Here is a 57,671-nt window from a genome sequence, read left to right as displayed (position 1 = left end):
TAAAATCAGCATATTTTTCCGCAAACCTATCGATAACATTCCACCTCCCAATTACGGGGTCATAGAACCTTGCGTCGTAATCATACTGATTCTTATCTATCAGTCTTTAGAAGATTTCTTCCTTAGGCAGAAAAAAAACTATGGATACAGACATTAAAAAGGAAAATACAAGATTGTTGTTTTACCTTCCTCAGAATATGTATTTTCAAATTGCTGCCAATACCAGAACAGAGTATAATCAATAAACAACTAAAGTCCGGAAAACCGACTTCTCAAATTCTATATTCTTAATATGGCTTTATAGTGTACACCAAGGCTTAACCAACACTTTTGCGATTAGGATTTAGATAATTGAAATCATCAGCATCGAATTTAGTTTCAAGCAGCTCTAAACCAAACCCTTTTTTATACTCCACTTCTATCTTTGTTATCTGTAAAAGCCAATAAAAATGTATGTCCTTATCATTATCCCAATGCATAATCTCCAAATTTGGCCCATCTTCAAGCGATACGCTTGGCCCGAAATCACCGATATATACAATCAATACCCCCTTATCTTTTGCCTTAGCAATAAGACTAAAATAAAAAGCAATATCGAACCAATAAAATAAAGAATAATACCCCAACCTCTGTTGATTTTTTGCTTCTTTGTCTCTTTTGAATACTCTGCAAAAATCAAATCATGAAGACCTAATCGCTTTAGGCGATGCTTGAATAATGTAAATAATGGCACAATAAGTACTAAAGGCCAAAACCATCTTACCCCACTTCCTACTGGATAGTTTAATCTAACATTTAGTCCCACAGAAAAAATTAATGTTGCCAAAGCTAAAACATTAAAATATGCAAAAACAAACATAATAGTGAATGTCCTGAAGAGCGGAATTGAACTCCCCTCAAAAAAATAACTAAATACTCTAAAGTAATAATATTTAAAAAAATGTATCATGATCTCATTTTGTTGTAATGCTATAGTTTACTTCTTCCCCCTAACATAGACAAGATCTATGGGGTTATAGCCCGTGGCATCTGCTACTCCATAGGCTAAACCTAATCCTATAGTCCAAGGATTACTTTTTTTATGCAAGTTGTCCTACCGAAACTCTACTTTTGGCAGTCTGATTAACAGGGAGCAGGTCATATAAGTCTAAAGTATTTAAGTCAGTTTATTTCACGTACCCGTTTATACCCTCGATATCTGAAAAAACGAGCATAACCTTTTTATTCATTTTCATCCTCATTATTTCTAACTTTTTCAGGATCATAATGAATACCTTTCCTTTTATGGTCCAGAACTTCCCTCTCTTCTCGCAATGCAAGACGTATTTGTAATGAAATTTTATTTGGTTCAACTTTTCTTAGTCGAATTAGGTATTGAATAAAATCACTTTTTTTTACAGAATCTTTAAAAGATGCAATGACTATTGATTTCCAGGGGAACTGACTTTTTTGTTCTAGTACATTTTCTTTAAAAAATTTACGTTCCGTCCCTGCTGGTATTTTAAAAATGTGATTTGGCATTAATCCAATCGTATCTGGCTCTTTATCATCAGACACACCTTTACCCAGTAAAGGTTCCTGAAAAGAATAAAAATAAACCGATTGACCTGAGTCTATCAAAAAAGTATGTCTTCCATATTTTGAAATTGGCGGTGCAACGAGTATACCATTCTTTGGTTTTAAGGATGCCTTATAAAGGCTATCCTCTTTACTAATAATATAAACATCATTTCTATTGATACAGCCTAATTCTGCAAATACAACAACTAATAGTAATTTATAAAGTAAATATTTATTTTGAAATTTCATGTTATTTATGATTGGAAACATCTTCATTATACGATTTAATAAATTTGGTTATACCCTTTACGGCGTCTAATTGCAACATAAAATTTCTAAAAGCGTTGGAATTTCCAGTTGAAAGCTTTTTATGGTCTCCTCTCTCAACATCACGCATTAGATCCAGCTTTGTCTAGTATTCCTTCGTACCAGGCCTTATCATACCATCATTAAGAGCTTGTCTAAAATCTCTTAACCTATTTTGATCAGAAAAGGAATGAACAAACGCTTCATTTGTTAGCATTTTAATTGATTCATCAGTATTTTGACCGATTTTTAGCCAAATCTATTCTACAATTAAAGCTCTTGCATCATACTTGCTTGTTATCTTTTCCTCCATACCCATCTAACCCCAGTTCGACATTATCTGGTTTAGCCGTAAGTGTTCGACCTACTACTTCCATATTCCCGATAAGACCAAGATCTTGTTTGTACTACTAATCGAAAGATGATCATTAGCGAACGCGCCATACTTTTTACTTAAAAAGACATGATTTTTATCTCCCATTGTTATCATTATTGACTGTCACTATTTATTAAATTTAATAATGATTAAATGCGATAAATACATACTAATTAAAGCATTAAACGAAATTAATAAGGCGAACAATTTTGAGTTCATTAAACTATAAAAAGATATTGCAAAAAAAACAAAAATCAATATAATAGAATACAAAGTTCGATTCACTTTTTGAAAATATAAAACGAACAATAATAATAAGCTCAAAATTATATACAAATAGAATAGATACCTAGAAGCAATCCCCAATCCAATATCCATCTTAATAAATCCAGTTGACATTAATATTCTTATGATCAAATCATAAAATCCAGTATAAAGGATAACTTGCAAAAGTGGTTGTCTAAGTGATCTTAAAAGGAGTTCAATTTCTTTTCTATAATCCATTTTTCTTCGCTTCTTCTTTAGTGATTAGTTTAGTAAAATGTCTCTGACTCGCACCAAATAAAGCTCCTCCGGATACAAAATAATTATCATAATTCTTTACTTTGGGTAACAGAATCCTAAAACGGGCCATTGACCTGTAAGGTTTTTTAAGGACTAGACAAATTACTAGTAATCCTTTTTTATTTTTTCTGCTGTCAATATACTATCCATAGTATTTTTGGAAACCGCAATAACAGTGTGACCTATTTGATAGCTGTAGCTCACCGAATCACCGTGAATTTTATTACCATACTTGTAATTAATTTCAATTAAACGTTGTTTTCCTTCTCCTGGAGGAAGTTCATATACATCAAGTTCGCCATAAATATCACAGCCAGAAAACGTAACTGACTTCCGTTTATGCCCTATGACTTTTTCATCACCAGTCCACCAAACTGATTCATCATCTCTCTCTTTTATATTCCAATAATTAGGGATTATTGGAATCTGGAGTTGCTACCTTTAATTAGACAGCAAGTTAAGTGAATTTGATAACTTAACAGAAATTATGTCACGAGAAAGAAAAACATATCCGAAAGAGTTCAAGGTGATGAGCGTTGAACTGAGTAATAACCGCACAGATTTGACTGCACTGGCCAAAGAACTAGATATCAGTTTGGCGTTTTTGTACCATTAGCTAAAGGAATTCTCCAGCAAACAAGGCAGTAGTTTTCCTGGAAATGGGAAAGTTATCCTCAGCGTGGCTGAGCGAGAGGTGGCTTTATTGAAGAAAGAACTGCGTGAAACGCAGATGGAGTGCGATATTCTAAAAAGGCTATCAGCATTTTCTCCAAGGGCGACAACAAATATTCGGGTTCATAAAGGGTAATAGCAGGATGTTTTTAAAGAGCAAGCAGCCCGCAAAGTTTTCTAATATATTGAAACTGGGACAACCGTAAAAGATTACATTCTGCCCTGGCATACTTGTCCCCAAAGGGATGTAAAAAAAACTTAAACAAAATATTGCAGCTTAGCTGAATGTTTACTTTATTCTTGCAATTCCAGGAGCTACATTTGAACTTTAAATTAATAAGCCCATTGAAAATTACAAATATTATATTACTTTAAATGAAAAAATGCTTGAGGAAAATTCCCCTTTACTAATGCTCACAGATTATTTTGCGAAAGGTGTGAGTGTGATTAAACACAAACAACACATTATTCGGACAAAGAATTAGCAATGGCAATGATTTATGGCATAAAAACAGTTGACACAGGTACGCAACAAAACTTCATTAACAGCGCATTCAACGCAATACTAGATAAATATGGAATTACCAATAATGAATTAACAAACTTTCATAAGAATAATTTAATTTCAACAACCCCCACTGCCAAAAACCGGCTGTCATTAAATCCTGAGATTATGAAAATTATAACTTATTTATTCGGTTTTTTATTTTTTTTCACTCAAAACTGTAAAGGCCAAAGCAATATAAAAGAAAAGGACTCTGTTTATTACTACCTTGATACTGCAGCAGTGCCAATTAAAGATAGGATGGTTTTTAAAGATTCATTAGAATTTGCTATTGCATACACCCTTCCATGTCAATGTAATTTATGGGGAGGTAATATAAATTTTGAGAAGCCCAAATCGATAAAAAGTAAACCAATTAGCTTGGCTGAATTTAAAAAACTAAATACAGTATCAATTACTGATCTCATAACTATCGCGGTCAAGAAGATCAAAGAGAAAGACAAGAAGACTTCCTATTTTTTTATTGAACCGAATGGTAAGGAAATGAAAATAAGCAAGGTATTTCTAATGGACCCTAAGAGAACTCATGAAGTGCTTGATAAAGGAGGGGTCTATTTCGAACCAGATAAAAATTAACTTCTTGATAAGCATTGCCTAATGCTAACACTACAGTACAAGTTTATTAAATAAATGGATTTGGATCTGTAAAACAAACTGTGTCAGGGCGGTGATTCATTAGAGTCACTGCCTTTTTCATTTTAGTTCAAATCTAGTACCATCCGATCAGGAAACCAAATTGCAAGTTTTTGCGCAGGGATCCCCCAATTGCTTAATGGCATCGTCCACTTCTGGCTAATGTTATTATGGGCCAAGTAAATCGAAAGTAGCTGGTCAATTTTGGCCAATTATTCCTCCAGGAATCGATTACCTTTTCATATTTCTTACCCCATTTAGCCTCCAAATCATCCATTCTAAGTTCTGCCCGTTCAAGGGTGTCAGCTTTATAAACAGGCTTCAGGTTAACCATAAATGCTTTCTGATCTTTAGAGGCGACGTATTTCAAGCTGTTGCGAATTTGATGTACTACACAGGTCTGAATCTCTATTTGAGGGAATACCATATTGATTGCAGCAGGAAACCCGTTCAGATTGTCAATGCAGGCAATCAAAATATCTTTTACACCTCTGTTCTGTAAATCCGTAAGCACCGATAACCAAAAATTAGCGCCTTCATTTTGAGAAACGTATCCCTAAAAGCGTTTTATAGCCATGGCGATCTATACCAATAATATTATAAACTACATGTGAATTCATCCGAGGATCTTCCTTGACTTTGTAATGCATCGCACCCAGCCATATGATGATGTAGAGATCCTCCAATGGTAGGGATTGCCGTTCCTTTACTTCCGGAATAATCTTGTCTGTAATGGCAGACAAAGCCGTATGACTGATATCTGTATCGTACATGTCATGTGTTTGGAAATATCCCTCAGGCTCATTCCAAGACCATAAATGCCAATGATATTTTGCTCAAGACTCTCTGCAAGTATAGTTTCCCGCTTACGAATCAACTCTGGTTCAAAGGTAGAGATTCGATCTCTTGGTGTTTCTATGGTAATTGTACCAGAGGGAATACAACTTCTTTACTGGTTTTACCATTTTTACGGTTGCCAGAAAGACGTTCATCGGTATCTAGATGGCTTCAAGCTCTGCTTCTAATTCAGAGTCTAAAAAGCTTTTTAGTAAAGGAGCTAAAGCTTCATCTTTACCATACAGTGATTTGGCCGAACGTAATTGCTCAAGGGCTTCTTGCTTCATTTGCTCGTAATCGAGCTGCTCATCTTTTCTCATTTTATAAACTGTGTCTCTAAGTTAACAACTAACTAGTTGACACAGTCTATTTTACAGCCTCATCAATATTGCGTTTTTTTAACAACATTTCCACCTTCATCTTAGATGACCCATTCGCCATTTTTTTTACCATCCTTAAAGGAGGAAATAGATTTTATTTTACCACTCTTAAAAAAAGTTTTCCAAGTACCATCAGCTTTCCCTTCTTTAAAATATCCTTTCTGGCTAACAGTCCCCTCTTCATGCCAAACAGTAATTCCACATCATTTTAACCTCCTTCCTGTAGACTGAGCATTCTAAAATTGAGTTTCGGGCGTATTCCTATTACCAAACTAAGGGTCTCCATTATTGGCAATCAAAAATCCAGAGTGTGCATTTCTTGATAAAATTGATCCGATATAATTGAAAGTGTTTTCATTAAAGATTGGATTTATATTTTATAACTACTGGTTTTACATCATAACCTTTTGCTTTCAATTGGCTTATCAACCCTTCTTTATACATGAGGTGTTTAAGTCCCACAGCAACAAAGCAGCTCTGTTCCACCAGAATTGATGGTAGCACCGCCAGCCAAGAAGTATTCCTCTTAATTAATAGCTCTTGAACAAAAGGAATATTCTTTCCTGGAGTTACCTCATTAAAATGATATTGGATATTAAGATCTCTATAGTCATTTATTTTGTCAAGTTCTTCTGCGGGTAAAGAAATATGTACAGATGGTACCCCTTTCTGAATATAATTAATCATAGAAATAATTCCTTGTGCAATCTCTTTAGGATTTCCAAATAATTTTGATGAAGGTGCTGGTTTTCTTTTACTAAAGTTATCTAGACCTACAATTTTTTTTCCATTGTTAGAAGCTAGATTCTGCATATGAAAATCCATTGAACTTTCATTTTTTGGGGTTATTTTAAACTTTTTTGAAAAGTAATCCATCTGTATTGTGAAATAAAGCTTCCATGCAGGGAATTTTACATTATCTAATGACCCCAAAGAATCGACCCCTATAGAGGCAAGATATTTATCAACTTGTGTAAACATTTCCTTTGGGAAAAGTGCTGAATAAGGAACATATCCGTCGGTGGGAGTTTCATTCTTGCTATTGTTAATACTATAACTACTATCCATCTGCCTTTCAACCAATAATACATTCGACTTATTAAAGGCTTCCAAAACAGGGGCAATCGAATCAAGAAAGGAACCGCCATAAAGGTGATTTGTACCAAATAGATAAGAGGTTTTTTTTAAGCCATTTCCCGAAACTGACCACAACAAAGTTTCACTTACAGTTTCATCTGGAATTTGAGCAGAAACCATTATTGATTTAAAAAGGAAAGTAAATAAAATAAGTAATTTATAGGATGTATTCATGCCTTATTAGGTTTTTAGGGTTGTTTTTTTATTAGCTGGTGAAACCATATAACGACACTGACAGGGAAATTAAAAATCCTTCATCGATATATATTCACACATAATACTCCTACCATAATTTACATGAAAATTAGGGCAGATTATTATTAATGTTTATGTTTTTTTCTGTTGTCACAATCGTTACCAAATTGGAGATATGATTAAAAGACGTCAATCCTGAAACTATAAAAATTAACACATCATTTATTCACAATTTTATAACAACAGTTAAGCTGTAATAAAATAGATTATAAATACAAGATGGAACTGGAGCAACTTAAAAATTGACATTATAATCATTTATTAGCTTAAAGGTATGCTGCAACAGTTGTGGTATAGGTTATTGTTATTTCTATGCATCAAGTAGAGTGTGTTTACGGAGGTAATGAATTTGCTCGTGCAATACCTGTACACATAGAATATGTCCATGCGGTCACAGCTGAAGAAGCTACATAACATTCAGGGCTAAACACGACTATTGTTGGTGGTGTCAGCCCATATTCTCCTCCCTTGGCAGTTCTGGCTGTTTCAGGATTTAGTTCAGTAATAAAACTTTTAATTTTTTCTCATGCGATAATTTTTAAAAAATAAACGGTTTATTAATTTGTTAGTAAATTCTTAAATTAAATTTAAATGCATAGTCTATGCATTTACAAAAGAAAATGACCTATATATTTTTCATGATAAATTTCACACCACATAGATATATAATAATTTAACCATAAAGTAAAACTAGGCATTAAATCAGATCCAATGAATGAAAAATCAACGCAAACGTTTGCGTTATAAACAAGCACCTCTACACATTTTCTTTCATAAATCAGTTTTATAAATCAGAAATTAAATAGAAATCGGACTCATTATTTTAATTAAAAAACAAAAAAACAGATTAAAAACTACATTAGTTAATAAAATCAAACGTTTGCTCAATAATATTCATTCTTAGCATCAAAGTGACACATGAATGCACCAAATAACATATGATACGGACTTATAAAAATCAGTCTGGTCGCATGATGTGTTGCCATCTACTTTCCCGTTATTTTTTAATCTTTTTCATCTTATCGTCAACCCCATTATTTTCAATTATCATCATAAGTGTTAAATTGCGCATGTACAACGAAAAACGCTTTTAATCCTCGAAAATTCTATTTCTAGTTTGAACTGGCGTAATATGAAGCATGAAAAAACACCTTAAATACATTGATGGCAGTTCAGATAAATTCTGGCAAATTGAAGTAAGCAATTCCGAATACACAGTTACCTATGGAAGGAACGGAACAGCAGGAAGCTCACAAACCAAGACTTTTACTGACAATCACGAATGCCTGAAAGTAGCTGAGAAGTTGTTAAATGAAAAAATAAAAAAAGGGTATTCAGAAGATGGCGAGGTGGTTCCTCAACAAAAAGCACCATCTGGCAAAAATGCCAGATCAACTCCAATCACTGAAATCCTCACGAATTACGATGCGCTGGTTAAATCCGGAAAAGTAGCTGAACTACTCCCCTTTTTGAAGGACCATTCAAAAGGGAATCTTGAAGCATTAAAAAAGCAGATCAAAAAAAACAAACGCTACTGGATAGATTATACCGACCTCAGTGTAGAACTTGGAGAAAAAAACACAACAAATTATTCGAATTGGGGTGTTCGTAAAGACCTGAATCAAAAAGACGTCGTCATCCTCAGCGCCATTGCCCTATTCAATAAAACGGAGATTAGCTCCTGGGATGAGGTAATTGAAGCATTGACCAGAGCTGGGGAGCCAGAATTCACGGAAATTCTGGACTGGTCTAAACCAAACTGGATTGGAGATTTCCTGCTGGAAAAACTTCGTCGAAATGAATGGATGTCCTTCGACTATCTTGCACTTAGATTTCTCGAAAGCAAGGGGTTTGTAAACTGGTTGCCAGAACTGTATGCTTTAACCCTAGCAAACCTTCGCCGTTGGAGTTCAGAGAATAACATCAGAGATTATATCAACTTCATCATCAACGACAAACTGGCATACGAACGCGATGTCCCCGAGTTATTTAACTATCAAAGCAATCTGCACAATCTACATTTCAAGGACAATGATGAACAGGCTTATGATGAGTTTAGCGCATGGAAAATTATTTATCAGCGCTTAATTGAGGATGGTAAATTGGACCGCAAACAATTCATCATAGAATCGATCCTGATGCAAACAAAGGACTGGAACAACAATCTTAAATCTTTTTTCAGAAAAAGAATGGGCGAACTGAACCTGGTGACAGATGAGCTGATCTTACACCAGGAGTATATTTTTGTATGTTTACACCATCCATATGCTCCAGTATTGAACTTTGCGATGGAACAGGTAAAGAAAATCTACGACCACAATAAATTCAGTGCATTATCTTTTCTGGATTGGTTGGAACCTGTAATGATGCAGAACGACAATAAATCGGCGATTAAAGCCGTACTTCCTGTACTGGAAAAAATGAACAAACTGTATCCAAAACTGAATAAAAGAATCTGTCTGCTGATTGCCGATGTTTATGTTATTCCTGATTTAAACCTACAGGAAAGAGCGACTAAAATATTACTAAAAATCGCCTCTCCCAAAGATAAAGACCTACAGGAAAAACTAGAAGGCTATATTTCATTAATGCAGGGAAATATCCCTATTCATCTAGGCCAATTACTGCCCAACACTGAACAAGCCGAATTGACCAGCGAAATTGAAGTCTATCAGTTTAAACCACAAACAAAAAATGTGCTATTGGAGAAAGTAGTGCTCCCTGAAGACTGGAATGACATTCTTTATCTCTTTGGAAGCTTTATCAACTCAGAAGAAGTCCTGGATTCTGAATTATTAGTAAACACCTACATCAGTCAAAGGCACCTGTTTCCGACCGATTACTCCAAACAACTGGAACCCTATAAAAAGCAGTTGGAAAAGAGGTACTTTGAAACTATCCATAAAGCTTATACCAGTATGTTCTTGCAGCAAAAAATACAGGATATCAATTATGTATTCAAAATAGAAGACAGCCACTATCATAAAACCAGAACCTTATTGTTAATCAAACCAATGCTCCATGCAGCACAAGAGCAAATTAACAATGACCTAAAACTACCCTTGCTTTCTTTTCCAACACATAAACCCCATTGGATCGCACCAAAAGTTCTTATGGAAAGGCTGATTGCAAGGCAAACACTTGGTTTAAAGATCAATCAGCAGGACCTGAATATTGCCATTGGCAGAATGCCACGCGAACAGACAGCCGAAGCAATCCCCTTATTGGAACAGCTTAAGGGCGAATTAAGACCACTCATGGCATTTTGTCTGGGAGTCAGCAAGGAAATCACCATTAAGTCGAACTCTTTATTAGATAAATTGGTGAACAAAGTAACTGGAAATGCAGAGACTGATTATCAAGGTCCAAAAAGTGTCGCTGCGAGGACTTATTATCCTGAAGAAACTTTCCCTCAGTTTAAAGACAGCCATCTTAAAGATTATCCATTTGTAGTTGCCCCCTTTAAACCAAATATTGAAGTTAAGGAAGAGTGGCATGAATACATGAACTACCAGACCCAGCAAAATGAACGAAGTCCTTCTTTTTATAGACTAAGAACTTCCGTTGTAGGCCATCAAAATGTACCCACTGCCTGCTTATATGGTCTGGATATATATGGCAACAAAACCACCTGGGAATATAACTTGAATAATGAAGGAAATGTTTACTACTGGCACAGTCTAATGCCACAAAATGCAGATGCCTTGGCTTGCTTCCTGATCCATTCGTCCTGCAATTTCGCAGATGGAGGTGGAAAAGAAATGAAAGGCTTTTTAAAGATAATGAATAATGGTGGTTTCCCTTTCTCTGAGATGGTTATGCTGGTCTATGCCTGCACATTTTTCCATAGTAACAAAGAGGTTCGTTTGATGGCTGCAGAGGTTCTCATGAACTTAATTGAACAAAAGGCTATTGATCTGGAGTTACTCGCTGAGAAGTTAGCTTACCTTGCTTCAAACAAATATGGCGCTTTCTTACGTTTGGCAGATAGCATTGGAACCATAAAAGATGCATCTTTACTGCACAACTTCGCATACTTACAATTGTTGGAAGGAGTTTTTAAATACCTGACTATTTCCGAAAAACTACCCGTTAATTTTAAAAAGATAGTAGAGCACTACATTGATGTACTGTATAAAACAAATCAACAACCTTCAGCTACTTCCATCGCCTTTTATGAAAAATGGAAAGACAATCCCACATTAAAGACTTTGATCAAACAAATCATCAAATAACCAGGCATGACCGACTTACAAATTCAATATAAAGGCATTTCCAATTATACCAAGACAAAGGGTACCAATAACCTTGTCCTGGCCCACCAGACTGAAATAGAAAGTGTAAATAATATCCCTTGTTTCTTTTGGGGCACTTTGACCGATCCTTACCTAACGGCGAAGTGCTGGAGCACCATTGCTAAAGTTGTTCGGTCAAGTTTCGGTCCTGTTCCACCCAGCCTGCGAGATCCTATTGTTTCTGCAGGAACAGAAAGAATCCGTTTTGAAGGCTTCTCTTCCTGCAATGGGGTTTATGTTAGGCTCGATATGAAACCTGAAGCCATTGATGGGGAATTCATCGCCAATGGCACGACCAATGTTGATTTCAACGACCCAATGCTCAATGCCTTAAACAGCATCCAGAAGAACGAAAAAGTAACCCTTGCTGTAGGTCACCAGGACATGCAGGTAATTACTGACAAGACTAAAGTGACAGAGAAGAAGGTCAACTTGCCTATGCGCTGGATTAAGGGTTTAACCAGTGTACAGCTGTATCTGGCAGATATGGATCTCAAGTATGAAATGAATAAACTTCAGACCATACAACTCTTCCAGACCTTACCTAAAGGCAGTGTAAAAGGAGATTTCTTTGTCACAAAGCGGGCTGGAAAATTCACGTTTTCAACCTTATCTACTACCGACAGCGTACGTATTGGGGGCATTCATAGACTCCGATTACTAGAAGGAATTCTGGCAATGGTTGATCAGATTTTTGTCTATGAATCTGAAGACCGGGAAACCTGTGCAATTGTATGTGAATTTGGCAAAATGCAGTTGCTCATGGCATTTTCACCTGACTCGTATCGCGGATTTTCCGGAGAAGGAAAAGCCCTGGAAAACATGACCGAAAATCTGCCAGTGGAATGGATCTATGGCTTGAACAGTTTGCTCAAATCCAATGAGACATTTGATCCCACATTGCTATCCATTGAACATGATATTGACTTTGGAACCATGGCTCAGCTGACCTCAAGTTTGTCTTCCATTGGCTTACTGGGCTATGACGTCATGTCCAGAAGTCATTTCTACAGACAACTGCCATTTAAAACGGAAAGAATCCTGAGTTTAAACCCTAGACTTAAGAACGCTAAAAAATTGATTGAAAATTCGGATGTTACCATTCTGGAAAAAAGGGACGGTTTTATAGAAGCAAATGTGAAAGGCTCGGGTGTTTTTCATAAAGTAGTATTAGACCATAACGGATATAGGTGTACCTGTAAATGGTTTACCGCATACCAGGGCAAAAGAGGAATTTGCAAGCATGTGCTCGCGTTAAAAATGATGGTGTAAAATTACATGAGTTTCTCCTCTACAAAAATTCTTAAAGGCTCAATAATCCTGGTAGTTATTGATATTCTAATCATTTGGCTTTGGGCTGCAACTTCAGATCTTGGTCCAGGCTCTGCAATGGTGATTTTTATTGTTATTCCTTTTGCCTTTATTTGCAATTTGCTTATTGGACTTGTGATATTCTTTACTAAAAGAATCTATAGTTATTTCTTCTTCATCAATTGTATCGTCGCATCTGTAATTACCTATTGGATTTTTAGTCTGGAAATGAAAAATCAATATAAAGGACATTTTGAGAACTGGAGTTTTAATTTACAGGATACCACCTTTAGAATTACTAAATGGAATAAAAGCAATGAATTCAGCCTATCCTATAAACAAGATATTGGATCTTCTACAAGCTTTCTAGATGGTAAATGTGAGCAAAAAAACGATACGCTCCTATTAACCTCTGATTCAATTCGCATGTACATCCATGACAATAAACTATATAATTTTAGAAAATCAAAGAAACCGATCACAATAAAGATCGACAAATAAGTCCCCATTCTGCTCAACTGGAAATAGTGGCAAGGCCTATGATCAAAGGAATAATAAACAGGTTTAAGAATAAACCAGATCTCTTTTTAGTGTTAGCTCCATTGGTGTTTATTTGGGGGATTTTTACGCTGCATTATATCACTGGACCTGGTGGGGAAAGCTTAACTGCAATATTCTCAATGGGAGTTATGTTTTTTGTTACAATTGCATTATTCATTGATTTTGGTTAGTAAACCAACTACCAGACGACTTCTAAGATTTACTACTTTATTAAAAACCTATTAAAATCCATTCTAACATATATAAAAAGACCTATAATAACAGAGATCAATACTTTATTTATAATAAAACAATGAAAGCATCAACCAATATCAGAGAAATGCTCGCAGGTAATAGAATATACGTACCTACATATCAACGTGCCTACTCTTGGGAAACCCCAAGAGAAGGTAGTGAAAGAAAAACCCAGACTGATGTATTTCTTAGTGACTTGGAAGAAAATATAAGAAGCAATAACTCCAACCCTTATTATTTTGGTCATTTTCTTTTTGAAGAAAAGGAAAACAACAAGTATGCGGTAATAGACGGTCAGCAAAGACTTACTACTATTTCTATTTTTCTTTCTGTCCTTTTTAGATGCCTTAAAAAAAAGAAAGTTCAATTATCTATTGAGGACAACCAAATATTCCAAGATACAATACAATGTAACCACATTGACAGATTCCAAACCGTTGAATATGATAAGGACTTTTTTAAAGATTATGTAATTAACCAGTCAATAGAGGACGATAAAACCCTGGAGTATCAATCTGCAAAAAGAATTAAGTATGCCTACGACTATTTTTTGAACAAACTCATGCTTAAAGAACCGGATGAACTCGAAAAACTACTTAACAGTACTATCACAGCTTCTTGTAGTACCTACAATGTGAAAAATGAGTCTGAAGCTATACAAATGTTCATATTTCAAAACAACAGAGGCAAAAGTCCTTCAGCTCTTGAAATTCTAAAAGCGAACTTTATGTTTGCGATACACCTAAATGGCGGGCACTTGACTAATGACCTAATTGAAGAGGTCAAGAGGAGATTTGAAAAAATTTACAAATCTATATCTGCTATTGGGTATAAAATTAGTGAAGATGAAATCTTAAACCATACCTTGCGTGTGAAATTCAATAATCTTTCAGAAGGTAATGCAATAGAAAAAATCAAAACTATACTTGCCGGAAAAGAACCCATAGAATTCATTAAAACCTTTTCCATGATGTTAGAAAAGAGTTTTGATACTCTACGGTTATTTTTTGGCGATGATGAAAAAAAACACCACGAAATACACTCAATAATCACATTAGGAGGAATCGGACAAATTATTCCTTTCATTATAAAAGCATATAGTTTTCGAATACCTTATTCAGAAATCTTCCGACTATGTGTATCACTTGAATCTATAATTTTGCGAGACCGACTAATAGGCACCCGTGCTGACATGACAAGCAGACTTAACTACGATTTCCAGAAATTTACAAAAGAAAACCCAATAATACAGCCCATAATTGATAGGATTAACCGCATTAAATCTGAATCACACTGGTGGTGGGCACATTGGAACAACAAAGCATTAAAACAATCAATAAGCGGCGGACTTCATCACCCAACAGCAAGGTTCCTTCTTTGGAAGTATGAAAACCACCTTGAAACTAAAGCATCTAGAAATGGATACATATTAAGAAGGTATGACCAAATAGACCGCCCTGAATTGGAGCATATTGCACCAAAAACAAAACCAGGAGAACACCTTGCAAGTGGATATTGTGAATATGATGATGAATTTAACAACCAATATTTGAATTGTCTTGGTAATTACTTACTTATCTCAAAGAAACACAATTGCTCAATTGGCAATATACCATACCCACAGAAATACACCACATATACTTATTTAAAACAACAAACCGAGGTTCAAGAGACCTCTGCTAAAAACATGGAGTGGACAAAAGATAATATTCTTTCCCGGAAAAATAAGATTACAACGTATATCATGGAAAACTTCTAAAAAGGATCAGAAATAATGATCATCTTAAATATCAAAAATTATAAGTAATGTCAAAATACATACTCTATGAATAGAGTAGGGTATGTAAAACAAACTGGAGTTGCTATCTTTGAGTAGACAGTAAGTTAAGAGAATTTGGTAACTTAACAGAAATTATGTCACGAGAGAGAAAAGCATACACGAAAGAGTTTAAGCTGATGAGCGTTCAACTGAGTAATAGCCACACCGACCTAGGTGCTTTAGCTAAGGAATTGGATATCAGTGTTACTTTATTGCACCGTTGGAGGAAGGAATTTTCGAGCAAACAAGAGAGCAGTTTCCCTGGCAATGGGAAGGTTATACTCACAGCAGCAGAGCAAGAGTTAGCTTTATTGAAGAAAGAGCTACGTGAAACACAGATGGAACGTGATATATTAATGAAGGCTATCAGCATTTTCTCCAAGAGCGACAACAAATATTCAGGTTCATAAAGGACCATAGCAGGATATTTTTAGTTGAGAAAATGTGTTCGGTATTTAAAGTAAGCAGATAGGGGTAATCTTCCCTAAAAACAGCTACATAAATAAATGTAGTATTTAATAATTTAGGGTAATTAAAAAAAGTAATTTTAGCGAACCACAGATCATCAAGATTTTATCTTCGCAGGAATCAGGTAAATCCGTTTCGGATATCTGCCGTGAACATGGCATCAGTCAGGGAACATTTTACAAATGGAAGAGTAAGTATTCCGGGATGGAAGTTTCCCAGGTTAAACAGTTGAAGGAAATGGAAAAGGAACTGGCCCAATACAAAAAGATTGTAGCAGAGCAGACTCTTCAAATTACTATTCTTAAAGACGTTATCGAAAAAAAGCTGTAGGGCCTGCCGAAAAGCGTAAGCTTGTCGGTTATGCAAAAGATGCATTCGGAATGAGTCTTGGGCAGGCCTGTATATTGTTTTCCATCAGCACCTCTGTATTTTACTACAGAGCGAAACGTAAGGATGATAATGAGATCATAGAACAGCTGTCAGCGCTTGCAGAAGCCCATAGAACCTAGGGATTTGGATGATGTGTCATCGTATCAGGAAACTACAGTATAGGTGGAATCATAAACGCGTTTACCGGGTTTATACCCTGATGCGTCTTAATATGCGTAACAAGAGAAAAAAACGTCTTCCAGCACGCGTTAAGGAACCTCTACTTTGTCCTATCTATCCAAATGTAACCTGGAGTCTAAATTTTATGCATGACACACTGGCTAGTGGAAAAACACTTAGGACATTAAACATCATAGACGATTTTAATCCTGAGGTTCTTTCTATTGCTGTTGATACAAGTTTACCCTCACAAAGAGTGATCCGTGAGCTGGAGATACTGGTTGACTGGAGAGGTAAGCCAGATGCCATTCGCTCCGATAATGGGCCAGAGTCTATATCAATAGCTATTTCTGAATGGTGCAGCCAGAAAAACATAAAATGGAATTATATACAGCCAGGCAAACCTACTCAGAACAGCTTGATTGAACGGTTCAACAGAACCTTCAGGCAAGATGTGCTGGACAACTATATGTTTGAGAATCTATCAGAATTACGGAAATATGCTCAAGCCTGGGCTTGAATGTACAATAATAAAAGAGCACACGCTGCACTTGGTTATTTAACACCGGTGGAATTTCTGTTAAAATATGGTAAAATCCCTACAAATAATGGTGGTCACGATTTTCCTACATTACAGCAAGATTACAATAGCAATGTGAACTGGAATTTTTTAGTTTTGAACGTAGCTAGTTAGGGGAAGATTACACCTGCTGAATAGCAAAGGTCTTTTACATATGTTCCTTAAACTGCGTGTAACCATATCCATCCGGATATTTCTTGCGGTATTCCTCCCAGATGTTTAAATAGGTAAATCCGGATCTCTTAAGAGCTTTCTGGTAAATGGGGACCAGGGCCTGTAAATCCAGATAAGCCTGTGGCTTATTGAATGCTTTTGGTTCAGGTAAAATAGAAGCCAGTGATTGTTCATCTAGAGGGCTTAATTCCGAAAAATCTTTACCAGAACCAGCAAGATTGAGAATATACTCATTAACCGTTTTGCGGTTAATCCCTATCGAGCAATTGAACGATTGCTTTCGCCCCGTGCTTTTAATTGAATAAAGCGTTGAATATCTAACATGTCTTTGCGGTGGCCGGCCATACTCTACAGTTTTGTTTACTGTAAAATACCGCTTTGTTTAAATTGGACCGGTATCACCGATACGGCTGGTCCGTTATAGACTGATATATGCAACCACTAAAGTGGCATCATTTAAACCGTAATCGCTGGCACTATCAGGCCGAAATAGCTGGCACAATTCAAACCGTAATATCCACCACTTAAAAGATCATACAATTATATAAAAAAGCCGGAATTATTCCTTTTTCAATAATGCTTTTTTCAGGGATTCATCTTTCAGGTCAATGCGGTGTGTGGAGTTTACAATCGGATCCTAGATTGCATTTGCTTAAGTGCCTTCATCACCGATGATTTCGTACCATGCTGATACCGGTATTTGGGAGGTTTCTCCCGGTCTTGGTTATCGAAAGCCTGCAGGCCAAAGCAATCGAGTATTAACAATTGTTCCAATTTAACTCTGTTAATCTAATAGTTAAACGTTGTTTAATTAAAAAGTAATTATTCCAGGGCGATTAACATGATTTGCTAATTGTGCCTCTATATCCAATAGTAGACTACTTCTTAATCTATACTTGGTTTGTTCTGAAAACTTAAACAAGAACTCATCTTTTGTAAAAGACCTAACACATCGAAAATCAATTAATAAGAATGAATAATCATCGAATTTCATCAGGGGGCAAGCATCATATCTGAAATCGCCCCCCTTTAGGTTTTTCTTCGATATCTCTTTTGGAAAAAGAACACCATAAGCCATACGAGAATAGTTTTTCTCTTGAGCATAATCACAAGCTGGGGTAAGATCAATACATACCAATCTGGTATTCTGTTTATTAAGGGTCTTTTTAGAGTCCTCCTTTAGGTTGCGCTGAATTATTTCTTTACCAATGGCGTTAATATCCATGATATATAAATTACCAGGATAAAAGTGATTAAATCCACTACTTGAATAAAGAAGATGGATCTTTGTATGAAGGTTATTTTTCTCATCAGTTGACATCCCACTTCCGGACTGTTTTATTTCCTCAAGATTAATTGAACGAAGCACTGATTGAAATTTTTTTTCTACAGACTCAACCAGGTTTGCATTAAAAACATCAGCAGCGAGCTCCAAAAGTTGAAATTTATCCAATCCCTTAATAGCGTCGCTACCTGCTTGCCCTTTGGCTAGCTGGTAAAGCAAGCCAGACATATTAGTATCCCATTTATCATCTCTAAAAAAAATGGAACAAATTTGATTAGTTATAGATCCTGCAGCATTATTTACGGAGGATTCCCAAAACAAAAATGAAGTTAAAGCACTAAACTGTTTAATTCCTTTAATAAGTTCTGCTCTAATATAAGAGAAACCATCTTCATCGTTAGCTTTTGCTTTATCAAGTGTAAGAATTTTAAGTGGTTTATAATCCTTAAGTCCATTTTCAAATTCTCTTTCAAGTTCCTCACGATACTTGTTTTCTTTTGTACTCCAGTATATTAAAATATACAGATTATTTGGTACAAGCGATGTTTTTAAACGTTGTGCTATTGGAGCTATTATATTTTTTGAATTAGAGCCATTAGTTACAAGTTCCAAATCTAGAAAGACTAATCTTACATTTTCAACGGGTTCAGCTGGGAGGTCATTACCATATTCATCATGGTAGTAAAGATAAGCTATTTTTTCTTTGGAAAGTAAAGATAACAATTTATGAACATCTTCTATTTTGTCATCAAATACAATTACTTTTCCATTATTCGGAAGTATCATGAGATAAGAGTTTAATTTTAAGTATAGTAATTGCCCCATGTTGAAATTCAATGGGAAGATCGTATTCGTTTGATTCTGGGAACCTGACAGAGCCCTCCTGTACCTTCATCACTTCAGAGACAATGTGTAACCCAAGACCTATGCCATTGCTCTTGGCGGAAATAAAAGGTTTAGTTAACTGATATTTGGGAATAGTGAAACCAGCCCCATTATCTGCTATCACTATTTCAAGATAATTCGGTTCATTATGTATAACATCTATGTATATTTTCTTTTCAAAAGTCTCACTTGTTTTTAAAAGTCTTTGACGTTTAATTTCCAACCAGTGTATTGAATTATCAATTATATTCATCACGGCCCCCATCAAAAGACGTCGACTACATGAAATGACCTTATTTCCTTTATAATTCTGATAAGCTTTTATTAATTCAATATTGTGAGCATCCATACGATATTCTACATTAAAAACAGCCCCATTTAGAAACTTAACAATGTTCTCTTCTTTAGTATCAGCCTGCTTTAGAAGATCACTGTAACTTTCTATCAGCTGATCAAGATGATTCACAAGCCCTAGAACCTTCTCAGGAACATTCTCTTTTTTTACTGATAAAGTCAACTCGGCTATCACTTTCTGAACTTCATGAATACCAACAGCCAAGGTGAGACCCGCTCCTGCACTTGTTAGTAATGTTTCATTAATGAAATTATAATCATCTTCAATCTTTTTCAGGTGCTTATTAATTTCTTCCTTCAAGGGTCTCTCTTGTATTCTTTTTTCAATGAGAAGATGAAGCTCATTTAAATGATGTAACACAGGCTCCTCCTGCTCAGTAGGGTTATATTTATTCCTAATCAGATCTTTATCATTTTTACGAAGGGTTTCAACAATATTTATAGTATGTAATATAGCTCCACAAAAATCATAAAAAGCCTCATTCTCAATAAACCCTTCTCTGTTGGTCTTTTCTATTAACGCAGTACTTTCATTAATTTTCAGATCAATAACAGCAAGAATAAGATTATTACTTATTCGTTTTGCTGGAACATTGATCCTTCTCATATCTAGATTCAACCAATCGTTTCCTTTCTCCCCATATTCATTAATACGAATATTATCCCGATATACTCTAATTCCTCCTTGCTCATCCAAATACTGTTTCAATAATGTTATTCCAGCTTGATTGCCCAACTCAAGAGTTTGCTTATCACGGTCAAAAATATAACCTTCAAAGACAACTTCTCCAATAGTTGAAATCTCCTTGTCCGAACCATAATTTTTAGCAAGATTAATTACTATTTCTTTTTTGGGATTGTCAGGGTCTCTTTTGACAAAAGTTTCGTTGTCCCGAACATAACCTTCTTCCTGTGTTACATTTCTACTCTCCAACTCACGAAGAGAATCCCACGGCGTAAATTCATAAATAAATTCACTAATGATAGTCCCAGAAAGTTTACATTTAAAATGCCAGAGGGCAAATTTCTTAATGTCATCCCAAGTAGGTAATCCTTCTATAAGTGATTTATCATCAATATCTATATTCACCGAAAAGTCTCCAGATTTTTTAAAAGGAGAATTTAATGTAAAAACTGCTCTATACAAATCCCTTACCATCCTCTTATCCCAATCTGTTCGTAAGTCTGAAATTAAAATTCTTGTGCCTTTTCGACTCCGAAGAAAATATTCAGGAGTTCTGACAAAAACCTCAAAACGGGCATCTTTTAAGTATTTCTCTTCGCTGAATTTGTTCCAATCTATCCGAACAACAACTTCATCCTCTCCCTCTCTCCGGCTAATTAATTCGATCTTATTGCCCAACTTATGAACACCGAAACGTCCAATTCCTTTTTCTCCAATAGGAAGTCTATTGAATATTTTTGAACGTTGATTTTTAGCCAGTAGTTGTGCCTTATAATCACTTCCTGGTTCAAGCCATACATTTTCAATGAGTTGAATATTCATCCCCTCTCCATCATCTATGATATCAATTCTCCCATTTTTTTTATTAGTTATCTGCTCCAGTTTTACAGTTACGTTTTTCGCATCTGCGTCATAGGAATTCTTTATCAGCTCTAGCAGAGCTACGTTTTCATTTTTAATGAGTTTATCACCTAATTGAAGTAATAACCTAGCTCTTGGCTGAAAGAAATTTTTATTTGAAGATGCCTTCATGAAATGTTGCTATAGTTAAATCTGTGAACTTATCGTTCATCAAATTATAATGTTTTATCTAAAATTTATCACCTTAATATCAAAGAAAAAGCTTATCATTCCGTTGACATCCAATTAAATCTCCGTAATCTACGATAATCCAAAAAAGGAGGACATAAACAATTTACATTTTAAGTAGCTCATCTATTTTGTACAAATCACTAATAAGGGGAACCTCATTTTTAGATATAGCTTGACCAACATTTTTCCATGAGATTGCTTTTGTTTCTGAAATACCTTTTTTTACTAATTTAACAGTTTCTGCTTCAAATGCTTCTTTAACTCTGGATAAATTCTTATTATAAATATTCGTTATGTGGCCTATTGTATTTATTAAATTATTACTATCCATGTTATACTCAAGAAACCAATCCGGATCAATAGGTTGAAGTTTTTTTATTATCTGATTTTCAAAATCAACTAGTTCTTCAGTTAGATTGTGTTTAACCTGGAGTTTCTGTACTATCTCTTCAACTTTCCTTAACTCGCCAGGGATTAAGTGATCATCAAAATTAAGCTTTAATGAATTGTAGAATTTCGATCCGTTAGAGTGGATTCTACAATTATCATTTATTACTGAGAAATCAAACGTCTCGACAGATATGTATCGCTTCTTAAATTCTAATTCTGAAAGCCTATACTTAGTCAAAATTGCTTTTGTAAACTCATTTTTTTCAAATGCGGCAACTTCTGAACTTTTCACCAAATCTTTCCATAAATCTTCCTTTTTCGCATACTCGCCAACATCATCACTTTTGCTATAATACTTTAGCCATTCATGTACAGATTGAAGTAATTGTTTAGAAAATTCTTTTAAATCATCCGGCAATCCCTGTTTAACCCAAATAGCCCCCAGATCAAAATGATTTAGTTTTTTAACCATTGTCATCTTGTATAATAACGATAGTGCATAGGGTACGACAGAGGAGCGGATCTGCCCAATTGCATTTGGTCCCGCACCATAAAGTTGTTCAAACTCTTTAAAAAATATGGCTTTAGAAATTAGATCTTCGTAAAAAGCCCGTCCAAGATTCTCAGGGTTAAGGTGTTTCTCATTATGATCTAATTGAATAAATCCCATAAAATCTCTAAACACCTTTTCACCTCCTTTTCTTACCAGGTATGGGCTTGTACCCCAGGCAACATAATATTTTGCAATTTGTTCTTTACTAAGCCTTTTATGCTTGGGATAGTTTTTCTCTATCTGTGTTTTCTGACCCGGGTAAATCCTTAGAAGTGTATTAAACTCCCCCCGAATTCTCTCAAAAAACCATTTTGTTCCAGATGGATCAGTAATGCTTTCTGAAAGCTTTTTTATTTTCACCAAATGAACACTTCTGGAATTCAAATCCACACTGGAAACTTTATTTTGTGAATTTGAATATTGAGATATTTTTGAAATCAAATCATCAAGATTTTCTCTGTCTTCAGATTTTACTACATTAATTTTTGCTATTACATTTACTTTAGAAACATCAACACCATCTTTACTTGTAAAATATATCGAAGCAGTCGTTTGACCCCCATTTACAATTTGAAAATCGGTTAACGAATTGATTAAGGCTACCCCGCCATTCTGAATTATATTAGAAGACGTAGAAGTAATCGTCAAACCATTATTATAGGCTATGAATTTCTCAGGTTCCTGAATGATTGTCTCTTTTAGTTGCTTATTGACGCCTTTAAATTGGAGGAATGAGCGTACATTTCGTTCAAGAAGTCTAGAGCTATAATTATGATAAAAATCTACGAGCAGCGAAGCTGGTATTACGGCAAGATAGGACTCAAATAACCCTACATCATCCGCTGCCTTGATCGCAGTTAAAGGAGGGTTAAAGTTTATAACAATAGGCTCAGAGTTACCTTCAGAAATTTCAAAATTATAAATTTTATTAAGATCAATCAACTGATATTTAACTTTAATTATTTTTGTTTTTTGATCTCCTTTAATACTGTAACTGATTTTAATTTCATCATCATTAAATAAGAATATTTTTGGCGAATGTGTCCCTCTTGGTTCAAAAGAAATAGTATTTGAAATAAGAAAGATTTCTACAACATCGATCTGATGCTGAAAATCAGCACTTTCTAATGATTTTATAATTACTGCGGCAGGATCACCTGATTGAACATCCTTTAAATAATTTCTAATTGCTTTTGTGAGAAAGTTTTTTGTCTTCAAAAACAAGGAATCATAATACTCTTTTCTTGAAACAAGTAAATCCTTTTCTCCAGGTAAGACTAGGTTAGATAAGAATAGTTGCAATCGTTCACCGCTATCGTTTATAAGATAAGCATCGACTTCCACATTGTCTTTTGGTAGTTGATAATGGGAGTAGCTCACTTCCTCTGAATCAGTTAATCTTGTAAGATTTAAAGCAGGTAATACATAATTCATCAATGATGTTCTATTTATGTTCCCATTGTTATCCGTAATGTTCTTTACAAGTGAAGTAAAAAACGAATTTAGTTCATTAAGCGTCATATAAAGGGTGTAAGGTCATTAACTTTAAAGTCATTTAAAAGAGTGGTGGCCAACTCATATTTTACTTGTCTCACAGAGTCTGGTAATAATGATCTTCGTATTGATGGGAAATTATATATACTGCAATTGTAGTTACTTACATCCTTAAGTTTAAATGTATACTCATTATACTCATCAGGGGCCTGTGGGTTTAAACCTGCTTTTCTAAGTGCAGTCCAAAATATATTTATTTTAGATGCAGTATGTGATCTCAAAAGAAGAACCGTTTCGTTAATCACCTCACCTAATGTTTCACCCTCAGATGAATTAATCAGAAATGAATATACTATGAGAAATAGTTTCTGATTTTCTAAGAAATCCAACTGATATTCACTAGACACACTCAATATTAGTTTATTTTCTTGTATTCCCTTAACTTCAAAATGACTTTCACCTAATTCAAAGTCGTGTCCTTTCCCAAATGGCCCTTTCCAGGCTTTTAATACTTCATTGAAAGTGAAATTTGAATTATTTAACAAAAATTTAAGAAAATGTAACTCAGCAATAATCCCTTGTACTTCATTTCTGGTCAATTTTGCTGCAATCGGATCAAACAATTCAAACCAATCTTTACATAGTGAAATAAAACCTGATTTAATGCTCTTTTTATCCAATTCTTTTACCTGGGATACAATGCTTATGATAAGATCGTTAAAAAGAACTTTTAAACTATCATTTAAAAGAGTTAAAACAATTGTATTTTGCCCATCCAAAAACTGTTCTTCCAATGAAATATTTGCCAACTTCAATGAATCTGTGGGCCTGTTAAACTCGTCAAATGGTAGATGAAAAAATAAGCAAAATTGTAATTGCTCATTTATCCCGTATCGAAAATACCGGGCTGCAGAGTCCTCGAAAAAAAATGTCCTGGGAAATTTCCCTTTATCATTTAATAATGATTCCCAATCTAACTTCATTAAATAATATCGTTTATTTCATTATTAAAATCTTCTGGAATCTCAGTATCCTCATTCTGGGAAATACCCTCATCCTGATAGTCGTTTGCTAAATAGATAGCCCCTGGATCATCTGTTATACTTGGAAAACTTAAAGCATAACCAACAAGGGGAATTAAAGGGTTTATCCCTTTTTCCTTTGCTATACTCATTAGTTCCTCAGTGTTGAAAATGCATTTTAAATCTATTAAATAAATTAGAAGTAGACCTTCATTTTCAGGTCTTACTTTTCTAAAGATCCATCCAGGAATTGTAGTTTTTTGTGAATCTTCTTCTGCTACTTCCTCCGATTTGTTATTTTCCAGGAATTTTTTCTTTTTATAAGCTCGAAAATCACTAATTGCTTTATTTATCTTTTCTGCTGGAAGGCCTAATGATTCATCCATACCAGATGTCATGATATTCATAGATTTCCCGGATGCTCTAAAGATTTGCTCATTTTTCAACTCCATATAGTAACCTCGTTCATCATCTTCCTTTGGAGCACTTCGCTTAGTAAGTTGCAGTTTTATATTATCTTCATCAATAGGATCGCCTGAACCAGTCCTTTTGATTGCAATTTTCCAGTTTGTCAATTTCCCGACTCCTACGCATAGATCAATATAACTAGTTATAAATTTAGTCATAAATGTTTCTTCCAAATAGGTATTTGGAAGATTTAAAAACTCAAATAAAGTATGCTTATTTGTATCAAGAGTATAAAAACCTCCTTCCTGATCAGTAGGTACAAAATTATGAGCATTAAATAACGATTTGAATGCAGTCCAGGATTTCGAAAGTGTGTTCTTTTCAATTTTAAAAATAGTAGATTGTTGAACCATATCCTGGAAAGAAAACCTAACCTCATTTGCATTTTTTAAGATAGCTAAACGTGTGATTTTTAAAACGTCAGGATGTTTTCTAATTCTAAGCTCAAACTCTTTAGGCTTTTTCTTTTGATACTCCATATTCTCAATTTGCTCTTCCAGTTCTGTAAGCGCAGTTGTTATGAAATTATATTTCTCCTCGGTCGAAAAATCTATAAACAGTCTACATGCATCGATGTAACCAGGCCTGTAGCCAAACCAACGCCCCATTTGAAGTAATGCATCATAATAATTTGTATCACGCAAAAAGTAGTTTATTGTGAGACCTTCAAGTGTAAATCCCCGGGATAACCTGTTACCTCCAACAGCTATGTACTTTTTATTCCCTCCATCTGGATATATCAGTTTATCCCCGGTTTCCGAATTAATAGCCTTAACCATTATATTATTAACGGCATTTGGGATAAGTTTAGATATATCATCCCATGTTTTTGGAATAAGCCCATCTGAGTTATAATCTTCAGGTAAATATGAAATTATATTTTCAACCTTATACACAAAGAATTTATTCCATTGTAACCGCAATTTCTCATACACTCCACTTGGATCACTTATATTATCCTTTTTTATTCTACTGGTTATGAAATCTACATATTTGGAGATATTTGTAGCAACTACATTCTGAACAGATATCAATCTGGAAATGTGTACGAGCATGGTATGGTGGTCTGTATATCCAGGAATTGACTGAATTACCGATCTTCTTGAATCTCTTAATGCAATCGAAAGTACAAAACAATCTATTGCATCAATTAATGATTTGCTTAGAGTAGAGTCATTCTCTCCGAAAACCACCACTTCATCTAAATCCAATGTCGGAATGGTCTCTATAAGTGGAATCTTTTTATCACCTTCCCGCTCTCGCCCATTAGAAAAGAAACGTTTAGGCCCGAGATAGGAAGATGGAGTAGCAAGCTTGTAGATAAATTTATCGGGAAAAAGTCCCGGAGAAAGGCTGCATTCAATCTGTTTTACCTGTCCATTATATCTAAATGGAATGACCCAGGCATCCTGTTGTTCCATTGCTCCATGTTGATCCTGTAAAATATTCGCAAAAGGTGTAGCAGTATAGCCCAAATAGGACCTGCGCTTAAAAAGGTCAAGTAATGCCCTCAAATGACCATTTACTTTGCTGGCATATGTGGCCCCTTTATGACCAAGGTTATTAAGTGAGGCATTATCCGCTTCATCATCAATTATTAATAATGACTTATTGAGTTTGTTGTGTCCATGTGGCATAGAAGATTTTAGCCAGTAAATTATGTTGGTTAAGACACTGACATTCTTTTTACAAACTAAAATACGTTGATTCGTAAAATCAAAATTTGCACCTACCAGGGATTTCCTAAAATCTGTGGCGGAAGATGTAATTGAAGAAATCTGATGAATTCCACTTCTGGAAAATTGCTGAATATTTCCCACACCAACAACTTGATTAATTTGATTTCCTAATTCGCCAATCCCAAGAACATCATTATTTATCCGCTTTTGTGTCTGAAATCTAAGATCTTCCATAATACCGGAGAACACAATAATCATATCGTAGCCAGCGTCTATTGCACGATTTATCACTCCGTTAAAGTTCGCAGTCTTTCCAGATTGTACTGACCCTAAAACAAGTCCTTTTTGTAATGAATCAATTGCCTTTTGCGGGTCTCCTAGGCGTTCAATTATTCCTTTTGTACTGTTCTCGGTACTTTGTACCACATCGGATGGTCTCCCAATATTTTTGAGATATTTCGCATATCGATTAAAATAATTCCATTCAATTACATTTTGACGGCTATCAATCCAGCGATCATAGTCCAATCTATCATCAATTGCACTATCTGGTTCTATAGTTGTAACAATGATAGATTTAAGTCTCAATTTAATTTTAGTCAACCACTCTCCTAGAACAGTCTCTTCAATGTTTTCAAAATCGTCTTCAAACATATCAGATTCCCGAAGACTTGAAAAAATTTGTTCTATTGAAATGGTTAACTGTTCTGAAGTAATAGATCCTTGCTTCTTCTTTACCTTGTCTATTTTATTTTTAATAATATCTGCTAGAAATTCCCAAGTCATTAATCCATTGTTAGAGAGTTAATTAATATTTTAATTTTGCCTGTTTGGCCAAAGCTGTCCAGAAGTAGTTCCTTTATTTCCTGTAATGAATAACCGGCTTCTTCATAATATTTTTTTATTTTTAGAATTCTTTTTTCATGTTGATTATCAAAATCTTCGATAATTTCCGTTGTACTTATTTCTCCTTTCCATATTTCGTTTAATTTAGACTCTATGAGTGCAACAAAAATATTTAGGATTTCATTTTTTTCAGTAGAAAGGCCATCCTTAAGCTTTCTGAATATCTCAAATTCAGAATTAATCCTCAACCTGGGCCCATAAGAATTGGTTTCCCTGAGAATAATGGATAATCCTTTCGCATTAGTCATAGATCTTATAACAGCTGAAGCCATTCGTTCACGATACTCTTTTAATGCCTGTGCAGCAACATGATTTACCATCTCCGACATTGCCTTTTTTAAGCCGAAGGGAATTTTTAGAGAAGATTTAGCCACATTGAGATGAAACTCTTCATCATTAATATTTGTAATATCTATTTTTATCCTGCCAAATTGAAGATAAATAGATTTTGGGATTGCTCTAAGCCAGCCTCCATAGTTAATCAGCCGATCATTTCTATAGACATAAATCCCTTGTAACTCTTCCAAAGTTCTGCCTTCAGGCACCCAGTCGGATCCTTTTTCTTTTGCTTCGGTGGCCGAGCGTTTTGGCAATACAATACCCTGAAATTTAACATATGCATCACTAGTTTCCCAAAAGTTCTCCGATACAGTTTGAACACCCCTTACATTATTTGGAAAAGGTTCAAATCCTTCAATCAGTGAATTATTGAGGCGAATCTGAATAACTCCATTTTGTATAAACCGATGAAACACTAATCCTAAATGGCTCCTGAGTTCATCCAGTTCATCATTAATATCATGTTTCTTTATAACTTTTTCGAGTTTATAGAGACAATCCCAAACTATAAGTGTATTTGGCTGGAAATCTATTGATTGTTGATGAAAATTTTTACTTGCACCATAAAATTCCGAGATTAAGGTCGAAACTTCCGCATCGGAATTAATTATTAAAGACCAATTATTTGTTTCCCTTAAATGTTCAACATCCCATGATCTCCCAGAATAAATACTACTACTCTTTTTTGATAAAACAGTAAATTTTCTGGATTGCGAAAATGAGGCTGTTTTCAATCCGAGGCCAAATCGACCTAAGTCGTTTATGCCCCGGGGTACGTCTAAATCTGCACTAGGGAAACGCATATTTAAATTTAGCTCATCAGGGGACATCCCACCTCCATTATCGGCAATAAATAATCGAAGTGGACTTGAAGTGGTATCCAATAATATCTCAATCCGTTTAGCTCCTGCTGCAATTGAATTGTCAACCAAATCCGATATTGCTGTTGATAACGTATACCCCTGTTCCGATATTGATTTAATAAAAAAAACAGGGGGAGGTGATAATATTATACTTTCTTGCATTGATCGCGTTTAAATAACCGATCTTAAATTACTAAATTCTGGGAAAAATAAACACAATATTATTATATATTTCAATTAATTGATATGAAATTAATTTACAATTCTGATTCTCTGTTGTTTGGAACTAATAGTTTATAAACAATTTTGGCAATTTGGTATGCGAGATATGGAGGAACGGCATTTCCAACCTGATGAAATTGTTGTGTTCTACTTCCACAAAAGAAATAATTATCTGGAAAAGTTTGAATTCTTGCAGCCTCTCGTACAGTCAAACTCCTACATTGCACTGAATCATAATGAATAAAATAATGTCCATCTTTAGAAATATGGCTAGTCACTGTTGTTGCTGGTTCATTTGGAATCTGTACCCTGAAACGGTCATTAAATTTACCACTACCAACATTATCGTGATCTGGTTGCAGCCCATACTTTATATAATCCTCCATCCGGGGGAATTTATTAGTTTTAAGAGTAAAAGAACTTGCAAACAAATAACGTTTAAGGTCAAGTGTTAGATGCCCCCTAGAAACATGATGTAGAATTCCTCCAATTTTTTCATCAATAAACCATTTATAAAGAGAGTGTCCAGTTGAAAGAGTATTGCCTAAATAAGGCTTAAACTCTACTCCCACGTTCTTAGGGTAACTTTGCACTGCAACAACTTTTGGAAGCAATTCTCCTAAGTCTTTCCTGAAATTTAAAATTAATTTTTCCCACACCTCAAAAGAATCCTTAATAGTTTTGTAATTCCTTTTCTTTTTAACAGTCCCATCTTCCATAATAATTTCATCTGTATTTATATATTGCCTATAAACACCACTTCTGACCATTGGAATTTGACCTATTATAGATTTCAAATCTACTTTTGTTTTTTTTATTAAGAAATCAGGCTCCTCGTTTATATCTGATCTGATACCGAGTAATATTACACGATGTCTTTTTTGAGGAATACCATATTCTTCAGATTTAATCAAGTAATCACTATGTTTTTTAACTTCAGGAACGACAAGAGAACGAATTCTATATTTACTGGAAATATAATCAGGAAACACAGAAGAAGGATCTTCCAAATCGTCTAATATCTTAGGGAAAATTTTCTCATTATTTACTTCCGCAGATAACAAGCCTTTAACATTTTCCATCACAAAGACAGAAGGCTGATGCAATGCTATAATTCGAAGATACTCTTTATACAAATGAACACGGTGATCATCTTCGGCTATTCCTCCCACCCTTGATCTTCCAGCCATTGAATAAGCCTGACAAGGTGGCCCACCTATAAGCACCCAATCCTGGGCTCCATTAAGCGCGTTTTTTATTCTTTCATCAATCTCGCTTTCAGATGTTTCTCCAAGGATTGCTTGCCATGCTTCCGAATTTGCTTCTTTAGCTTCATCTGGATAAAAACCATATAGTTCATCCAGTGTTATCTTTCGTTGCAAAAATTGATAATACTCATCAGGTAACAATCTATATGGAAACTGACGAACAAACGAACGCAATTTTAGGGTTTCCCGAGCATGAGAATCCTTTTCAATAGAAATTTTAATATTAAAATAACGTTGATTATTATCATCTACGAGAGAACTGAATCCCTCTGCCAACCCGCCTGGCCCAGCAAATAAATCTATGATGGGTATACCCTTATTTAACATTTATAATGAACTGTTGTAACTTTAAACACCTGACACAAAAACACTTACAATCAACAAAACGCTTCACATTTTATTAACCGTGAATTTAATTTAACTACGCTAAGGTATATAATCATTTATATAATGACTAAGATAACTCACTAAGTTTCTCATTAGATTAATAATCAATAAATTACTGTTTTTTTGTTAGGAAAGCTTTAAGAAGTCGATTCAATGTATTTTCAACTAACGTCTTTCTAAGCTCACACTCCCATATTTCAATTACTCTCCATCCAGTTGAGACTAAACTTTGCTGATTGGTCTTATCATTAACTATAGTTTCGTTTATCTTTTTCAACCACCAATCGGTTCTAGTCTTTGGAACAACATAATATTTACATCCCTCATGGCCATGCCAGAAACATCCTTGTACAAAAACCACAGTTTTGTACCTTGGCAATACAATATCTGGTTTGCCAGGAAGATCCTTGACATGTATACGATAACGATATCCGTTCTTGTGAAGGAACTTACGAACTAAAATTTCAGGTTGTGTATCCTTCCCTTTTATCTTGCTCATATTATAGGAACGGATTATTTTAGTGTGAACATCAGTCATATATCAACAACCTAAATCCAGAATATTACACCAAATATACGGGTTTCCTAAAACCTTATCGGACTAACATAAATATGTATTTTAAATAAAGATTTGTAATCCTGCGACCCAAAAGCATACAATTTTACTTCAGTATTTTCGTTGGTTATCCATCTATCAGATTTACTTAACTTTTTGGGAGCATCTATTTTAAAAAAATCAGCAAGTTCACCCTTAGGCTTACTAGTTCCATATCTAGACGATAATAATGTCAATAACTCGCTATACTTTTTTACAAATGCATTGCGAAACATTGATGACGTATCATCAACCTTGTCGAAATAATTACTGACATCCCACTCATATTCCACCGTATGCATCAATGAATCCTTCTCAGTAAAAACATAATTGACAATCAGATCTGGCATACCTTTTTGTACCCTTTTATACATTATAGGTGTTGCCATACCTCCAGGAATAATAACATCACCATCGGTCTCGTATACCTTTCCATTGTATTTCTTTTCTAGCTTTTCAAAAAAGCTCATCTTTTTGCCAACTATATCAGTATTAATCTCCTGACAAAGAACAACATCAATATTTAACAGCAATAAACAAAGCGTAACAAAAAGTAATCTCATTTTTAAATAGCGTTAATTTTTATCAATAATACTTATAATAATTTATAAAATAAATCTCAAACGGTCTTAGCACATCAGAATTTCCCATTTGCAAAGTCAAATGATATTTCTATACTTCTCGCATAAAATCCATCAGTGTGTAAGATCACCAGGAATCATCCTTTCAAATTGCATTCACTCACCTTTATTTTTAAGTATATACTGTTCACACCTTAATAAAATCACTTCTCTATCCTTCATAGGTAGTTGATAGGTCCTTAATTCGTCAAAATGTCCTATTAAACACAATTATATACCCTAAATACTACGTATAAAATAAACCCTCAGCCTATTGTTATTTCAAAACCAATCCGTAACTTACCATACAAACCACTGAAAATGAACTAAAAACAAAAACTATGGGACGCTTAAACAATGGATTATTTGGAGGATTTCAAGGCCGGGTGGGCAACCTAGTTGGCTACATGTTAAACGGGAAATCGGTTATAAGAACAATTGGACATAGCGGAAAACCACTCACCCTTCCCAGAAAGGCCAATTGTCAGAAAATGTCGGTCATCAACGACTTCTTAAGAAACCATTTAAACTTTATCCGTACAGGATTCAGGCTCATCACTGCCGGAACAGATCAAAATTTCTATAACGCGGCGGTCTCATACAATAAAAAACACGCTTTACAGGGCGAATATCCAAACATCAGCATGGATTACCCTAAAGCACTTCTAAGCATGGGAAGCCTGTTAAAAGCAGATAAACCCGAGATTTCCCTTCAGGGAACAGCAGTGGAATTCAAATGGGAAGTCCCAGCAGACCTGGCCTGGAGAAACAAAAATGATCGCGCCATGTTGGTGATCCATTTCCCGGATGCAGACATATCTACCACAGTCATGAGCGGCTCGAGAAGACACGAAGGCAGAGAGTTGGTTTTAATAGACCCAAACCTTGTAGAAAGCCGTATGGAAGCCTATATCTCATTTATAAACGAAGATGCCACAGAAATATCAGAAAGCGTTCATGCCGGCTCCTTAAACCTACAACAAACCACAATAAAAGAAAAGCAGGAAGAACCAAAGTCTGTGATTCAACATAAACCGAAAAAAGCGCCAGTAAAAGCTGATAAAAAGCCCACACAACAAGCGCAAACTTATCAATGGACATCCAGTCAGTTCAATGCTTCAGGAAAAACCTACAATTACAGTTATTCGGTTCCCCCCTATTGAATTTCACCTCAAATTATAAATTAAGAGCAAAAAAAACCGGGAGTATTCCCCCCGGCTTTAGAATTTATTTATCAAGCAAGTCAGTCACCTTGCCGTCTACCTTGTTATTGCCCAATTCCGAATGAACCACTCTTTCAAAAAGAACCCTCTTTTTGTTGCTGTGATAAGCTGGATAAGCTTTATTGGTGGTAATGTTATTGTTCTTAAAAACCAGTCCATCTACGGATTTTGCATAAAGAATTGGCTGATCAAACGTGTCGAACTTGTTGTTTTCGATCTTAATTCCAGAGTGGAAATATTTCTTCTGACCTTTAAGATCAGGGATCTCAGGGTAAATGGAAATCACCGCGCTGGTAAACTGATACATACTGGTCAAAGCATTGATAAATGTATTGTCACGAATGGTGATGTCTCTACAAGAACCAGTCTCGTACCAGCCATTGCTATCACCACAAAGTACAATTGCACTACCCGAAGTATGGTCAAAAATATTATGAGCAACCAATGTAGGCTTTGGCGTACTAAACAATGCGCCTCTAGCTCTATTGTTGCGGATGGTATTTCCTGTAAAAACTACAGATGGTGTCCAGCTTAAATTCTCAATACCAATAGCTGTTTTTGAAGGATCAATTTCCTTATCCAAATCCTTTGTAAACTCAATTTTGAATTCCTTAATCGGATCATTTGGATTAGATTTTATTGGCGTAATAGCTGCAATCGTGTTTTTCGCATCCCATAAATCCATGGTTTTAGATTGGATAAATTGAATGGTATCCTGGATATTTCCCCAGTCAAAACCATAAGATTGACCTTCCATATATCTACCAACTACAGTACGATCGTCCAGTCTTTTCATCATTTTCAGATAAGTACCGTGGATATTGATCGCATCGTCCATCATCCCTTCATACAAACCATTTTTAGAGACAATCGTTCCTTTACAACCAGAAAAATGCGTGGCATCTGCCTGAGTTGTAAAATACCTTGGATCATTTTTACCTCTTAAGCACACGCCAAAACCATCCATATAGATGTTCTCTGTCAGCTGTGCTAAAAGCCCCATACCTTCTGCATAATGTATTTTTACATTTTCAAAAGTCATATCCTTTCCCTTGTGTACGAAAATACCAGGGTTTGGACGGTGCCAGCTTCTCATAGCGATTACTGTTCCAGGAATCAATTGTTTATTTTTCCAATGATGTGCCTTGATCCTCCCAGGAGCAAGTTCGCTTACGCCTTTAGTACCAACCCTGACATCACCGCTATTGAAAACAATGTGTTTCGTCTTGTTTTCAAAAGCGATACCTGAAGTTGGGTTCATCTCCCAACCTTCGCCCAGATTATACAAAGTACTGTCTTTAATTTTATAAGTCACCCATGGGGCAGTTTCATAAATGATGGTTCCGGCAATCGGATCGTTCTCTACAATCTTTACCTGAGTAATCTGTGGTTTTTCAAAATCGATACTTAGATTTTTAATCTTCACATTATCACTCTCGATTAAAGCTAATGGCAACATCCTGCCATGAAACATCAGATCAGCACCATTACCATCAAAGGTCAGGTTTCTGAAAGCCACCACATCAATTCCAACCGTTTTTGGGTTATCCTGATCATGATTAGAGATATAATAAGTTCTTTTCACCGCACCTTCAGGATAAAAATCATACTTACCCTTTTGGAATTGAATCACCACCGCATCCTGAGCAGTAGTCTTACTTTTAATTTCTTCTAAAAATTTTCCTAATAAAGGAGTAATGTTTTTTCCGGTGTTCGGTTTAATGCCATAAGCAGATAGCTTATAGACTTTGGTACGTGTTTGTGCGGTTAATGGCAGTATAAAGCTGAAACTCAATAAAACCAGTAAGATCTTTTTTTTCAAGGGGTTTAAATTAAAGAAGTGTTCATTGTGGTTAATTTGACGGAGTAGGCTATTTAAAAAATAGGAGCCAGCCTCAACTGAGCTCCTATAATAACCTACTTCTATTTAAAACCGGAAATTCGGTATTAATTTTATGAAAACAACTATGCTTGGCAATTAATAGCCTTTGTTCTGGTCATTTTTTAATAAAGGATTTAAATCCATAGCAGTTTGTGGAATCGGCATCAGCATCAATCGATCATTCCATTCCTTCTTAACTACAGAGTGACCGTTTGGTGCGAACGTTTCTCTGTTCATCACCGATGCAGCATAAGTAGCTCCATAGCGACGAATATCATGGAAACGGTTGCCCTCTCCTGCCAGCTCTATTCTTCGCTCGTTACGTACGAAATCTAAAGCAGCAGCCTTTGATGGCATTGTAGTGGGTACATTAGGCATCCCGCAACGATCACGCAAATCATTTAAAGCGACCTGAACATCAGCATCCCAACCCGTATTTTGGAGACGCGCCTCGGCATAAGTGAGCAATACTTCTGCATACCTGATCACCGGGAAGTCATCTCCAGACCAGCCTTCACCAGGATAAGCGATATAAGGTTCCAGAGAAACCAATTTACGCCAGCTATAACCACTGGAGGACTCATTTCCATCGTTCACAAATGCTGGTTTCCAACGGTAATAAAACGGACCGGAAAAATCTGTTTCATGCCAGCCTTTAAAAGGGAATAAAATCGAAGCATACAAACGGCTATCTCGGTTACGAAACTCTGTCATATATGGAGCGTCTTTTAAATTAAGGCCAGGTACTTTAGCAATGTATTGTGTCTGATCCAAACCAGCCACCGATTGCTCCATCGCTGCGAAGTTAGTCGCCCTTGTTTCTGCTGTCACCAAGGGTCTTACAGTTTTGCCATCCACATCCCAATAGGCATCCACCAAATCCTGAACTGGCTTCAATGAACTATAGCCAGAAACCAGCTGACTAGGTCTGATATACGTATAACGTTGAAAATCGCTTTGCTTGAGATCAGCCACATAACTTCTGGTCACCACATATTCAAGGTTATCAGGCTTTGCATTTTTACCATGCCATAAAGTCTCATAACTAAAAATTCCCTTCACATATTTGTCCTTGTCGATCCCTTTGGCTGCGAAATCAATAAACTGATCCATCTCATCTGCCTCTTTTTGTTGGGCAGCATCCAGGCTTGTCACACGAAATAACTTGTGTTGTCCTTCAGTAATCACAAGATTTGCTGATTTTTCTGCTTCAGCAAAATTGCCAAAATACAGCGCTGCCCTTGCTCTTAATGCCAAAGCACCTGAACGGGTAATCCGGCCTTTTTCTTTTAAATATCCACCAGTATAGTTTTTTGGTAGTATTTCGGCAATCTCTGCCAATTCATCCAGGATAAATTTCTGTACTTTCTCTACCGGATCTCTTGGCAAAGGAGGCGCATTGTAAGGCAGTACGGTAGTTACCAATGCTACTTTACCAAAATAGGATGTTAACCTCAAATAAGCAAAAGCACGCATAAATCTGGCTTCAGCTTTCATTCTGGTACGCAAGGTTTCATCCATGTTACAGCCTACTACCTTTTCCAGAAAGTTATTTTGCATGCGGATACCTGTATAATCATACCCAAAATCATCAGATAAACTAATGGCATTAAGTTGGGCAGCTTCAAAAGGGCCTTCCCATGATTTTTGACTATGACTATTATCGGTAGCCAATTCGATATAACCATCAAAACCTGGAAGCTGGCTATAGCAGGAGTTTAAGCCCAGCCAGGCATCTTTTTCTGTTTTCCAGAAGGTTTCCGCAGCCACTTCAGATGGTGGTACCACGTCCAGTTTTTTACATCCTCCTAAAAAGATAAGTACAGATGAAGCAATGATGATTTTATTTAAAAAGATTCTCATAATTCGTTTTTTTTCTACAGTTACAAAGTGATATTAAGCCCAACAGATACAGTTTTAACACCAAGCCCTAAAAATCTTGCGCTGGCAGTTTCCGGGTCAAAGTCTTTCATTTTTTTATCGGCACGGATGGTAAACATGTTCTCCATATTTATAAAGAACCTGGCCGTAGAAACACCATATTTTTTTAATAATTGATCCGAAAGTTTATAACCAAAAGCAATGTTTTTAACACGGAAATAATCGGCATCAAATAACGAAAACTCTGAAAACTCTCTGTTGTAATTGTCGAAAGTACCACCACCATAAATGCGGGGATAAACCGCTTGTGGATTCGGATTTTCTGTTGTCCACCTTTTCAAATGAAAAGCTCTGGCGTTCCCACCTTCAAAAAATGGCACCAACGCATCATTTTCAAATCCAACCTTGACACCGCTTACCCCTTGTCCGAAAGCAGCAAAATCGAAGTTTTTATATTTTAAACTGATATTTAAACCATAGGTATATTTCGGTACATCATTGCCAATGATCGCTCTATCCTCTCCGGTGATGTCACTTTTCCAGGCTACATTTGCTCTTTGTGGTACATACTTGATATCACCAGCCTTAGGAACACGGCCTAATTTATAGTATTCTCCTCTGTCGATCTCTTCCTGCGAATACAGTCCGTCAGTAACATAACCATAGTAAGAACCGATAGATTCACCAACTTTATAAATGTATTTGATTTTATCACCCCAATTCTTGATCATGTTGTCGGATTCGCCCAAATCAGTGATCTTATTGCTGTTCACCGACATATTACCACCAATGGAATAGTCGAAATCGCCCAGTTTATTTCTATAATTCAAGGCAAGTTCAAAACCTTTATTTTGTAGTTTACCGATGTTCTGAGAAGGATTTTTGATTACACCTACTTCAACAGGAATGTTGTATTCCAATAAAATATCACTCGTATTTTTAACATAATAATCTGCACTGACAGACAATTTATTGCCTAACATTTCCAAGTCAATACCCAAATCGGTGATGGCCACTTTTTCCCAACCCAATCTGGTATTTGCTGGTTTCTCTTCTCTAATGCCAGGAACAATCTGATCTTCAAAATTGTATCCGATATTGTTGTTATAGGTCTGAAAATAATCGTAGTTACCTACATTATTGATATTTCCCAAAACCCCATAAGAACCTCTTAGTTTCAAGAGATTAACCCATGTGATTTTTTTCATGAAAGCCTCCTCAGAAACCAACCAACCGGCAGAAAATGAAGGGAATACTCCCCAACGGGAATCTTTGTAAAATCTGGAGGAACCATCAGTTCTAATGTTCGCCTCCAGCAGATAGCGACCTAAATAACTGTAATTGATACGTCCAAAATAGGAAGCAAGATTATATTCATGGATACCTCCACTATTCAAATGATCTCCAGCTGCTGATGAACCCGCTGATAAATCTTTTAAATCGTCGGTAGCGAAATTCTTTCGCAAAGCAGATAGGGCTTCAAATTTATTTTGTTCATAAGAAGTTCCCCCAAGTACGGTAAAATCATGCTTCTGATTGCTCCAATTGTATTTTGCAGTAGCCGTATATAGCAAACGGGAAGTATTGGCCCAGACCATTCTCATTTCATTAATGGTAGATCCTGTACCTGGGATTTCAGCGCCAGTGAAATAATTGCGGGCATTGTCCTGCAAACCTCTGTAATTCTTACGCTTTCCATCATTACTGGTATAAGACCCTGAACCACTAACGGTTAATCCTTTTACAGGTTTCAGGTCAAACCCCAGATCAATAATGGTATTGACAGAATCCGCATGCGACCAGTCGTTTTTGTTTAAATTCCTTAAAGCATTCCCATTGATGTAATTTTGAGAAGCAATAACTCCTCCGTTTATCGTACCCGATTCGCCATTAGATTGACGTGCCACCATGGTGGAAGGCACATTGATCATTTGTAAATTTGAAACGGCCCCTTTTACACGATCGTTTTGCGTATTGATATAAGAAACATTGGTATTCAAGGTTAACCAGCTCGTTACATCCGCCGAAACTTTGGTTTGAAGGTTGTAACGTTTACTATCCTGACCCGGCATAAACTGATCGTCATAAAGATAGCTCAAACCAGTAAAATAACGGATCTTATCTGAGCCTCCACTAAAATTCAAAGAATGTTGTGTGGTAATCGCTGATTTATCAAGTACTAAATCCATCCAGTTGGTGTTAGGATATAAATCAGGTTTCGAACCATCTTTAAACCAGCCAATTTGCGCTGCAGAATACAAAGGCGCAACGCCACGATTGGCAAGTCCCTCGTTGTACAATTCCGCGTATTCCCATGAATTTAGAACATCCGGTCTGTAGGTAGAAGATTTAGCACCGGCAAAACCATTATAAGAAATGGTCATCTTTCCTTTTTTCCCAGATTTGGTGGTCACCAAAACCACACCGTAAGCTGCACGGGAACCATAGATTGAAGCCGAAGCCGCATCTTTAAGAAAGGAAACTGATTCTACGCTATTTGGATCCAGACTGGCAAAAATCCCCGAATTGGAGATGACACCATCAATCACAAATAATGGAGCAGAGGCACCCAAGTTACCACGACCACGAAAATTAATTGATGGTGCTTCACCTGGACGCGCAACTATAGTCACACCCGGAACTTTACCCTGTACCGAAGCCATTAAATTGGTATTGGAACGGTCCTTAAGGTCCTGGGTACTCAATGTTGCTACAGAACCAGTAAGGTTGACTTTTTTCTGAACACCATAACCCACCACTACTACTTCACCCAATTCCTGCTTACTTTCCAGCAATTTGATGGACAATGTACTTTCGTTGCCAATAGTGATCTCCTGTTGAATAAAGCCGATCATTGAAATTTCCAGGACATCGCCCTTTTTGACATCGATACTAAAAGCACCATCTGCATTGGTAGATACTGCTTTATTAGTACCCTTTACTTTTACCGAAGCACCAATCAAGGGCAAGCCCAGATCATCTACAACCTTTCCCTTTATAGGGGCCAATTTTGCCTGAGCTGCTACATTTTGAAAAGCTGTTGTTTTCAGTGGTTTGATGATGATGGTTTTACTTTCAATTTCGTAACTCAGGGGTTGATCTTTAAAGATATCTGCTAACACTTTTTCAAGTCCTGTATTTTCTACGTTAATGGTTACTGGGTTGGCATTTTTAAGCAGATTATCTGTATAGAGAAAGTTATAACCGCTTTGGGATTTGATTTCTCTGAAAACTGTTTTTAAAGCGGCGTTTGATTTAGAGAGACTTATTTTTTGTGCAAAACCGGCTGCACTGACCTGCATCATCGATGCGATTATGAATACGGTAGTTAATCGCATAATTAATAATAATTTTTGGCATAAGCGTTGGTAGAGCCCAAGCTTCCCCGGATAATTTTTATACATTAGTTTAAGGTTTGGTTAGTTGCTTTCTGCTCCTTGTCGTCGAAAACTATGGGCATTAAGCAATATGATTTAATTATTGATATCCAAACTCAACCGGAGGTGTTCCTAGCACCTCTGGTTCGTTTTTATTTTGATTAGTAGTTGTTGCTTTATCGTAAGTTTCCCCTCATTTTTTTAGTTTTTAATATGAATTGTTGTGGTTAGTTTTTAAGGATTGGTGATACTGCTGACGTAGATGGTATTGTCCGATATCCTGAATTTTACGGTACCGGTACGTTCCAGAACTTCCAGCACCTTGGATACTTTTTCGAATCTGGAAACAACTCCTCCAAATTTCTCTGTAGATTTTTGTCCTACATAAACGACTTCTACATTATACCAGCGTTCTACCATTTTCATTACGTTTTCAATAGATTCACTTTCGAACATAAACTCGTTGTTCTTCCAGGCCAGATCAAGCATTTTGTCGGCAGGCCCTACTTTAAATTCTCCTTTTGCATTCAAGGTAGCCCTCTGCCCAGGTTTTAGGATTCTGGAAGTCGAGGGGCTAGACACTGCTACACTACCTTCTACCAGCGTGGTTTTTATCGGTTCATTTACATACCCCTTTACATTGAAAGCTGTTCCCAGGACAGTGATTTTCTGCTCTTGTGTTTTCAAAACAAAAGGATGATTTTTATCCTTTGCCACCTGAAAATAGGCTTCTCCTATCAGTTCAACCTGACGACTCTGGTCTTTTGTAAATGAAACAGGGTATTTTAATTGCGAGGCTGCGTTTAACCAAACTTCCGTCTGATCAGGCAAGCGCAAGCGATAACTTTCGCCATTGGAAGTAGACAGAATATTAATTTTATTGGGGGCTCCAGCTACAGGCTGAGTGAGTTCATAAATTAACTCCCCATTTGCCGTTTTAGTAATCGTTACCCCGGCTTCTTTAGCCAGCGTTCCACTTGAGCTGCTACCCAATTTAATTCTTTTTCCATTGGCCAGGGTTAATGTGGCCCCAATCGAACCTGGATCTACATCAATAGTTTTGGTATTTTGCTGTTTTTGATCCCGCTCTGGTTTTGCGAAATAAAACCAACCTGCACCTACGGTCATCATTACCGTGGCAGCAACCGCAATTTTGGGCCAAAGCCTTGTGCTTTTAACCGAGGGCTGAATTGCCTCAAAAGTGTTTTTTCTGATGAAAGCAAGATCTTCAGCAAGTGCTTCTTCAGAAATCTCTACCATTTGATCGATATTCCAGCTTGCATACCAGGTTTCCAACAAAGCCTTTTCCTGCTCGTTGCATGCCCCCTGATCATACTTAAGAATTAGTGCCTCAATTTCTTGTCTGTTCATGTATTTTTGTGGATGCATAGATTTATCCTAAGCACACAAACACTAAAGACAATGCAAACCAGCCTTGGGGGTAATGAAAATGAAAAAAATTATAGCATTAAAAAAAACATCGAACCCAGTTTAGTACGCAGCATTTTTAAAGCATTGTTCACGGTGGTTTTTACCGTCTGTTCTGAAATATCGAGCTGAGTAGCAATTTCTCTATGAGACAGGAATCCCTTCCTGCTCAACTCAAAGATTTCTCTGGTTCGGGGAGGAAGTGCAGCAATTTCCTGATCTATGATCACGGTTAACTGTTTTTGACGCACTAAATGGTCCGTAGAAAAGGTTTTTTCAGTTTCAAGATACTGGATGGCAGAGACGTAGGCATCATTCAGTTTTTTCTTCGTCAGCAGGTTAAATATCCGGTTGCGCACCGACATATATAAATAACCCGAAAGTGTGGTGCTAATGCGTAAATATTTCCTTTTAGACCAAAGGCTGCCAAGTAGCTCCTGTATTAAATCCCGGCATTCTTCCCGTTCCTGCAGGCGTTTAAAGGCGTGAATATAAAGAGGGCCATGGTATCGGTCGAAAATTTCAGCAAATGCCACCTGATCATCCAACTTCAACAAGTCTACTAATTCCTGATCTGTATAACTACTGTAGTCCCCCATTTATGAATCCGAATCGAAACTACATAAAAATAATAACTTATTCCAGGGCCCTCTTTTATTATAATGCGGTCAGCTGTATCAATTCGCCAGATTTTGTATCAAAAACAAGAGTATTACCCGATAGCAATTCCGCCTTTTGTCCATTCCGAAGCAACTGCAATTTCTTCCCAGGCCATGGATTGTCGATCCTGCAAGTTCTTCCGGCTTCACTTATTAATTTCACTTCCAGAATTTCGCCATTTTTTAGACGACTACTTACTAAAAATGCACCATAAGCCCTAAGTTTTTTAAAGCTTGCGTCTTTGCTTCTATCCCAATTGGGAAAAATTCTGATGGTCTGCTCATAACTCTGCATCATCATTTCATTGATCGTTAAAGGAACTGCCGACAAGGTTTCAATGCCGCCGCCCCCCGCAGTAATCCATAAATTGGGTAGGGACTGGACATTGATCCTATCTTTTAATTGTTTCAAAATCTCTTCCGAATTATAACCTACCCTGACTGCCGCCGGAAAACAAGTTTCAATCCCATTACCCAGGGTATTGCCCCATTCTCCTACACCCTTCATTCTTTCCTTCCACCTCCCTACATCACTCAGCAAAATCTGGTTAAAAGCTGAATCTGTTTTCGGGCCGCATACGCCACCAGGAAGGATCAATCCATGGATAGAAACCCTCGCCAGGCCGTTTACACCGCTATGCCATGCCGAAGGACTCTTCTCTACGCTCTTCAAACTCAGTCTGCCACCCGCTTCGGCCACGGTAAAATCACTCATATGTGCTACAATGTGCTTCCATTTAGGAATTCTGGCTGCATCTACATTTAGGAAAGTACTGACATCAATAATGCCCTTAAAAAGCATTTTCACCAGGCCTACAGAAAGTGTAGAATTGAAATCACCCAGTTGATCACGCCATTGCCCTTTATTTTTCAAATTGGGCATCACCTCTCCATAATGGTCCATGTATATCACATATCGGCCATTTTCAAATTTTAGATAGTCTTCCCAGAAATTGGCACATTCCAACAAATAAGGATAAATCTTTTGTGAATAAACCTGGTCGTACGTACTGTAAAAGCGCATCAGCATATTGCCCACACTAAATACGGCATTGATCTTCTGCCCCAAAAACTTAAAGCCCCCATCTATCGTATTTTCCTTTGTTGCATAGCGCTTTTCCATCTCCTCCGGACTTAATGGCCAACGTGTGGTAACGAGGCCTTTTGGTCCAATCCCAACGGGGTAATAAATCCCTTTCTGTTGGAGTAATGTTTTTGCATGTGCCTTTCCTTTGGTCATATAATCCAGCAGAGGCTGATCAAAATTATCGGTTTCATCGATGTGGTTGGAAGAATAGGCCGCCCAATAGGGTGCCTGATAATTATAATTGAGGTGATAATCTCCACCCCATGCAGTAGAATCACGTGTTACAAAAGGCCCCCAAATCCCTGGAGCAAACTTGTTTCCTCGGGAAGTAGCACCAAATAAATATTGCGAAGCGTAATAATATTTTTCCAGAAAGGGATCACCGATTTCTACTTTTGATTGCTCCCAAAAGTCCTTCCACCAGCCTTCATGCGCAGCTTTCATTTCAGTAACCTTTTTTTCTGTTAGATCTTGAGCTTCTTTTATCGCTGCTGCTTTCCAATCTTTCCGATCATGATTGGTATAAAGGGTAACCGTTAGGATTACTTTTTCATTTGCTTTCAACTTCACACGACCATCCTTTTCCAGGTTTGCTCCTAATACCTTTAAGGCCAATGCCACATGCGAGGACCATTCCAATAAAGGTGTATTCTCAAAAGAACGAGTCGCCCAGATCACTTTTCCATCAATTCCTGCTTTATTCACAGCGGTATTTCCTTTCGGAGTATTCAGATGTAGTTTCAATTCACAGTCTTTATTGGAGATAAATTCGGTCATTACCGTATTATGTGTTGCCGTTACCCAGGCATTCAAAGAAACTTTAAGATCGTCTTTTGTAAATTCTCCTTTGATCAGGGCTTTATCCTGCACCTGCTCAGCATAGTAATTAGCGCCTTTAAGCGCGCTAATATTTACCTCTAACCATCCTGGCAGCGCAATTCCGCCACCGGGATAAACCGGATATGCCCGCCAGAAATCATTTTTGCCCAGATAAAAGCTCAGCTGATCCGGATTTCCTCCAAGCGTTAAGCCTATGTCACCGTTTCCAGCTAATGGGCCATCAGGTGTTTTTGCTGTTGGTATATTTTGAGGTGCCTGGTGAAACACCGCCTTGTATTTTCCTGCATAAATTTCCTGCGCAACTCCAGGCCTGTAAAAGCACATCAGAAGGCCCAGAAACACCAAGCAGCTTTTCCTATTCTTCATATCTCTAAATTAATTCCCAGCAGCATTTAAGGCTGGAATGTTTATCATTTTACGATCAATCATTTATTGGTTTCAGGAATTTAGCGGTAAGAAGGATTTTGAAAATCAATGCCCATCTTATCCACTTCTGATTGGGGCACAGGCCACAAATAGTGTTTATCTTCAAACACACGAACCACATTCCCAGGATCTCTTTTACCGTTCATCACCGATTTTGCAATCTTCCAGCGCTTGATGTCGTAATACCTCAAACCTTCAAAAGCCAGTTCCACCCGACGTTCGTTCCGAACAATATCACGTGTGAGCACTGCCTTTGGAGGCATCGCGATCCCTGGCCTTGCACGTACGTCATTTAAGGCCTTTAACGCGGTCGGATCGGTACTTGTTCCTCCTCCGATTTCAGTCATCGCCTCTGCATACATCAACAAAACATCTGCAAAACGAAGTTTAACCAGTGCCTGCTCGCTACCTGTTAAACCGGAATTTCCATCATTTACGTTGATGTTGATGTATTTACGAAGACCTAAATTATTCACTGAAGGAGATTCCGCTCTCCCCTTATCTACATTGTTAAATCCGATGGTTTTATTATAAGCCCATGGTGCTCCAGGTGTAAAAATGGTTAGCTTTAAACGTGGGTCTCTATTTTGATAAAAGTCGTTGCGCATCCTGTTGTTCGGGTCATAAGAGGACGGAACTATGGGTGCCACAGCTGGACTGCCATCGCTCATTTCGTAGGCATCGGCCAGACTATGCATGGGTACCATGGCAAATCGGGAACCATAGATCAGATCCATATTATGCACGGCATTAGGACTCAAAGCCCTCACCGAAAATAGAATCTCCGGATTGTTATTTTGCGCAGCAAAAAATATCCCTGAATAGTCTGAAGCCAAAGCAGCTTTCTTTTCATCCATCACCAGTTTAGCCGCGGCAGCAGCTTCTGGCCACATTTCATTGTACAAGCAGATTCTTGCTTTAAGTGCCAATGCAGAGGCGCGTACAGGATGCCCGTTGGTATAGGAAACATTTGGTAAGCCTGTGATGGCCTGATCCAGGTCCTTAAGAATTTTGGCCACCACATCAGCTTTCGCTGATTTTTTTACTTTAAAAACATCAGGCCCAAAGCCCAATTCTTCGGTAATCAGTGGCAGATCTCCATACAACATACTCAGTTCATTGTAGAAAAATGAACGTAGAAAATACGCTTCCCCCAGCATCCGGTTCTTGTCCTCTTCCGTCAGATCAGGTACCCGATCAAGATTGCCTAAAAACCAGTTACAACGGGCAATCCCACGATAACCTTCGTTCCACATCCTCGCAAGGATTCCACCGGAAGAAGAATTGATCACACCTCTTGAGATGTCTGTATAACCATCAGCAGTAGAATTGCTATAAGCATTATCACTCAGCGACTCAAACTGCATAGAAGAGGATGCCGTGAGGTCAATGGCATATCCAGGAGTTCTTAAGGTGCTATAACAACCTGCCAGAGCAAGTTCTGCGTCTTTTTTAGAGGTCCAAAACACTTCATTTGTTAATTTATCAGTGGGTTGTTTGTCCAGAAAATCATTTTTACAACCCACAAGAAAAATGATTGAGGCCGCTAATAAGGTGTATTTTATTGAGTTCATATTCATGATCTTTAGCTTTAGAAGGTGGTTTTGATGCCAAGAGTGTAGACATTTGCTTGTGGATAAATGGCGAAACGGCCACTGTTATTGTCCAGTATCACACGTTCCGGATCACCCTTAAAATCCGTAATCGTGAACAGGTTGTCGCCGGAGAAATACAGTCGGAGGTTCTGTAAGCCAATCTTTTTAATAACCTGGTTCTGGAAAGTATAACCAACCACGAGGTTTTTTAACCTGAAATAAGAAGCGTTTTGCAACCAGAAAGAAGAAGCTGCCGTAATCGGCGCGTATGTATCCACATACATTCCCGGCAGTTTATTGGTTGGATTTTCGGGTGTCCAGCGGTCGCGCCAAAATGTTGGTGGCGGCGACCATTGTCTGAATGCGCCATACCCCCAATCTGTAGTGTACACTTTTCTACCGGCTACGCCTAAAAAGAAAGCAGAAAAATCAAAACCTTTATACCCAAGATTCAGGTTAAATCCATAGTTAAAATCAGGATGTTGCCCTTTGATCACGACCCGGTCAAAAGGATCAATCTTTCCATCGGGTACACCGTTTGGTCCGCTATGGTCCGCAAACCTTAAATCACCCGGTTTAGGATTGTTCTGGTGTTTTGGAGCAGCATCAATCTCTGCCTGATTCTGGAAAACACCGATCCAGTCTAGCATATACCAGGAGTTCCATGGCAATCCTTCACGTCTGATCTTATTGCCTTGAATTTCATCCGGTCCAAATTTACTGACCACATTTTTATAGGTATAAAAATTGGCACCCAATTCATAAGTGACGTTTCCAATCTTGTTTCTATGCGACAAGCTAAATTCGAAACCGGTATTTTTCATGGCTCCTGAATTCACAGTTGGCGCAGCCATCCCTATAAAATCCGGTAATTGTGCCACTCTAAGAATATCTTTTGTCTTTTTATTGAAGTAGTCGAACGTACCAGAGAGCTTTCCTTTAAACAATTCGAAATCTAACCCAAGTCCGGCCGCAGTAGTAGTTTCCCAGGTGATATTTGGGTCTGATAAACTCTGGGATACAATTCCGGTAGTGAGGTTGTCGTAAACGTAAGTCCCGTAATCCAATAGGTTTTGATAAGGATAATTACCAATATTCTGGTTCCCAAGTTGTCCCCATGAACCTCGGATTTTCAAATTACTGATCCATTCCTTGTCTTTCATGAAGGCTTCCTGAGAAATTCTCCAACCTGCAGAAAGTGCGGGAAACGTGCCCCAGCGCCTGGTCTGCCGAAACCTAGAGGAACCATCATAACGAAATGTGGCTTCAAAAAGGTACCGATTGTCATAAGCATAATTGACCCGCCCAAATCCCGACTGCAATGCCCATTCGTAAGAATAGCCATTGGCAGTTTGTGCCTCATTTCCACCAGCATTTAAATCCGATAAATCCGAGGAAGGAAAATCTCTTCTAAAACCTGCCTGTTGCTGGAAGGTATGATTCTCCATGTTGTACCCGCCTATCGCCGTAAAATGATGGACATTATTGAAGGTCTCATCGTAGGTTAAGGTAGAATAAGCTGTATAATTCATGAACTCCTGTTGCGTTTTTTTCAGCGTGATAAAGGTGCCCAGGTAATTCTGTTGTGGCTTATAAACGCCATTTGCATCAGGCTGGAATAAGAAGGTATGCAATGGCACCCTGCTTGCAGTTTGCCGATCTGTATTGAATCGAACAGCACCTCTGATTTCCCCTGTCAATCCTTTGGCAATATTAAAATTAAGGTAACTGATTCCGGAAACACCGTATTCCTTATTCAGGTCTTTACTCGTATTCATCACTGCATAAGCATTTTGATTGGTGGATTCAAAATCGTAAGCCTTACTCACTACCCTGCCACTGCCATCCGGAAGATAGGGAGACCACAGCGGGTGCTGCGCATAAATACTAAGCACCAAATTCTCTGTATTCTCTACGGGATCTCTCCGATCGCCTTGCATAAAGCTGAAATTACTCCCAAAAGTAACCACCTTGCTCATCTGTGTTTTAAAATTCAGGGAAGCATTGTATTTTTTGTAGCCGGTATTGAAGAGGATTCCATTCTGATCGAGATACCCCAACCCAAAATTATAAGTGGTTTTACCTTCTCCCCCATTTACACTTAAAAAGTGTTGTTGCATGCTGGCATTCTTAAACATCAGATCCGCCCAGTTGGTATTGGGGAATTCTGCAGAGCCATTACCATTCCGATAGGCATCTATTTGGGTCTGAGTATACAATTTCCCTATATTTTGTCCGGTTCTGTTGATACCTTCGTTACTCAACTCCATAAATTCCACCGAGTTCCAGATCAAATCGGGAACACCTGCGGGCTTCTGAATGCCATAATTGTAGGCATACTCTATATTTAGACGTCCTTTAAGGCCCATTTTAGTAGTCACAAGAATCACCCCATTGGCACCCTGCACACCATAAATTGCAGCGGAAGCCGCATCTTTCAATACAGAGATGTTCTCAATCATATTTGGATTCACATTACTAAATGAACCTTCCACTCCATCTATCAGTACCAAAGGGTTGTTGCCACCCGCACCGAAAGTACCTACCCCATGGATCTGAATAGAAGCATTTTCCATTCCTGGCTGGGCAGAATTTTGAATGAGCTGTAGTCCGGGAACCTTGCCTTGCAATAGCAATGAAGCATTTGGCGCAGGTCTTTTGATCAATTCATCTCCACCCACGGTAGCTACAGATCCCGTTAAATTCACTTTCTTCTGAGTGCCATATCCCACCACCACCACTTCTGATAGATTGGCATTCTCTTCATCGAGTTTCACATTTATCGTTGTTTTACCAGCGATTGGAACCTCCTGACTGCTGAAACCAACATAACTAAAAACCAATGTGCCATTGGATTCAGGAAGGCTAAGGGCATAATTCCCATTTTTATCCGTTACGGTGCCTATGGTACCACCTTTTAGTTTCACACTTACTCCTGGTATTCCCAGGCCCTTTCCATCGGTGACTTTCCCCTTGATGTCTACTTTTTTAAGGTTTTCTGTTGGAGGATTGAAATCATTCTGGAGCTTCTCTTTCACAATCACCGTTTTTTCTTTCAGCAAATAGGTATAATCCTGACCCGCAAAGCAGCGATCAAGGACGGCTTTAATACTTTCATTTTTTACTGAAAGGTTGAACTTCTTTGCTTTTTTGATATCTTCCAGATCATAAAAAAAATCATAATCCGTTTGTCTACGGATTTCTTTAAACACCTCTTCCAGGCTTACATTTTTTTGGGAAAAAGTAATGCGTTGAGCTTTGCTTGCCTGCGCAAACTGTAAAAAAACGGTAACCATTAAAACTGCGACAAGCTTCATTATCAATAGAAATTTATGCAATAAGCCGGGTGGCTTACCTACAGATTGTTTGTAAAAGTTCATACATTTGGTAAGTTGGGTTAAACGAAAAATTAAGGTTTGAGGGTAATCCCAGCCATCTTTTACCGGGAGTGGTTCGAAGCACTTCCGGTTTTTTGGCAACAGATTTTAGGGGAGAAGTTTGCGGTTTTTCATAAGTTGATTTGGTTTGATATTTGGTTTATAATTGCTTGTTTATTTCTTGATTTCGGATACCGTCACTACTTTCCCATTGATCTGAAAATCCACTTTACCTGTAGATTCCATAATGTTCAGTACTGCGGAAATATTTTTTGAACGGGAGATGTAACCACCAAATTTCAGATGATCGCAATTGCCACGGTAAACCACTTCTACATCGTACCACCTGGCCAATTGTTTCATGATACTTTTTAAATCATCCCCTTGAAAAATGAAGTCGCCATTCTTCCAGGCCACAATAGATTCGATGTCCACATCCTGCACCTTGATGCCAGCTTCATTCAACTGACTCTGTTCTCCCGGTTTCAGTAGTCTGGGATTTTTATTTGGGTCTGAAGGAGTGACACGGACAGATCCTTCCAGCAAAGTGGTTTTAACCTTTTCTTCGTCAGCATAACTATTAATGTTGAAATGGGTGCCCAACACCTGTACCTCCTGCCCTCTGCTGTTTACGACGAAGGGAATATGGGATTTTGCAATTTCAAAATAGGCCTCTCCGCTCAGGCTTACTTTTCTTAGCTTTCCGGTAAATTTGGTCTGGTAACGCAGAGATGAAGCAGAATTGAGCCAGACTTTACTCCCATCGGGAAAGTTGATCTGATAATGCCCTCCTTTGGGCGTTTCAATGGTGTGAAATGTATTTCGGTCGGAAGTACCATTTTTTCCAGCGCCGGCAAGCGTATAGACAATTTTTCCATCAGCAGTTTTAGTGATAGATAATCCTTCCTGTTTCACAATTTCGCCATTATTGACATCGGTTAATGAAATCTTACGGCCATTGGACATGGTTAAAATAGCTTTATTACTGCCTGGAGTGATCGTATGATTTTTAGAAGAATGGTGTGCCAGTTCCTCTTTAATGGAAGCAGGTCTGGAATAAAAATAGATTGAGAATCCTAGCAGGCATAGCGTAGCGGCAGCTGCCCAATACCTGAACCTCAGCCTTTTTACCGGATCTTTATGCTGGTTTAATGCCGCCCATACCAATACTTTTGTTCGTTCGGCAGAGGTAACATCCAGGCCTTCCACATCATCGGAACTTAATTTTAAATACCAGCTTTCCAGCACGGCAATTTCTTCTTCTGTACATAAACCCGCATGGTATTTATCTAATAATTTCTCAGGATCTTCTATCATAACCGTAGCTTTTAGCTATTTGTGGTCTTAAGACAAGAAGGAATCAGGCCTGGGGGTACGCCGGTAGAAAATAATTAAGAAAAAAATGTCAGGAAGAGCCAGAAAAGGAAACCCAACTTTGGTTTCAAGATTTTCAGAGCTCTTTTAACCTGTGTTTTAACTGTCAATTCGGACAAATACAGTCTCGAAGCAATTTCTTTATGAGAGAGGTATTCATGGCGACTTAATTTAAAGATCTCACTCATTTTTTGAGGTAATGCCGCCACCTCTTTCTCAATGATGCGTTTTAGTTCATTTTCGCGAACATAAAAATCGGTCAGGTATTCCTCATGTCCAACAAATGCAGCCAGGGAATCCAGATATTTATTTTTTACTTTTTTTCGCGCAATTTGGTTTAGGACGATGTTTCGCGTAGCAGCGTATAAGTAAGCAGAAACACTTGTATTGATCGTAAGTGATTTACGTTTCAGCCAGATCATCTCGAAGAGTTCCTGGATCAGGTCTTTTGCTTCGTCCTCATCTAAAAGAATCTTTAAGGCATGAAAGTATAATAGGGCATAAAAACGATCAAAAATTTGGGTGTAAGCTTGATGATTTCCTTCTTTTATCAGAACAAACAATGCTTCGTCTGTGTATGAGTGATATTCTGACATATAATCGAAGATCTTAGCGATTGCCGGAAAATGATTGGGCTAAAATTGAATCATCAAAGCCGGATCGCCTTAAATTTGGTTAGTGGTATGACCAAAAATAATAGAATAGACATCGCACTGCTTAGCATATTAATCAACCTTCTTAGCATATTATTTTCATATATCCGGATCGGGACACCTAAATATTTAATACGACGCCACTTCCATTCCTTTAACCACAGCTCCATTCATAGTTTGACACAGTCCGAGTGTGATTACGTTTTTCTTACCCTTTCCAAAATTTAACCAGCATTCTGGCAGAAAGAACTCGCGTTGCGGACCAACTTCCCAGTGTCGGCCAATGTTATGTCCATTCAGGTACATATAACCGTTACCGGAAGCATTAATCAGCAATTTCCAGAGCGTTTTTGGATCCGCATTTGCAGGGATTTCAAATTCGGCACGATACCAGGTCAACAAGGCATCTTGTTTTCCAGTAGGTTGTATGCCATTTCCTTTTCTTGGAATCACAAAATTGGTATCCAGTGCGATTTCTTTCCAGCCTTTGGCCGAAAAATCAGTTTTGGTAAAACCCTGATCGATACCCGACAGCTCTGTTGCCAGCCACCAGCTTAGTGTTTTCTGTATGGATGAGGTATTACTAGAAAGACCGGCAGTTTTTATCCCACACAGCTCCTCCATTGGGAAATAACCATGCTCGTGCCCGATGTTCTCATATACCACTACAATCTCATTCTCCCCGGCTTTCAACAATCCAGCCACATCAAAGCGATTATCAAACTCATTGTCTTTGATTCTGGCAAAAGATTTATCTACATTTCTGGTCACCACCGCAGCATATTTCTCTGTTGGATACAAACGCACTGCCAGCTTCCCATTCACCTGCACATTGAGTATATCTCTTGAAAAGGTATTAAACAACAATTTCCCAAACTGACTTGCTTCAGTATCTGTCAATGTATATTTTGAGCGATATAGCACGTAACGGGCATCATTCACTTTCAGTTCCGGCAAAGAAACACCTGGACTAAGTGGCTTCCAGTCCTCTTTGAAATCTTCATCAAAAGCCAGTACTTTATGGATTGGGATCTCTATTTTTGAATAATTTAAGGCGATATTCTTTTTCAAATCCTGCTCCATACTCCACCATTTTCCTTTATTTGCTTTTTTTCCAGGAGGAATGACCAGCACCTTAGTTTCCATAGAATCCAATTCGTAGGATATTTCAAATGATGGCTCAGCCTGTAATTCGTTCCCCAAATGATCATCAACTGCCATTAGAACTTTTTCTTCATGTTGATTGACATTGTAAATCGGCTTGGAAAGCACCGCATTTTCACCCGGCTTCACTATGGCGGTACCGGCAATTTTCTTTTTCGCTGAGCTATTGTGCACAAATACAAATTTAGTACCATCCGCTGCAACCCGGACTCCACCGGCCAACTCTACTGGGGAATTTTCAAAGGCACATACTCCTCCTTTGGAATGAATCAGCTTTGCTTCATATTTCTTAATGAAGGCCCCAATGTTACGGGCAGCGACGTATTTTTCTGATAGCGAACCATTTTCTCTGATCGCTGCATTGTAATCGTATGAGGTGGTTTGGACTCTTGCTCCCCATCCTGCAAAATGAGTGCCTCCAAAAAACATGTAATAGTTCAATCCGGTAGCACCACCCAACATGGACATCATGCCTACCGCATAAAAATGCTTATAGTTTGATTCATGCTCCTCACTTAAACGACCTTGCACAGTTGAAAACCAGCCTCCTTGTAATTCAGTAACATAACCAGGTGCATTGGGTTGCTTACGCTTCAAATCGCTCATTCTTTTGGCGCAACTGATGGCATCATTTAAGCCTACATAATAGTTATCACAATCAAAAACCTCCGAAAGTATACTGTCCTGGCTCCCTCTACATTCTGCAGTAAGGCATGTAAAAACAGGTACGTCGATTTCTGCATTTCTTACTGAACGGTATAAAGCCTGCAAAAATTCTGTTTTGTTTTAACTCCCATCCGCGTCATATTCGTTCTCGATCTGAACCAGGATCACTCCTTTTTTTCCTCTTGGTTTTTTAGTGATTTGTTCTTTGGCAATGAATTTATTCACTGCGTTGAACCAATGTAAGCTCCATTTCACATGCTCCGGATCATTGCTCCTCAACCAGAAATCACTGAGCTGTTCCGGTCTGAATTTTGCCAACCAACGTGGGTACCCACCTCCTGCCCATTCGGCACAGATAAAGGGTCCAGGTCTGAGGATGGTATAAAATCCAAATTCATTTTGCGCCATGTCTAACCATTCTTTCAGGTCAGAAAAATCGATCTGTAAATAATCATCAGGGTCTTTAGGCATATTGCGCTCATGCCAGTTCCATGGGATATAAGTTTCTACAGTATTAAAGCCTGCTGTTTTTATTTTCTGAAACCTGTCGCGCCATAATTCTTTCGGGCATCGGAAATAATGGAATGCAGCGCTGTATACAAAGGTTTCTTTTCCGTCGATTTTAATGCTATTGCCATTATAGCTGATCGTTTGTTGGTTCTGTAGTTTAGTTTGCGCCTGAATGACCTGACTTTGCACACAAATCGCGATGAGGAATAGGTAAATTGCTTTTTTAATGTAGCAGCACATGGGAGTATCGATGATGTAGATTTCTTATTTAAATACGGAGGCCAAAGCTAATTTTCCTTGCCTATCCGATAAATAGACAAAGTCATTATTTTAATGGATTATCCTCCTACATCGTCTATATTCTGTCACAATTCATTTTAAAACATCTGATGTTTAATCACTAAACCTACATTTGAAACATCAGATGTTTTAAAATGAAAAAAACAATAAAATTGTCAGATAGGGTCATCATTGGAATCAAGAAAGATATCGCTTCAGGTAAATTGAAAAAGGGGGAAAAGATTCCTGCAGAACCAGAACTGATGGAACACTATGGTGTTGGAAGATCTACCATTCGCGAAGCGATCAAAACCTTATCTATTTCCGGCATTCTTAAAGTACAGCAAGGATCCGGAACTTTTGTGGTCTCTAAGATCAAAGATGAAAGCCTCTCCCAACGTTTAAAAAGAGCAGATTTTGAAGAGATCAATTCCGTTCGTGCCTTATTGGAAAAAGAAATTGTGAAACTGGCCAGTCAGCACCGTACGGAGCAGGATTTGAAAACCATGGAAAACTTCCTTCTTCAAAGGAAAAAAGCGATTGAAGAGCAGCAGCAAAAAAAATGTGCGGAAGCAGACATTGCCTTCCACATCAGCATTGCCAAAGCTTCCGGGAATCAGGTCCTGTCCGACCTCTATGAGAGTTTCAGTGCAGTGATGCGTAATTTTTTTAAGCTGAGAGATGCAGCGGACATCAAACACTTTAACAATAGTCAGCATTTACATGAGGCTTTATTTGATGCCATCAGTAAGCAAGATCCTGTTAAAGCCGGGCAACTCACCATCAACATCTTAGACAATAACTATTAAGCCTTATGAATATTTTACTCTTTACCCTAGTGTTGTTATTAGGGGCTTATATGGCCGGACTTGCAGGCTCTTTAACCGGTCTTGGCGGTGGGGTGGTCATCATTCCGCTCTTAACTTTAGGTTTCCATGTAGACATTCGTTATGCCATTGGAGCGGCATTAGTCGCATCTATTGCTACCTCTTCCGGATCTGCAAGTGCCTATGTCAAAGAAGGCATTACCAATGTACGTTTGGGGATGTTTCTTGAAATTGCGACCACTGCGGGCGCAGTACTAGGTGCCATACTGGCCATATATACGCCGGTGAATCTAGTTGCCATTCTCTTTGGAGTGATGCTGATCTTTTCGGCGGCAATGACCTTAAGAAAAAAACATGAAGACGCTTTACAGGAAGGCAGTCAACTTTCCTATGCTTTGAAATTAAACAGTAGCTACCCATGCAAAGAAGGGGTAGTAGCATACAAATTAAAGAATGTTGGCGGAGGATTTTCCATCATGACCCTTGCAGGTGTACTTTCCGGTTTACTAGGCATCGGATCAGGCGCTTTGAAAGTGCTGGCCATGGACACAGCGATGCGCGTTCCTTTTAGAGTGAGCACCACTACCAGTAATTTTATGGTGGGTGTAACTGCCGCAGCAAGTGCCGTAGTATATTTACAAAGAGGATATATTGATCCGGGCATTGCTTTTCCGGTGATCATTGGGGTTCTTGCCGGAGCTTTTACCGGTTCCAAACTCCTGATGCGAATCAATGTGAAGTCATTAAAAGTGATTTTTTCCATCGCGATCACACTTATTGCTATAAACATGATTTACAACGGCATCCACCATAAATTCTAAACCCATGGGAAAGATTAAAAAAATTACAGACTACGATATGGAGCAACTGATTGGTCAGGTGTTGAGGTATGGGGTAATCACTTCTGGGATGGTGGCCATTATCGGCGGCATCTGGTATCTGTTCCAGAATGGATCAGCAATTCCGAACTACAGGGAATTCAATGGAGAACCTGCCGGCTATACCAGTCTGCCGGGAATTATTGAGGGTTTAAAAAATGGAAGTGCAAAAGAGATCATACAGCTGGGGGTAGTGATTTTAATTGCCACTCCGATCTTGCGGATAGTTTTCTCTCTGTTCTCTTTTATACTGGAAAAGGATAAACTTTATATTGTAATCACCTTGATTGTACTTGTGATCATCCTCTTTAGTATGTTTGGCGGTCTCAGTATATAATATATTTCCATCTGCTGCAATATTTAAATGAGCATTATGCAGCAGATGGAAATGTAGTATTGATATTTAATTTATTGATACCTGTTTAGGTAATCTATTAATCCTTCATTTGTCCCGACACCTACGGCTTCAAATTTCCATTCCCCATTTCTACGGTAAATTCTACCAAATTCTACTGCGGTCTCAATAGAGAAATCTTCGTCCAGCTCATACTTCATCATCTCTATGCCTTGATGGTCCAGAATACGGACAAAGGAATTTCTAATCTGACCAAAGTTTTGTTTACGTTTGGCGGCCTCAAAAATGGTCACTAAAATCCTGATTTCCGATACTCTTGGATCTATTTTAGACAGGTCTACCAGGATGCTTTCATCATCCCCATCTCCTACTCCTGTTAAATTATCGCCAGTATGTGTTATGGCAGCATCCGGTGAAACCAGGTTGTTATAAAAAATAAAGAAGTCATCAGATATTAAAAGTTTATCCTCACCAAGCATAAACACTGAGGCATCTAAATCAAAATCGTGTCCGCTGCCACTGTTCGTATCCCAGCCCAATCCTACAGTAAATTTTTGAGCATTGAGCTGCTCTCTCTGTCCTTTTTTTAGGTTAATAGCCATAGATATTCTGGTTGTTTTTACAAAATGTTTGATATGTTTAGTACAATTTACGGTATTCCAAAATAAGGCGGGCTATGGTCTTATAAAAAATACAAAAGGAAATGTCACATTTCTAAAACATTGTATAGAAAGTTCTAAATGTGGAACGGATATTGCTCTTATTTGCCGGAAACCCCATTAAAAAAGCAGCTCAAAGTTGACGTTT

Annotated in this window: 41 protein-coding genes and 2 pseudogenes (1 of these 43 running past the window's edge); 14 read left to right on the top strand and 29 right to left on the bottom strand. The window is 37.5% G+C overall.

Features of this window, described 5'->3' with window-relative positions; genetic code table 11:
• The 4 genes from R2Q94_RS22210 to R2Q94_RS07550 all read right to left on the bottom strand — a co-directional run.
• Window positions 1-34, bottom strand: the beginning of a protein-coding gene (locus tag R2Q94_RS22210) for a hypothetical protein (RefSeq protein WP_410478535.1). It extends 80 nt beyond the left edge of the window; only the first 34 of its 114 coding nucleotides appear in the window; the start codon lies at window positions 32-34; its stop codon lies off the left edge, out of view.
• A gap of 283 nt (window positions 35-317) precedes the next feature.
• Window positions 318-626 (bottom strand): suppressor of fused domain protein, encoded by a 309-nt coding sequence (locus R2Q94_RS07560; RefSeq protein WP_316820842.1) that lies wholly within the window; start codon window positions 624-626, stop codon window positions 318-320.
• A 595-nt stretch (window positions 627-1,221) separates the two neighbouring features.
• Window positions 1,222-1,809 carry a hypothetical protein gene (locus R2Q94_RS07555; RefSeq protein WP_316820841.1) on the bottom strand — a complete coding sequence of 196 codons (588 nt, stop codon included), beginning with the start codon at window positions 1,807-1,809 and terminating at the stop codon, window positions 1,222-1,224.
• Window positions 1,810-2,735: 926 nt separating this feature from the next.
• Complete coding sequence (locus R2Q94_RS07550; protein WP_316820840.1) at window positions 2,736-2,876, bottom strand: hypothetical protein; 141 nt, start codon at window positions 2,874-2,876, stop codon at window positions 2,736-2,738.
• A gap of 417 nt (window positions 2,877-3,293) precedes the next feature.
• On the opposite strand from R2Q94_RS07550, the gene R2Q94_RS07545 reads away from it, so the two are divergent.
• The gene (locus R2Q94_RS07545; RefSeq protein WP_316820839.1) at window positions 3,294-3,422 is read left to right on the top strand and encodes a hypothetical protein; all 129 of its coding nucleotides are present in this window, start codon (window positions 3,294-3,296) and stop codon (window positions 3,420-3,422) included.
• A 543-nt stretch (window positions 3,423-3,965) separates the two neighbouring features.
• The gene (locus R2Q94_RS07540; protein ID WP_316820838.1) at window positions 3,966-4,619 is read left to right on the top strand and encodes a hypothetical protein; all 654 of its coding nucleotides are present in this window, start codon (window positions 3,966-3,968) and stop codon (window positions 4,617-4,619) included.
• A 122-nt stretch (window positions 4,620-4,741) separates the two neighbouring features.
• On the opposite strand, the pseudogene R2Q94_RS07535 reads toward R2Q94_RS07540, so the two are convergent.
• The 3 genes and pseudogenes from R2Q94_RS07535 to R2Q94_RS07530 form a co-directional block, all read right to left on the bottom strand.
• Window positions 4,742-5,800: pseudogene (locus R2Q94_RS07535) on the bottom strand (IS256 family transposase).
• 134 nt (window positions 5,801-5,934) lie between these two features.
• Window positions 5,935-6,090: a hypothetical protein gene (locus tag R2Q94_RS22205; protein ID WP_410478534.1), complete on the bottom strand. Its 156-nt coding sequence runs from the start codon at window positions 6,088-6,090 to the stop codon at window positions 5,935-5,937.
• Window positions 6,091-6,250: 160 nt separating this feature from the next.
• Window positions 6,251-7,204: a TraB/GumN family protein gene (locus R2Q94_RS07530; RefSeq protein ID WP_316820837.1), complete on the bottom strand. Its 954-nt coding sequence runs from the start codon at window positions 7,202-7,204 to the stop codon at window positions 6,251-6,253.
• A 1,220-nt stretch (window positions 7,205-8,424) separates the two neighbouring features.
• Between R2Q94_RS07530 and R2Q94_RS07525 the strand changes: the two genes are divergently transcribed.
• From R2Q94_RS07525 to R2Q94_RS22190, 8 genes are all read left to right on the top strand, one after another.
• Entirely contained in the window at window positions 8,425-11,520 is a 3,096-nt protein-coding gene (locus R2Q94_RS07525) for a DUF6493 family protein (protein WP_316820836.1), read from the top strand.
• Between the two features lie 6 nt (window positions 11,521-11,526).
• Window positions 11,527-12,852, top strand: coding sequence for an SWIM zinc finger family protein (locus R2Q94_RS07520; RefSeq protein ID WP_316820835.1), 1,326 nt, complete (start codon window positions 11,527-11,529; stop codon window positions 12,850-12,852).
• A 6-nt stretch (window positions 12,853-12,858) separates the two neighbouring features.
• Entirely contained in the window at window positions 12,859-13,392 is a 534-nt protein-coding gene (locus R2Q94_RS07515; protein WP_316820834.1) for a hypothetical protein, read from the top strand.
• A 352-nt stretch (window positions 13,393-13,744) separates the two neighbouring features.
• Window positions 13,745-15,445 (top strand): DUF262 domain-containing protein, encoded by a 1,701-nt coding sequence (locus R2Q94_RS07510; RefSeq protein WP_316820833.1) that lies wholly within the window; start codon window positions 13,745-13,747, stop codon window positions 15,443-15,445.
• A gap of 155 nt (window positions 15,446-15,600) precedes the next feature.
• Entirely contained in the window at window positions 15,601-15,915 is a 315-nt protein-coding gene (locus R2Q94_RS07505) for a transposase (protein ID WP_316820832.1), read from the top strand.
• A 121-nt stretch (window positions 15,916-16,036) separates the two neighbouring features.
• Window positions 16,037-16,303, top strand: coding sequence for an IS66 family insertion sequence element accessory protein TnpA (gene tnpA, locus R2Q94_RS22200; protein ID WP_410478533.1), 267 nt, complete (start codon window positions 16,037-16,039; stop codon window positions 16,301-16,303).
• Window positions 16,304-16,574: 271 nt separating this feature from the next.
• Window positions 16,575-17,042, top strand: a complete 468-nt coding sequence (locus R2Q94_RS22195) for a DDE-type integrase/transposase/recombinase (protein WP_410478529.1) — start codon at window positions 16,575-16,577, stop codon at window positions 17,040-17,042.
• Window positions 17,043-17,216, top strand: coding sequence for a hypothetical protein (locus tag R2Q94_RS22190; RefSeq protein WP_410478528.1), 174 nt, complete (start codon window positions 17,043-17,045; stop codon window positions 17,214-17,216). It begins immediately after the preceding gene.
• An 871-nt stretch (window positions 17,217-18,087) separates the two neighbouring features.
• Here the strand turns inward: R2Q94_RS22190 and R2Q94_RS07495 are convergent.
• The 9 genes from R2Q94_RS07495 to R2Q94_RS07455 form a co-directional block, all read right to left on the bottom strand.
• Window positions 18,088-19,347, bottom strand: coding sequence for a hypothetical protein (locus R2Q94_RS07495; protein WP_316820831.1), 1,260 nt, complete (start codon window positions 19,345-19,347; stop codon window positions 18,088-18,090).
• A complete protein-coding gene (locus tag R2Q94_RS07490; protein WP_316820830.1) occupies window positions 19,331-21,517 on the bottom strand; it encodes an ATP-binding protein in 2,187 nt (728 codons plus the stop codon). The genes R2Q94_RS07495 and R2Q94_RS07490 overlap by 17 nt, the downstream gene beginning before the upstream one ends.
• A 163-nt stretch (window positions 21,518-21,680) precedes the next feature.
• Complete coding sequence (locus R2Q94_RS07485; protein ID WP_316820829.1) at window positions 21,681-23,954, bottom strand: AIPR family protein; 2,274 nt, start codon at window positions 23,952-23,954, stop codon at window positions 21,681-21,683.
• Window positions 23,955-24,037: 83 nt separating this feature from the next.
• Window positions 24,038-24,997, bottom strand: coding sequence for a PD-(D/E)XK motif protein (locus tag R2Q94_RS07480; RefSeq protein ID WP_316820827.1), 960 nt, complete (start codon window positions 24,995-24,997; stop codon window positions 24,038-24,040).
• Window positions 24,997-27,969 carry a Z1 domain-containing protein gene (locus R2Q94_RS07475; RefSeq protein ID WP_316820826.1) on the bottom strand — a complete coding sequence of 991 codons (2,973 nt, stop codon included), beginning with the start codon at window positions 27,967-27,969 and terminating at the stop codon, window positions 24,997-24,999. The genes R2Q94_RS07480 and R2Q94_RS07475 overlap by 1 nt, the downstream gene beginning before the upstream one ends.
• Window positions 27,969-29,453 (bottom strand): ATP-binding protein, encoded by a 1,485-nt coding sequence (locus tag R2Q94_RS07470; protein WP_316820825.1) that lies wholly within the window; start codon window positions 29,451-29,453, stop codon window positions 27,969-27,971. Before R2Q94_RS07470 ends, R2Q94_RS07475 begins: the two co-directional genes overlap by 1 nt.
• Before the next feature lie 95 nt (window positions 29,454-29,548).
• A complete protein-coding gene (locus R2Q94_RS07465) occupies window positions 29,549-31,108 on the bottom strand; it encodes a DNA cytosine methyltransferase (RefSeq protein ID WP_316820824.1) in 1,560 nt (519 codons plus the stop codon).
• A 172-nt stretch (window positions 31,109-31,280) separates the two neighbouring features.
• Window positions 31,281-31,706 carry a very short patch repair endonuclease gene (locus R2Q94_RS07460; RefSeq protein ID WP_316820823.1) on the bottom strand — a complete coding sequence of 142 codons (426 nt, stop codon included), beginning with the start codon at window positions 31,704-31,706 and terminating at the stop codon, window positions 31,281-31,283.
• A 47-nt stretch (window positions 31,707-31,753) separates the two neighbouring features.
• On the bottom strand, window positions 31,754-32,326 hold the full coding sequence (locus tag R2Q94_RS07455) for a hypothetical protein (RefSeq protein WP_316820822.1): 573 nt from the start codon (window positions 32,324-32,326) through the stop codon (window positions 31,754-31,756).
• A 398-nt stretch (window positions 32,327-32,724) separates the two neighbouring features.
• On the opposite strand from R2Q94_RS07455, the gene R2Q94_RS07450 reads away from it, so the two are divergent.
• On the top strand, window positions 32,725-33,546 hold the full coding sequence (locus R2Q94_RS07450; protein WP_316820821.1) for a DUF6266 family protein: 822 nt from the start codon (window positions 32,725-32,727) through the stop codon (window positions 33,544-33,546).
• A 64-nt stretch (window positions 33,547-33,610) separates the two neighbouring features.
• Here R2Q94_RS07450 and R2Q94_RS07445 read toward each other — a convergent pair whose 3' ends face one another.
• The 12 genes and pseudogenes from R2Q94_RS07445 to R2Q94_RS22180 all read right to left on the bottom strand — a co-directional run.
• Window positions 33,611-35,428: a right-handed parallel beta-helix repeat-containing protein gene (locus R2Q94_RS07445; RefSeq protein WP_316820820.1), complete on the bottom strand. Its 1,818-nt coding sequence runs from the start codon at window positions 35,426-35,428 to the stop codon at window positions 33,611-33,613.
• A 156-nt stretch (window positions 35,429-35,584) separates the two neighbouring features.
• Window positions 35,585-37,351: a RagB/SusD family nutrient uptake outer membrane protein gene (locus R2Q94_RS07440; RefSeq protein ID WP_316820819.1), complete on the bottom strand. Its 1,767-nt coding sequence runs from the start codon at window positions 37,349-37,351 to the stop codon at window positions 35,585-35,587.
• A 20-nt stretch (window positions 37,352-37,371) separates the two neighbouring features.
• Complete coding sequence (locus R2Q94_RS07435; RefSeq protein WP_316820818.1) at window positions 37,372-40,707, bottom strand: TonB-dependent receptor; 3,336 nt, start codon at window positions 40,705-40,707, stop codon at window positions 37,372-37,374.
• Between the two features lie 273 nt (window positions 40,708-40,980).
• Complete coding sequence (locus tag R2Q94_RS07430) at window positions 40,981-42,117, bottom strand: FecR family protein (RefSeq protein ID WP_316820817.1); 1,137 nt, start codon at window positions 42,115-42,117, stop codon at window positions 40,981-40,983.
• An 89-nt stretch (window positions 42,118-42,206) separates the two neighbouring features.
• Window positions 42,207-42,773 carry an RNA polymerase sigma-70 factor gene (locus R2Q94_RS07425; RefSeq protein ID WP_316820816.1) on the bottom strand — a complete coding sequence of 189 codons (567 nt, stop codon included), beginning with the start codon at window positions 42,771-42,773 and terminating at the stop codon, window positions 42,207-42,209.
• Window positions 42,774-42,831: 58 nt separating this feature from the next.
• Entirely contained in the window at window positions 42,832-45,126 is a 2,295-nt protein-coding gene (locus R2Q94_RS07420) for a glycosyl hydrolase family 95 catalytic domain-containing protein (RefSeq protein WP_316820815.1), read from the bottom strand.
• 80 nt (window positions 45,127-45,206) lie between these two features.
• On the bottom strand, window positions 45,207-46,760 hold the full coding sequence (locus tag R2Q94_RS07415) for a RagB/SusD family nutrient uptake outer membrane protein (protein ID WP_316820814.1): 1,554 nt from the start codon (window positions 46,758-46,760) through the stop codon (window positions 45,207-45,209).
• Between the two features lie 17 nt (window positions 46,761-46,777).
• Window positions 46,778-50,098 (bottom strand): TonB-dependent receptor, encoded by a 3,321-nt coding sequence (locus R2Q94_RS07410; RefSeq protein WP_316820813.1) that lies wholly within the window; start codon window positions 50,096-50,098, stop codon window positions 46,778-46,780.
• Between the two features lie 234 nt (window positions 50,099-50,332).
• Window positions 50,333-51,475 carry a FecR family protein gene (locus R2Q94_RS07405; RefSeq protein ID WP_316820812.1) on the bottom strand — a complete coding sequence of 381 codons (1,143 nt, stop codon included), beginning with the start codon at window positions 51,473-51,475 and terminating at the stop codon, window positions 50,333-50,335.
• 74 nt (window positions 51,476-51,549) lie between these two features.
• Window positions 51,550-52,128: an RNA polymerase sigma-70 factor gene (locus R2Q94_RS07400; RefSeq protein ID WP_316820811.1), complete on the bottom strand. Its 579-nt coding sequence runs from the start codon at window positions 52,126-52,128 to the stop codon at window positions 51,550-51,552.
• A 186-nt stretch (window positions 52,129-52,314) separates the two neighbouring features.
• Entirely contained in the window at window positions 52,315-52,809 is a 495-nt protein-coding gene (locus R2Q94_RS22185; RefSeq protein WP_410478532.1) for a hypothetical protein, read from the bottom strand.
• Window positions 52,810-53,661: 852 nt separating this feature from the next.
• Window positions 53,662-54,765: pseudogene (locus R2Q94_RS22180) on the bottom strand (beta-galactosidase); the annotation flags it as partial.
• A gap of 194 nt (window positions 54,766-54,959) precedes the next feature.
• Here R2Q94_RS22180 and R2Q94_RS07390 point away from each other — a divergent pair.
• From R2Q94_RS07390 to R2Q94_RS07380, 3 genes are read left to right on the top strand one after another with little or no spacing between them, the layout of a single operon-like run.
• Window positions 54,960-55,613 carry a FadR/GntR family transcriptional regulator gene (locus tag R2Q94_RS07390; RefSeq protein ID WP_316820810.1) on the top strand — a complete coding sequence of 218 codons (654 nt, stop codon included), beginning with the start codon at window positions 54,960-54,962 and terminating at the stop codon, window positions 55,611-55,613.
• Window positions 55,614-55,618: 5 nt separating this feature from the next.
• Window positions 55,619-56,452, top strand: a complete 834-nt coding sequence (locus R2Q94_RS07385) for a sulfite exporter TauE/SafE family protein (protein WP_316820809.1) — start codon at window positions 55,619-55,621, stop codon at window positions 56,450-56,452.
• A 4-nt stretch (window positions 56,453-56,456) separates the two neighbouring features.
• On the top strand, window positions 56,457-56,846 hold the full coding sequence (locus tag R2Q94_RS07380; RefSeq protein WP_316820808.1) for a DUF1634 domain-containing protein: 390 nt from the start codon (window positions 56,457-56,459) through the stop codon (window positions 56,844-56,846).
• Between the two features lie 71 nt (window positions 56,847-56,917).
• Here the strand turns inward: R2Q94_RS07380 and R2Q94_RS07375 are convergent, their stop codons facing one another.
• Window positions 56,918-57,466 carry a TerD family protein gene (locus R2Q94_RS07375; RefSeq protein ID WP_316820807.1) on the bottom strand — a complete coding sequence of 183 codons (549 nt, stop codon included), beginning with the start codon at window positions 57,464-57,466 and terminating at the stop codon, window positions 56,918-56,920.
• Between the last annotated feature and the right edge of the window lie 205 nt (window positions 57,467-57,671).

This window comes from Pedobacter gandavensis (genome assembly GCF_032678465.1).
GTDB classification, from domain to species: domain Bacteria; phylum Bacteroidota; class Bacteroidia; order Sphingobacteriales; family Sphingobacteriaceae; genus Pedobacter; species Pedobacter gandavensis_B.
Note: the sequence above shows the minus strand (reverse complement) of the source record. Positions and strands in the feature narration are given on the sequence as shown.

Excerpts from the sequence above, each read along its gene's own strand:
- R2Q94_RS07450 (WP_316820821.1), top strand. The coding sequence starts at position 32,725 with ATGGGACGCTTAAACAATGGATTATTTGGAGGATTTCAAGGCCGGGTG.
- R2Q94_RS07375 (WP_316820807.1), bottom strand. The coding sequence starts at position 57,466 with ATGGCTATTAACCTAAAAAAAGGACAGAGAGAGCAGCTCAATGCTCAA.
- R2Q94_RS07505 (WP_316820832.1), top strand. The coding sequence starts at position 15,601 with ATGTCACGAGAGAGAAAAGCATACACGAAAGAGTTTAAGCTGATGAGC.
- R2Q94_RS07400 (WP_316820811.1), bottom strand. The coding sequence starts at position 52,128 with ATGTCAGAATATCACTCATACACAGACGAAGCATTGTTTGTTCTGATA.
- R2Q94_RS07385 (WP_316820809.1), top strand. The coding sequence starts at position 55,619 with ATGAATATTTTACTCTTTACCCTAGTGTTGTTATTAGGGGCTTATATG.
- R2Q94_RS07430 (WP_316820817.1), bottom strand. The coding sequence starts at position 42,117 with ATGAACAGACAAGAAATTGAGGCACTAATTCTTAAGTATGATCAGGGG.
- R2Q94_RS07440 (WP_316820819.1), bottom strand. The coding sequence starts at position 37,351 with ATGAGAATCTTTTTAAATAAAATCATCATTGCTTCATCTGTACTTATC.
- R2Q94_RS07470 (WP_316820825.1), bottom strand. The coding sequence starts at position 29,453 with ATGCAAGAAAGTATAATATTATCACCTCCCCCTGTTTTTTTTATTAAA.
- R2Q94_RS07455 (WP_316820822.1), bottom strand. The coding sequence starts at position 32,326 with ATGAGATTACTTTTTGTTACGCTTTGTTTATTGCTGTTAAATATTGAT.
- R2Q94_RS07495 (WP_316820831.1), bottom strand. The coding sequence starts at position 19,347 with ATGATACTTCCGAATAATGGAAAAGTAATTGTATTTGATGACAAAATA.
- R2Q94_RS07475 (WP_316820826.1), bottom strand. The coding sequence starts at position 27,969 with ATGACTTGGGAATTTCTAGCAGATATTATTAAAAATAAAATAGACAAG.
- R2Q94_RS22190 (WP_410478528.1), top strand. The coding sequence starts at position 17,043 with ATGTACAATAATAAAAGAGCACACGCTGCACTTGGTTATTTAACACCG.
- R2Q94_RS07530 (WP_316820837.1), bottom strand. The coding sequence starts at position 7,204 with ATGAATACATCCTATAAATTACTTATTTTATTTACTTTCCTTTTTAAA.
- R2Q94_RS07380 (WP_316820808.1), top strand. The coding sequence starts at position 56,457 with ATGGGAAAGATTAAAAAAATTACAGACTACGATATGGAGCAACTGATT.
- R2Q94_RS07415 (WP_316820814.1), bottom strand. The coding sequence starts at position 46,760 with ATGAACTCAATAAAATACACCTTATTAGCGGCCTCAATCATTTTTCTT.
- R2Q94_RS07410 (WP_316820813.1), bottom strand. The coding sequence starts at position 50,098 with ATGAAGCTTGTCGCAGTTTTAATGGTTACCGTTTTTTTACAGTTTGCG.
- R2Q94_RS07480 (WP_316820827.1), bottom strand. The coding sequence starts at position 24,997 with ATGAAGTTAGATTGGGAATCATTATTAAATGATAAAGGGAAATTTCCC.
- R2Q94_RS07525 (WP_316820836.1), top strand. The coding sequence starts at position 8,425 with ATGAAAAAACACCTTAAATACATTGATGGCAGTTCAGATAAATTCTGG.
- R2Q94_RS07465 (WP_316820824.1), bottom strand. The coding sequence starts at position 31,108 with ATGTTAAATAAGGGTATACCCATCATAGATTTATTTGCTGGGCCAGGC.
- R2Q94_RS07485 (WP_316820829.1), bottom strand. The coding sequence starts at position 23,954 with ATGAATTATGTATTACCTGCTTTAAATCTTACAAGATTAACTGATTCA.
- R2Q94_RS07420 (WP_316820815.1), bottom strand. The coding sequence starts at position 45,126 with ATGAAGAATAGGAAAAGCTGCTTGGTGTTTCTGGGCCTTCTGATGTGC.
- R2Q94_RS07405 (WP_316820812.1), bottom strand. The coding sequence starts at position 51,475 with ATGATAGAAGATCCTGAGAAATTATTAGATAAATACCATGCGGGTTTA.
- R2Q94_RS07510 (WP_316820833.1), top strand. The coding sequence starts at position 13,745 with ATGAAAGCATCAACCAATATCAGAGAAATGCTCGCAGGTAATAGAATA.
- R2Q94_RS22195 (WP_410478529.1), top strand. The coding sequence starts at position 16,575 with ATGCGTAACAAGAGAAAAAAACGTCTTCCAGCACGCGTTAAGGAACCT.
- R2Q94_RS07555 (WP_316820841.1), bottom strand. The coding sequence starts at position 1,809 with ATGAAATTTCAAAATAAATATTTACTTTATAAATTACTATTAGTTGTT.
- R2Q94_RS07425 (WP_316820816.1), bottom strand. The coding sequence starts at position 42,773 with ATGGGGGACTACAGTAGTTATACAGATCAGGAATTAGTAGACTTGTTG.
- R2Q94_RS07390 (WP_316820810.1), top strand. The coding sequence starts at position 54,960 with ATGAAAAAAACAATAAAATTGTCAGATAGGGTCATCATTGGAATCAAG.
- R2Q94_RS07540 (WP_316820838.1), top strand. The coding sequence starts at position 3,966 with ATGGCAATGATTTATGGCATAAAAACAGTTGACACAGGTACGCAACAA.
- R2Q94_RS22185 (WP_410478532.1), bottom strand. The coding sequence starts at position 52,809 with ATGGAGGAGCTGTGTGGGATAAAAACTGCCGGTCTTTCTAGTAATACC.
- R2Q94_RS07545 (WP_316820839.1), top strand. The coding sequence starts at position 3,294 with ATGTCACGAGAAAGAAAAACATATCCGAAAGAGTTCAAGGTGATGAGC.
- R2Q94_RS07550 (WP_316820840.1), bottom strand. The coding sequence starts at position 2,876 with ATGGCCCGTTTTAGGATTCTGTTACCCAAAGTAAAGAATTATGATAAT.
- R2Q94_RS07520 (WP_316820835.1), top strand. The coding sequence starts at position 11,527 with ATGACCGACTTACAAATTCAATATAAAGGCATTTCCAATTATACCAAG.
- R2Q94_RS07515 (WP_316820834.1), top strand. The coding sequence starts at position 12,859 with ATGAGTTTCTCCTCTACAAAAATTCTTAAAGGCTCAATAATCCTGGTA.
- R2Q94_RS07435 (WP_316820818.1), bottom strand. The coding sequence starts at position 40,707 with ATGCGATTAACTACCGTATTCATAATCGCATCGATGATGCAGGTCAGT.
- R2Q94_RS07460 (WP_316820823.1), bottom strand. The coding sequence starts at position 31,706 with ATGACTGATGTTCACACTAAAATAATCCGTTCCTATAATATGAGCAAG.
- R2Q94_RS07490 (WP_316820830.1), bottom strand. The coding sequence starts at position 21,517 with ATGAAGGCATCTTCAAATAAAAATTTCTTTCAGCCAAGAGCTAGGTTA.